Annotated in this window: 55 protein-coding genes, 3 tRNA genes and 1 pseudogene (1 of these 59 running past the window's edge); 42 read left to right on the forward strand and 17 right to left on the reverse strand. The window is 65.7% G+C overall.

Going from position 1 to position 55,960, the window contains the following annotated elements; all coding sequences use genetic code 11:
* Window positions 1–108 precede the first annotated feature (108 nt).
* On the forward strand, window positions 109–426 hold the full coding sequence (locus EYE42_RS04750; protein ID WP_130990157.1) for an HTD2 family dehydratase: 318 nt from the start codon (window positions 109–111) through the stop codon (window positions 424–426).
* A 39-nt stretch (window positions 427–465) separates the two neighbouring features.
* The gene (locus EYE42_RS04755; RefSeq protein WP_130990158.1) at window positions 466–648 is read left to right on the forward strand and encodes a hypothetical protein; all 183 of its coding nucleotides are present in this window, start codon (window positions 466–468) and stop codon (window positions 646–648) included.
* A 12-nt stretch (window positions 649–660) separates the two neighbouring features.
* Here EYE42_RS04755 and EYE42_RS04760 read toward each other — a convergent pair whose 3' ends face one another.
* Window positions 661–1,620, reverse strand: a complete 960-nt coding sequence (locus EYE42_RS04760; RefSeq protein WP_130990159.1) for an AraC-like ligand-binding domain-containing protein — start codon at window positions 1,618–1,620, stop codon at window positions 661–663.
* A 325-nt stretch (window positions 1,621–1,945) separates the two neighbouring features.
* On the opposite strand from EYE42_RS04760, the gene capB reads away from it, so the two are divergent.
* The 21 genes from capB to EYE42_RS04865 all read left to right on the forward strand — a co-directional run bounded on the left by capB (window position 1,946) and on the right by EYE42_RS04865 (window position 23,401).
* Window positions 1,946–3,700: a caprolactamase subunit beta gene (gene capB / locus EYE42_RS04765; RefSeq protein WP_130990160.1), complete on the forward strand. Its 1,755-nt coding sequence runs from the start codon at window positions 1,946–1,948 to the stop codon at window positions 3,698–3,700.
* A 25-nt stretch (window positions 3,701–3,725) separates the two neighbouring features.
* Window positions 3,726–5,804, forward strand: a complete 2,079-nt coding sequence (gene capA / locus EYE42_RS04770) for a caprolactamase subunit alpha (RefSeq protein WP_130990161.1) — start codon at window positions 3,726–3,728, stop codon at window positions 5,802–5,804.
* Between the two features lie 12 nt (window positions 5,805–5,816).
* Window positions 5,817–6,530, forward strand: coding sequence for a 5-oxoprolinase subunit PxpA (pxpA, locus tag EYE42_RS04775; protein WP_130990162.1), 714 nt, complete (start codon window positions 5,817–5,819; stop codon window positions 6,528–6,530).
* 29 nt (window positions 6,531–6,559) lie between these two features.
* On the forward strand, window positions 6,560–6,796 hold the full coding sequence (locus EYE42_RS04780) for an acetyl-CoA carboxylase (RefSeq protein ID WP_130990163.1): 237 nt from the start codon (window positions 6,560–6,562) through the stop codon (window positions 6,794–6,796).
* A 2-nt stretch (window positions 6,797–6,798) separates the two neighbouring features.
* Complete coding sequence (locus EYE42_RS04785) at window positions 6,799–8,181, forward strand: acetyl-CoA carboxylase biotin carboxylase subunit (protein ID WP_130990164.1); 1,383 nt, start codon at window positions 6,799–6,801, stop codon at window positions 8,179–8,181.
* Complete coding sequence (locus EYE42_RS04790; protein ID WP_130990165.1) at window positions 8,178–9,053, forward strand: 5-oxoprolinase subunit B family protein; 876 nt, start codon at window positions 8,178–8,180, stop codon at window positions 9,051–9,053. Before EYE42_RS04785 ends, EYE42_RS04790 begins: the two co-directional genes overlap by 4 nt.
* The gene (locus tag EYE42_RS04795; RefSeq protein ID WP_130990166.1) at window positions 9,043–10,014 is read left to right on the forward strand and encodes a 5-oxoprolinase subunit C family protein; all 972 of its coding nucleotides are present in this window, start codon (window positions 9,043–9,045) and stop codon (window positions 10,012–10,014) included. Before EYE42_RS04790 ends, EYE42_RS04795 begins: the two co-directional genes overlap by 11 nt.
* 126 nt (window positions 10,015–10,140) lie before the next feature.
* Window positions 10,141–11,310 carry an ABC transporter substrate-binding protein gene (locus EYE42_RS04800; protein ID WP_246020581.1) on the forward strand — a complete coding sequence of 390 codons (1,170 nt, stop codon included), beginning with the start codon at window positions 10,141–10,143 and terminating at the stop codon, window positions 11,308–11,310.
* Complete coding sequence (locus tag EYE42_RS04805) at window positions 11,307–12,290, forward strand: GntR family transcriptional regulator (RefSeq protein WP_130990168.1); 984 nt, start codon at window positions 11,307–11,309, stop codon at window positions 12,288–12,290. Before EYE42_RS04800 ends, EYE42_RS04805 begins: the two co-directional genes overlap by 4 nt.
* Window positions 12,291–12,523: 233 nt before the next feature.
* Complete coding sequence (locus EYE42_RS04810; protein ID WP_130990169.1) at window positions 12,524–13,627, forward strand: ABC transporter ATP-binding protein; 1,104 nt, start codon at window positions 12,524–12,526, stop codon at window positions 13,625–13,627.
* Window positions 13,627–14,499 (forward strand): ABC transporter permease, encoded by an 873-nt coding sequence (locus EYE42_RS04815; protein ID WP_130990170.1) that lies wholly within the window; start codon window positions 13,627–13,629, stop codon window positions 14,497–14,499. Before EYE42_RS04810 ends, EYE42_RS04815 begins: the two co-directional genes overlap by 1 nt.
* 3 nt (window positions 14,500–14,502) lie before the next feature.
* Window positions 14,503–15,354 carry an ABC transporter permease gene (locus EYE42_RS04820; RefSeq protein ID WP_130990171.1) on the forward strand — a complete coding sequence of 284 codons (852 nt, stop codon included), beginning with the start codon at window positions 14,503–14,505 and terminating at the stop codon, window positions 15,352–15,354.
* The gene (locus EYE42_RS04825) at window positions 15,351–16,082 is read left to right on the forward strand and encodes an SDR family NAD(P)-dependent oxidoreductase (protein WP_130990172.1); all 732 of its coding nucleotides are present in this window, start codon (window positions 15,351–15,353) and stop codon (window positions 16,080–16,082) included. The genes EYE42_RS04820 and EYE42_RS04825 overlap by 4 nt, the downstream gene beginning before the upstream one ends.
* Window positions 16,079–16,834, forward strand: coding sequence for an SDR family NAD(P)-dependent oxidoreductase (locus tag EYE42_RS04830; protein WP_130990173.1), 756 nt, complete (start codon window positions 16,079–16,081; stop codon window positions 16,832–16,834). Before EYE42_RS04825 ends, EYE42_RS04830 begins: the two co-directional genes overlap by 4 nt.
* A gap of 63 nt (window positions 16,835–16,897) precedes the next feature.
* Window positions 16,898–18,121, forward strand: coding sequence for an ABC transporter substrate-binding protein (locus EYE42_RS04835; RefSeq protein ID WP_130990174.1), 1,224 nt, complete (start codon window positions 16,898–16,900; stop codon window positions 18,119–18,121).
* Window positions 18,122–18,191: 70 nt separating this feature from the next.
* Complete coding sequence (locus EYE42_RS04840) at window positions 18,192–19,295, forward strand: ABC transporter ATP-binding protein (RefSeq protein WP_130990175.1); 1,104 nt, start codon at window positions 18,192–18,194, stop codon at window positions 19,293–19,295.
* A gap of 7 nt (window positions 19,296–19,302) precedes the next feature.
* Window positions 19,303–20,652, forward strand: coding sequence for an amidase (locus tag EYE42_RS04845; RefSeq protein ID WP_130990176.1), 1,350 nt, complete (start codon window positions 19,303–19,305; stop codon window positions 20,650–20,652).
* A 68-nt stretch (window positions 20,653–20,720) separates the two neighbouring features.
* Window positions 20,721–21,623 (forward strand): polysaccharide deacetylase family protein, encoded by a 903-nt coding sequence (locus tag EYE42_RS04850; RefSeq protein WP_130990177.1) that lies wholly within the window; start codon window positions 20,721–20,723, stop codon window positions 21,621–21,623.
* A 59-nt stretch (window positions 21,624–21,682) separates the two neighbouring features.
* The gene (locus EYE42_RS04855; RefSeq protein ID WP_130990178.1) at window positions 21,683–21,973 is read left to right on the forward strand and encodes a hypothetical protein; all 291 of its coding nucleotides are present in this window, start codon (window positions 21,683–21,685) and stop codon (window positions 21,971–21,973) included.
* The gene (locus EYE42_RS04860) at window positions 21,966–22,940 is read left to right on the forward strand and encodes a CobW family GTP-binding protein (RefSeq protein ID WP_130990179.1); all 975 of its coding nucleotides are present in this window, start codon (window positions 21,966–21,968) and stop codon (window positions 22,938–22,940) included. The genes EYE42_RS04855 and EYE42_RS04860 overlap by 8 nt, the downstream gene beginning before the upstream one ends.
* 11 nt (window positions 22,941–22,951) lie before the next feature.
* The gene (locus EYE42_RS04865) at window positions 22,952–23,401 is read left to right on the forward strand and encodes a GNAT family N-acetyltransferase (RefSeq protein ID WP_130990180.1); all 450 of its coding nucleotides are present in this window, start codon (window positions 22,952–22,954) and stop codon (window positions 23,399–23,401) included.
* Here EYE42_RS04865 and EYE42_RS16475 read toward each other — a convergent pair.
* The 5 genes and pseudogenes from EYE42_RS16475 to hisA form a co-directional block, all read right to left on the reverse strand.
* Window positions 23,398–24,063, reverse strand: a complete 666-nt coding sequence (locus EYE42_RS16475) for a nuclear transport factor 2 family protein (RefSeq protein WP_130990181.1) — start codon at window positions 24,061–24,063, stop codon at window positions 23,398–23,400. The genes EYE42_RS04865 and EYE42_RS16475 overlap by 4 nt on opposite strands.
* Window positions 24,064–24,080: 17 nt before the next feature.
* Window positions 24,081–24,629: a GNAT family N-acetyltransferase gene (locus tag EYE42_RS04875; RefSeq protein ID WP_130990182.1), complete on the reverse strand. Its 549-nt coding sequence runs from the start codon at window positions 24,627–24,629 to the stop codon at window positions 24,081–24,083.
* Between the two features lie 91 nt (window positions 24,630–24,720).
* Entirely contained in the window at window positions 24,721–24,909 is a 189-nt protein-coding gene (locus tag EYE42_RS04880; RefSeq protein ID WP_130990183.1) for a hypothetical protein, read from the reverse strand.
* 274 nt (window positions 24,910–25,183) lie between these two features.
* A pseudogene (locus EYE42_RS04885) lies at window positions 25,184–25,744 on the reverse strand (IS5 family transposase); the annotation flags it as partial.
* A 73-nt stretch (window positions 25,745–25,817) separates the two neighbouring features.
* Entirely contained in the window at window positions 25,818–26,543 is a 726-nt protein-coding gene (gene hisA, locus EYE42_RS04890; RefSeq protein WP_130990184.1) for a 1-(5-phosphoribosyl)-5-[(5-phosphoribosylamino)methylideneamino]imidazole-4-carboxamide isomerase, read from the reverse strand.
* A 140-nt stretch (window positions 26,544–26,683) separates the two neighbouring features.
* Between hisA and EYE42_RS04895 the strand changes: the two genes are divergently transcribed.
* Window positions 26,684–27,067, forward strand: a complete 384-nt coding sequence (locus EYE42_RS04895) for a DUF2147 domain-containing protein (protein ID WP_130990185.1) — start codon at window positions 26,684–26,686, stop codon at window positions 27,065–27,067.
* A 59-nt stretch (window positions 27,068–27,126) separates the two neighbouring features.
* On the forward strand, window positions 27,127–27,945 hold the full coding sequence (locus EYE42_RS04900) for an alpha/beta fold hydrolase (protein WP_130990186.1): 819 nt from the start codon (window positions 27,127–27,129) through the stop codon (window positions 27,943–27,945).
* A gap of 10 nt (window positions 27,946–27,955) precedes the next feature.
* Here the strand turns inward: EYE42_RS04900 and EYE42_RS04905 are convergent, their stop codons facing one another.
* The 3 genes from EYE42_RS04905 to EYE42_RS04915 form a co-directional block, all read right to left on the reverse strand.
* Window positions 27,956–29,119 (reverse strand): NAD-dependent epimerase/dehydratase family protein, encoded by a 1,164-nt coding sequence (locus tag EYE42_RS04905; RefSeq protein WP_130990187.1) that lies wholly within the window; start codon window positions 29,117–29,119, stop codon window positions 27,956–27,958.
* Window positions 29,120–29,224: 105 nt separating this feature from the next.
* Complete coding sequence (locus EYE42_RS04910; protein WP_130990188.1) at window positions 29,225–29,890, reverse strand: ABC transporter ATP-binding protein; 666 nt, start codon at window positions 29,888–29,890, stop codon at window positions 29,225–29,227.
* On the reverse strand, window positions 29,887–31,248 hold the full coding sequence (locus EYE42_RS04915; RefSeq protein WP_246020582.1) for a KpsE/RkpR family capsule polysaccharide export protein: 1,362 nt from the start codon (window positions 31,246–31,248) through the stop codon (window positions 29,887–29,889). Before EYE42_RS04915 ends, EYE42_RS04910 begins: the two co-directional genes overlap by 4 nt.
* A 108-nt stretch (window positions 31,249–31,356) precedes the next feature.
* On the opposite strand from EYE42_RS04915, the gene EYE42_RS04920 reads away from it, so the two are divergent.
* On the forward strand, window positions 31,357–32,196 hold the full coding sequence (locus EYE42_RS04920; protein ID WP_130990189.1) for an ABC transporter permease: 840 nt from the start codon (window positions 31,357–31,359) through the stop codon (window positions 32,194–32,196).
* Here EYE42_RS04920 and choV read toward each other — a convergent pair whose 3' ends face one another.
* Genes choV through EYE42_RS04935 form a run of 3 tightly spaced genes read right to left on the reverse strand, consistent with a single transcriptional unit; the run spans window position 32,197 to window position 35,062 of the window.
* Complete coding sequence (gene choV / locus EYE42_RS04925) at window positions 32,197–33,225, reverse strand: choline ABC transporter ATP-binding protein (protein ID WP_130990190.1); 1,029 nt, start codon at window positions 33,223–33,225, stop codon at window positions 32,197–32,199.
* Window positions 33,222–34,070, reverse strand: a complete 849-nt coding sequence (choW, locus tag EYE42_RS04930) for a choline ABC transporter permease subunit (RefSeq protein ID WP_130990191.1) — start codon at window positions 34,068–34,070, stop codon at window positions 33,222–33,224. The genes choV and choW overlap by 4 nt, the downstream gene beginning before the upstream one ends.
* Window positions 34,071–34,120: 50 nt before the next feature.
* Window positions 34,121–35,062, reverse strand: a complete 942-nt coding sequence (locus EYE42_RS04935; RefSeq protein WP_130990192.1) for a choline ABC transporter substrate-binding protein — start codon at window positions 35,060–35,062, stop codon at window positions 34,121–34,123.
* Window positions 35,063–35,147: 85 nt separating this feature from the next.
* Between EYE42_RS04935 and betI the strand changes: the two genes are divergently transcribed.
* Genes betI through betA form a run of 3 tightly spaced genes read left to right on the forward strand, consistent with a single transcriptional unit; the run spans window position 35,148 to window position 38,786 of the window.
* Window positions 35,148–35,714, forward strand: a complete 567-nt coding sequence (betI, locus tag EYE42_RS04940) for a choline-binding transcriptional repressor BetI (protein ID WP_130990193.1) — start codon at window positions 35,148–35,150, stop codon at window positions 35,712–35,714.
* The gene (gene betB, locus EYE42_RS04945; protein WP_130990194.1) at window positions 35,711–37,156 is read left to right on the forward strand and encodes a betaine-aldehyde dehydrogenase; all 1,446 of its coding nucleotides are present in this window, start codon (window positions 35,711–35,713) and stop codon (window positions 37,154–37,156) included. Before betI ends, betB begins: the two co-directional genes overlap by 4 nt.
* Window positions 37,157–37,166: 10 nt before the next feature.
* Window positions 37,167–38,786, forward strand: coding sequence for a choline dehydrogenase (betA, locus tag EYE42_RS04950; RefSeq protein WP_130990195.1), 1,620 nt, complete (start codon window positions 37,167–37,169; stop codon window positions 38,784–38,786).
* Window positions 38,787–38,844: 58 nt separating this feature from the next.
* Here betA and EYE42_RS04955 read toward each other — a convergent pair whose 3' ends face one another.
* A complete protein-coding gene (locus tag EYE42_RS04955; RefSeq protein WP_130990196.1) occupies window positions 38,845–39,585 on the reverse strand; it encodes a DsbA family protein in 741 nt (246 codons plus the stop codon).
* A 171-nt stretch (window positions 39,586–39,756) separates the two neighbouring features.
* Between EYE42_RS04955 and EYE42_RS04960 the strand changes: the two genes are divergently transcribed.
* The 11 genes from EYE42_RS04960 to EYE42_RS05010 all read left to right on the forward strand — a co-directional run bounded on the left by EYE42_RS04960 (window position 39,757) and on the right by EYE42_RS05010 (window position 51,962).
* On the forward strand, window positions 39,757–40,893 hold the full coding sequence (locus EYE42_RS04960; RefSeq protein WP_130990197.1) for a pyridoxal phosphate-dependent aminotransferase: 1,137 nt from the start codon (window positions 39,757–39,759) through the stop codon (window positions 40,891–40,893).
* Window positions 40,890–42,083 carry an N-acetylmuramoyl-L-alanine amidase gene (locus EYE42_RS04965; RefSeq protein ID WP_130990198.1) on the forward strand — a complete coding sequence of 398 codons (1,194 nt, stop codon included), beginning with the start codon at window positions 40,890–40,892 and terminating at the stop codon, window positions 42,081–42,083. The genes EYE42_RS04960 and EYE42_RS04965 overlap by 4 nt, the downstream gene beginning before the upstream one ends.
* A 78-nt stretch (window positions 42,084–42,161) precedes the next feature.
* The gene (locus tag EYE42_RS04970; protein ID WP_130990199.1) at window positions 42,162–44,711 is read left to right on the forward strand and encodes a penicillin-binding protein 1A; all 2,550 of its coding nucleotides are present in this window, start codon (window positions 42,162–42,164) and stop codon (window positions 44,709–44,711) included.
* 217 nt (window positions 44,712–44,928) lie between these two features.
* Complete coding sequence (prfB, locus tag EYE42_RS04975; RefSeq protein ID WP_130990200.1) at window positions 44,929–46,056, forward strand: peptide chain release factor 2; 1,128 nt, start codon at window positions 44,929–44,931, stop codon at window positions 46,054–46,056.
* Window positions 46,057–46,167: 111 nt separating this feature from the next.
* Entirely contained in the window at window positions 46,168–47,241 is a 1,074-nt protein-coding gene (locus EYE42_RS04980) for a patatin-like phospholipase family protein (protein WP_130990201.1), read from the forward strand.
* The gene (locus EYE42_RS04985; protein ID WP_130990202.1) at window positions 47,242–47,865 is read left to right on the forward strand and encodes a histidine phosphatase family protein; all 624 of its coding nucleotides are present in this window, start codon (window positions 47,242–47,244) and stop codon (window positions 47,863–47,865) included. It begins immediately after the preceding gene.
* Window positions 47,856–47,931: transfer RNA gene (locus EYE42_RS04990), tRNA-Val, on the forward strand. The genes EYE42_RS04985 and EYE42_RS04990 overlap by 10 nt, the downstream gene beginning before the upstream one ends.
* 179 nt (window positions 47,932–48,110) lie before the next feature.
* Window positions 48,111–48,186, forward strand: a tRNA-Ala gene (locus EYE42_RS04995).
* Window positions 48,187–48,993: 807 nt separating this feature from the next.
* Window positions 48,994–49,257 (forward strand): hypothetical protein, encoded by a 264-nt coding sequence (locus tag EYE42_RS15940; RefSeq protein ID WP_165455707.1) that lies wholly within the window; start codon window positions 48,994–48,996, stop codon window positions 49,255–49,257.
* Window positions 49,258–49,499: 242 nt separating this feature from the next.
* Window positions 49,500–49,868 (forward strand): hypothetical protein, encoded by a 369-nt coding sequence (locus EYE42_RS05005; RefSeq protein WP_246020583.1) that lies wholly within the window; start codon window positions 49,500–49,502, stop codon window positions 49,866–49,868.
* 129 nt (window positions 49,869–49,997) lie between these two features.
* Window positions 49,998–51,962: a potassium transporter Kup gene (locus EYE42_RS05010; RefSeq protein WP_130990204.1), complete on the forward strand. Its 1,965-nt coding sequence runs from the start codon at window positions 49,998–50,000 to the stop codon at window positions 51,960–51,962.
* Between the two features lie 21 nt (window positions 51,963–51,983).
* On the opposite strand, the gene EYE42_RS05015 is transcribed toward EYE42_RS05010, so the two are convergent.
* Genes EYE42_RS05015 through gatC form a run of 4 tightly spaced genes read right to left on the reverse strand, consistent with a single transcriptional unit; the run spans window position 51,984 to window position 54,775 of the window.
* Window positions 51,984–52,634, reverse strand: a complete 651-nt coding sequence (locus tag EYE42_RS05015) for an N-acetylmuramoyl-L-alanine amidase (protein ID WP_281277800.1) — start codon at window positions 52,632–52,634, stop codon at window positions 51,984–51,986.
* Window positions 52,631–52,978, reverse strand: a complete 348-nt coding sequence (locus EYE42_RS05020; protein ID WP_130990205.1) for a hypothetical protein — start codon at window positions 52,976–52,978, stop codon at window positions 52,631–52,633. The genes EYE42_RS05015 and EYE42_RS05020 overlap by 4 nt, the downstream gene beginning before the upstream one ends.
* Before the next feature lie 31 nt (window positions 52,979–53,009).
* The gene (gene gatA / locus EYE42_RS05025) at window positions 53,010–54,491 is read right to left on the reverse strand and encodes an Asp-tRNA(Asn)/Glu-tRNA(Gln) amidotransferase subunit GatA (protein ID WP_130990206.1); all 1,482 of its coding nucleotides are present in this window, start codon (window positions 54,489–54,491) and stop codon (window positions 53,010–53,012) included.
* Window positions 54,488–54,775, reverse strand: coding sequence for an Asp-tRNA(Asn)/Glu-tRNA(Gln) amidotransferase subunit GatC (gatC, locus tag EYE42_RS05030; protein WP_130990207.1), 288 nt, complete (start codon window positions 54,773–54,775; stop codon window positions 54,488–54,490). The genes gatA and gatC overlap by 4 nt, the downstream gene beginning before the upstream one ends.
* Window positions 54,776–54,970: 195 nt before the next feature.
* Here gatC and EYE42_RS05035 point away from each other — a divergent pair.
* Together EYE42_RS05035 and EYE42_RS05040 are read left to right on the forward strand one after the other, a co-directional pair.
* Window positions 54,971–55,045: transfer RNA gene (locus EYE42_RS05035), tRNA-Glu, on the forward strand.
* Between the two features lie 84 nt (window positions 55,046–55,129).
* On the forward strand, window positions 55,130–55,960 hold the 5' portion of the coding sequence (locus EYE42_RS05040) for a peptide chain release factor 3 (protein ID WP_130990208.1). Its footprint extends 765 nt past the window's final position; 831 of the gene's 1,596 nt are visible here — the first part of the coding sequence; the start codon lies at window positions 55,130–55,132; its stop codon lies beyond the right edge, outside the window.

Raw genomic sequence — 55,960 nt, forward strand, 5'->3', positions numbered from 1 at the left:
CGACGGGCGGCCGCGCCTTGGCATTACCCTGCCCGCCTTGCCGTTGGCGCGCCGGATGTGGGCGGGCGGCGAGGTCCGCTTCCTGTCCCCTTCCAGCCGGAGGACGAGGTGAAGCGCGACAGTCGGATCGAACGGATCGAGGAGAAGTCGGGATCGACCGGCGCGCTGATCTTCATTTCGGTCCGGCATGAGTACAGCATGGACGGGCGTGCCTGCCTCAGCGAACGGCAGGATCTGGTCTATCGGGCCGATCCCGTGCCGGGCGAGGCGCCGCCCGCCTATCCGCCCAAGCCCGATCTTGGTCCACCCGTCGCCGCGTTGCCGCTGGTGTCCGATCCGGTGCGGCTGTTCCGGTTTTCGGCCATGACCTTCAACGGGCACCGCATCCTTTACGATGCCGATTACGCGCGGCAGGTCGAAGGCTAGGATGGGCTGGTCGTCCACGGGCCGTTGCAGGCGGTGGCGATGATGAACCTTGCCGCTCGCGTGCTGGGCCGCGTGCCGCAGGTCTGTTCCGATCGCGGCCTGTCGCCCCTGATCGTCGGCCAGACGGCCGAGGTTCAGGCCCGTCACGACGACGACGCGCTGGCGCTGTGGGTGGCGCGCGCCGGCAGGCCGGTCACCATGTCGGGGCGCGCGACGGGCTGACCGCCCCCTGCATCAGCCCTGCGATTTCGACAGCACCTCTGCGCGGAAGCCCGACGGGGTCTGTCCGAACATTGCCTTGAACAGGCGCGAGAATTGCGCCTGATCGGAAAAGCCAAACCTGTATGCAATATCCGACATTTGCCCCAGGTTCGGCATCATCATCAGGTCGCGCGCCGCGCGCAGGCGCTGCTCGCGCACATATTGAGAAACGGTGCTGTTCACCTCGGCAAACAGTTCGTGCAGGTAGCGTTTGGAAATCCCCACCGCCTCAGCGATGGTTTCAGGCGACAGGTCGGGGTTGGACAGGTCTTTCAGGATCACCGCCTCGGCCCGGCGGCGATGGGCCTCGCGCACCGACGATCCGGCGCCTGTGTCGACGTCGCTGGTGCGGTCCAGCGCCAGCGCCAGAAGCTCCACCAGATGCCGTCCCAGCACCGCCCCGCTGATGGGATCGCTGGCGCCATGCTTCTGGATCTGCTGCGCCATCGTGGTGAACAGCGACCCGATCCCTTCGCGCCCGTTGAAGACCAGCGCGCAATAGCGGTCTGGGTTGCGCAGCTTCGTGGCCAATACCGGCTTGGCCACCTTCAGCACGCACAGGTCGTTCGCGGCGGAATAGAAAAAGCGGTAAGGTTCGTCCCCGCGTTCCAGGATGAACCCGCCCGGATCGCAGCACACCTCGCGCCCCAACTGGCGGAAATCGACCGGCGACTGGCGCGGGATGGTGATCAGGTATTCCTCTTGCGTCGCGCCGGAAATGTGGTGGCGGTGGCGTTCGTATTGCACCGGTTCCGTCCGCAGCCGCGACAGCGACACATCGCCCACGCTGCCCAGTTCCAGCTGCCCTTCGAAACGGGCTGCGTCGCGAAAGGTCAGGTCCAGCGGGAAATAGGCTTCCGCGATGACAGCATTCCAGTGGCCGGCGCGGGCCGACGCGGGCAGTCTGTCCGTGCTGCGCAGCCTGCTGTTCATCGACTGGACCTATCCGTTCGGGAAAGATTCCGAGTGCATCGGGATGCAATGATCGTCTTTGCTGGCCGAGAGTCAATTCCGCAATGCATGACAGATATGCCTGCGCGCGCTGGCTGCGCGAATTTTCGACCGCCGTCGCGCGCGCTGACAAAGCGTTGCGCGCTGGATGACAAGACGGGGCGCCAGCGGCACGTCAACCTTTCTTCACAGAACAGTGACAAGGCCGGGATTCGGCCGACACGGGGAGTAATCGTAACGGACATCCCCTGCTCTTTCGCGGGGCCGTTTTCCCGTGTCGTCCGCCCGTCCCAACACGGAGGTTGGCATGGCCAAGCGAAACGTCGATCCGATCACGCTTTCCGTCGTGCGCGGGGTGCTGGAGACCACCCAGCGGGAAATGACGCTGGCGCTGGAACAGACCGCGCGGTCGTCGGTATTCAATCTGGCGCATGACTATTCGACGGCGCTGTTCAACCATACGCCCGAGATGATCCTGCAAGGGCAGGACATCCCCATCCACCTGGGCAGCCTGATCCCCGCGATGAAGTCTGTCGCGCACTATTTCGAGGGCGACATCCACGACGGCGACCTGATGCTGCACAACGATCCGTCCTATGGCGGGTCGCACATCATCGACACCTGCATGTACATGCCCGTCTTCTATGAGGGCGAGCTGGTCTTCTGGACGGTCTGCAAGGGCCACCTGACCGATATTGGCGGGCCGGTTCCCGCAGGCTACAACCCCAACGCCACCGAGATCTACGCCGAAGGCCTGCGCATCCCGCCGGTAAAGATCTGGGACAAGGGCAAGCCGCGCAACGACGTGATGAACCTGCTGCTGTCGAACATGCGCGCGCGGCGCGATCAGGAAGGTGACTTCAACGCCCTGATCGGCGCCTGCCAGGTCGGCGCGCGCAACCTAAAGCGGCTGATGGACAAATATGGCACGACGGTCGTGCAGGACTGCATCGCCGAGCTGCTGGACATGGCCGAACACCACATGCGCAGCCTGATCGCACAGGTTCCCGACGGCACCTATACCGGCACCGCGATCCTTGAAGATGCCGGCCACGGCTACGGCGATTTCGAGATCACGGCCACCGTCACCATCAACGGCGACGGCTGCCACATCGCCATCAACAGCCCGCCGCAGATCCCCTATTTCATCAACAGCTACGAAGGAAACAGCCATTCCGGCGTCTATCTGGGGCTGATGATGTTCGCCCAGCTGCCGCCCCCCTACAACGAGGGGCTCTATCGCTGCGTGACCACCGACATGGGGCCGAAGGGCACGCTCTGCAACGCGAAGTCGCCCGCGCCGCACATGAACTGCACCACCACCCCGATGGAGACGCTGACCGATGCCGTGCGTCTGGCCTTCGAACAGGCCGCGCCCGCCAAGGTGTCGGCCAGCTGGGGCCATGCCAACGGCTGCAACATCGCGGGCTGGGACAAGCGGCATGACGAGGAGTACGTGACGATGGTGCTGGCCTCCATCATCTCGGGGGCGGGGGCCACGGCGCAGGCCGACGGCTGGCACGCGGTCGGCCCGGAATGCTGCTTCGGCGCGCTGACCTCGGGCGATATCGAGATGCTGGAACACAGCTATCCCATTATCATCCACCGCTATTCGCTGATGGAAGACAGCGGCGGCGCGGGCAAGAACCGCGGCGGGTCCGGCACCTGCTGGGAGGTGGAGCCGCTGGACACGCCCATGACGCTGATCACCTTCGGCGAAGGCCGCCGCATCCCCGCCATGGGCGCGGCGGGCGCGAAGTCGACGATGGTGGAAAAGAAGGTCGGCCGTCTGGAAGTGACCCGCAACGGTACGACCAAGATCATCACCGACAACATGATCGAGACGATCCAGCCGGGCGAACGCGCGGCGAACAAGAACCCGGGCGGGGGCGGCTACGGCAACCCGTTCGAACGTGACGTGCAGAAGGTGGTCGAGGATGTGCGCAACGGCCTCGTCAGCCTCGAGGGGGCGCGGCTGGATTACGGCGTGGTCATCACCGACCGCGACAGCCTTGCCGTCGATGCCGCCGCCACCGCCAAGCTGCGCGCCACCGCCGCCTGACCCCCGGACTAACAGGAAGACCATCATGCCGAACCAATATCGTCTGGGCATCGACGCCGGCGGCACTTTCACGGACTTCATCCTTGCCGACCGTGCGGGCGAAGTGCGCATCTTCAAGGCCCTGTCCACCCCGCAGGACCCGACGCAGGCCATCCGCAACGGCCTTGCCCTGATCGAAGAAGAGACCGGCATCAAGGCGCATGACATCGTGTCGAACGCCGATCTGTGCATCAACGGCACCACCGTCGGCCTGAACGCCCTGATCCAGCACAAGGGCGCGCGCACCGGCCTGATTGCCACGGCAGGCCACGAGGACAGTATCGAGATCCGCCTTGGCCACAAGGAAGACGGCTACCGCTACGATCCCGAATATCCGCCCGCGCGGATGCTGGTGCCGCGCTACCTGCGCCACGGCGTGCGCGAACGCGTGGTGTCGACCGGCGCCGTCCACACCCCCCTGCACGAAGAGGACGTCCGCGACGCCTGCCACCATTTCCTGCGCGAAGGGGTGGAATCCGTTGCCATCAGCTTCGTCTGGTCGGTGCTGCATGCCGAACACGAAGCCCGCGCCGCCGAAATCGTGCGCGAGATGATGCCCGGCGTGCGCCTGACGGTGGGCAGCCAGCTTTACCCGCAGGTGCGCGAATATACCCGCACCTCCACCGCCGTGGTGAACGCCTACCTCGCCCCCATCCTGTCGCGCTATGTCGAGGCGGTGGACGGCTATTTCCGCAGCCTCGGCGCCAAGAACCCGGTGCGCTACTTCCAGTCGAACGGCGGGCTTGCGCTGGGGTCGGTGGTCAGCGACCAGTCGGTCTATGCGATCAACTCCGGCCCCGCCTCGGCCCCGCAGGCCGCGCTCTATATCGGCGAGCCGTGGGACTTGCAGAACATCATCACCGTCGACATGGGCGGCACCTCCTTCGACATCACGCTGACGCGCGACGGGCGGGCCAATGTGTCGAAGAACATCGATTTCCTGCGCTACCGCATCGGTATCCCGATGATCCAGGTGGAAACGCTGGGTGCGGGCGGCGGTTCGATCGGCTGGATCGACAGCATGGGCCTGTTGCAGATGGGTCCGCAATCGGCAGGGTCGGAACCCGGCCCCGCCTGCTATGACCAAGGGGGCGACAAGCCCACCACGACGGATGCGAACCTCGTGCTGGGCTATCTGAACCCCGGCGGTCTGGTCGGCGGGCGCCTGCCGCTGGATGTCTCAAAGGCCCGCGCGGCGATCGACACCCACCTTGCCAAGCCGCTGGGCCTGACGGTCGAACAGGCCGCCTACGGCATGTTCACGATCGTCAACAACAACATGGTCAACGCCATCCGCCGTGTGTCTGTAGAACGGGGCTACGATCCGCGCGACTTCGTGCTGAACTGCGCGGGCGGCGCCACGGGCGCGCACATCACGGCGCTTGCGCGCGAGATGGGCATCCGTCGCGTCCTCGTGTCGAAGCTCGCCTCGGGGCTTTGTGCCTATGGGCAGATCATCTCGGACGTCAAATACAACTACATCGCCCCGGCGCCCGTGCGTCTGGAAGGAGCGGCGGCGGCCGAACGGCTCGACGGTCTCTTCCGCGGGCTCGAGGCGCGAGGCACCGCTGACCTCAAGGGCGACGGCTTCATCGAGGACCGGATCACCATCCGCCGCAGCCTAGACATGCGCTATGTCGGGCAGGTGCATGAATGCACCGTGGACGTCGACCCCTTCCCCCTGGACGAGGCGGCGCTAGAACGTCTGAAAGCCGCCTTCCATGCCCGCCACAAAGAGCTTTACACCTATTCAGAACCCGGCAGTATGGTCGAGGTGGTGAACGTCGAAAGCGCGATCTCGGGCCGGGTCGAGAAGCCGCGCCGCATGTTGATCGCGCCGGGCAAGGGCGCGGATGCCGCGCTTTTTGGCACGCGCGGGATGATCTTCTCGGCCGAAGGCGCGGAACGCCGGACGCCGGTGTATTCGGGCGAGTTGCTGGGGGCAGGCGACCGGATCGTCGGCCCCGCCGTGATCGAGGAAGTGACGACCACCATCGTGATCGAACCCGGCTGGACGGCCGAACTGGCGCCGTCGGGCGTTTATGTTCTCGATCATGCGGGCTGAGGGGGGCAAGGCATGACCATCATCAACTGCGACATGGGCGAAGGCTTCGGTCTTTACCGCATCGGCGATGACGAGGGGCTGATGCCGCTGATCGACGTGGCGAACGTCGCCTGCGGTTTCCACGCCTCGGATTTCAACCACATGCGGCGCACCGTGCAACTGGCCAAGCGTCACGGGGTCAAGGTGGGGGCGCATCCCTCGCTTCCCGACCTGCAGGGCTTCGGGCGACGCGAGATGAAGATCGGCCGCGACGAACTGCTCAACTGCATGATCTACCAGATTGGCGCGCTGAAGGGCTTCCTTCAGGCCGAAGGGATGGAGTTGAACCACATCAAGCCGCACGGGTCGCTTTACGGCATGGCCGCGCGGCTGGAAGAGGTGGCCCATGCCGTCGCAGATGTGGCCGACATCTTCCGCGTGCCGCTGTTCGGCATGGCGGGGACGCTGCATGAACAGGTCTACACCGCGCGCGGGCATGCCTTCGTGTCGGAATTCTACGCCGATCTCGACTACAACGATCAGGGCGGATTGATCATCACCCGCGAACATGCCGCGACCGACCCTGACGCCGCCGCTGCCGCCTGCCTGCGCGCCATGCGCGACGGCAAGGTGCGCAGCGTGGGCGGCGTCGACGTGCCAGTGCGTGCCGATGCCATCTGCGTACATTCCGACACCCCGAACGCGGTCGCCGTCGCGGCAGCCGTGCGCGCCGCGGTCAGAGCCTGACAAAACGGAAAAAAGACTGGGGAGATCCAATGACCAAGCAAATCCTTTCGCCGTTGCCCGGCACCTTCTACCGCAAGCCTACCCCTGATAAACCCGCCTTCAAGGAGGTGGGCGACAGCGTGGCCGTGGGCGATGTCATCGGCCTGATCGAGGTGATGAAATCCTTCAACGAGGTCGTGGCCGATCAGGCAGGCAGAATCACCGGATTTCCGGCCGATGACGAGGAACCGGTGATGGCGGGCCAGCCGCTGGTGGATCTGGCCTGAAGATGGCAATCCGGAAACTTCTGATAGCGAACCGGGGCGAGATCGCGGTCAGGATCATCCGTGCCGCGCGTGAACTGGGCATCCGCACCGTGCAGGTCCACAGCGCGGCGGATGCCGATAGCCTTGCCGTGCGTCTGGCCGACGAGGCGGTCCTGATCGGGCCGCCGGCGGCGTCGAAATCCTACCTGAACGTGGTTGCGATCCTTGATGCCGCGCGGGCGACCGGCGCGGATGCGGTGCATCCCGGTTACGGCTTTCTGGCCGAGAATGCGGATTTCGCAGATGCCGTGGAAGCGGCGGGGATGGTCTGGGTCGGCCCCAAGGGTGACGCGATCCGCGTGATGGGTGACAAGGTCGCCGCGCGCATTGCCGCCGAAGGGGCGGGGGTCCCGGTCGTGCCCGGCTCTGACGGGCGGGTGGATGAACCCGAACACGCTCGCACCATCGCGCTGGCCATCGGGTTTCCCGTGATGATCAAGGCCGTTGCGGGCGGGGGCGGGCGCGGCATCCGCATCGCCCATGACATGGAGGAATTCGAACGCCTGATGCCGCAGGCCAGCGCCGAGGCGAGGGCCGCCTTCGGCGATGGCGGGCTCTATCTGGAAAAGGTGATCGAACGCGCCCGCCATATCGAGGTACAGATCCTTGGCGACGGCACCCGCGCGGTGCATTGCTTCGAACGCGAATGTTCGCTGCAACGCCGCCGCCAGAAGGTCTGGGAGGAGGCGCCCTCTGCCGTGCTGCCGCAGGCGCTGCGCGAAAAACTCTGCGCCTCCGCCGTGGCCCTGGCCAAGACGGTGGGCTACCGCGGGGCGGGAACGCTTGAATACCTCTATGACGATGCCTCTGGTCATTTCTACTTCATCGAGATGAACACCCGCATCCAGGTCGAACATCCTGTGACCGAGATGGTGACCGGCATCGATCTGGTGCGCGAGATGATCCGCATCGCGGGGGGCGAACCCCTTCGCTACCGGCAAGAGGACATCGCGCTGCGCGGCCACGCGATCGAGGTCAGGATCAACGCTGAAGACCCCGCCCGCAACTTCCAGCCCGCGCCCGGCACGATCACCGGCCTTGCCGTTCCCGGCGGGATGGGGGTGCGCTTCGACACCATGCTCTATCAGGGCTACACGGTGCCGCCCTTCTACGACTCGCTTCTGGGCAAGCTGATCGTCTGGGACGAGGACCGCCCCGCCGCCATCGCCCGCATGGCCCGCGCGCTGCGCGAACTGGCTGTCGACGGACTGCCCACGACCAAACCCCTGCACCAGCTTCTGGCACGCGATCCCGACGTCGCCGCGGCCGCCTTCCATACCCGCTGGCTGGAGCCCTGGCTTGACCAGAACGCCCACCGGCTTGGCACAGAGGAGACCACGGAATGAAGACCAGATACTCCTTCGGTGGCGACGAGCACATCTTCGTGGAATGCGACGAGGAGATGTCCCTCGAAGCCTTCTTCAAGGGCATGTCGATCACCACCGCCCTGCGCGAGGCGCAGATAAAGGGCGTAACCGAGATCTGCCCCGCCAACGCCTCCTTCCAGGTGCGCTTCGACCCCGACGTAATCGCACCCGAGGCGATGCTATCGGAATTGAAGAAGCTCGAGGCTGCGGCGCAGGCCGCGCCATCGACGCTCGAGACGCGGATCATCGAGGTGCCGGTGTTCTACAATGACCCCTGGACGCACGAGACGGGCCAGCGCTTCCGCGAACGCCATCAAGACCCGACCTCGACCGACATCGAATACACCGCGCGGATCAATAATCTGGATGGGGTCGACGGCTTCGTCGCCACCCATTCCGGCGCGCCTTGGTTCGTGTCGATGGTGGGCTTTGTCGCGGGTCTGCCCTTCCTCTACCAGATGGTCGAACGCAAGCGGCAGATCCAGTCGCCGAAATACCTGCGCCCCCGCACCGACACGCCACGCCTGACGGTGGGCCATGGCGGCTGCTTCGGCTGCATCTATTCGGTGCGCGGCGCGGGCGGCTACCAGATGTTCGGCATCACGCCGATGCCCATCTACGACCCGACCCAGACCGTTCCCTACCTGCGTGACTTCATGTGCCTGTTCAAGCCGGGCGACATCGTGAAGTGGAAGCCGATCGACCACGCCGAATACGACCACACCGTGGCCGAGGTCGATGCCGGTCGCTGGATGCCGCGCATCGCGCCGGTCACCTTCTCGCTTTCGGAATTCCAGGCCGACATCGACGGCACCAACGCCCGCATCCTGGAGGCGCTCAATGGCCATTAACGTCATCAAGGCGGGCCTGTCGACCACCGTGCAGGACCTCGGCCGTCCCGGCTTTTACCACATCGGCATCCCCACCTCGGGCGGGATGGACATGCTCTCACTCGCCGCCGCGAACTTGCTAGTGGGCAACACGGCGGGGGATGCGGTGCTGGAAGCCGTGTTTATGGGGCCGGAACTGGAATTCACCGTCGACGCAACCGTCGCCGTGACGGGCGCCGACATGCCGCCCAAGGTGGACGGCGTGGAACAGGCCACATGGACATCCTTCCGCGTGAAGAAGGGGCAGGTCCTGTCCTTCGGCTTCCTCAAGTCCGGAGCGCGGGCCTACATCGCCGTCTCAGGCGGGATCGACGTGCCGGTCGTGCTGGGGTCGCGCTCGACCTACACGCTGGGCGCGCTGGGGGGCCATCACGGCCGCAAGCTGGACGCGGGCGATGTCCTGCCGGTCGGGCAGGGCAGGGGCGCCGCCGAAGGCCGCACCCTGCCCGATGGGCTGCGCCGCAAGCACGGGATGCCCGCCGAACTGCGCATGCTTCCCGGCCTCTACTGGCACCGCATCACCGAAGCCGCGGGGGAACGCTTCTTCGAGGACACGTGGAAGGTCGCGCCCGAGGCGGACCGGATCGGCTACCGCTTCAAGGCGGGTCACCCGCTGGAATTCGTGCCACGCGAACAGCCCTTCGGCGCGGGGTCCGACCCTTCGAACATCGTCGACGCCTGCTACCCCTACGGATCGGTGCAGGTGCCCGGCGGGACCGAACCCATCGTCTTGCATCGTGACGCCGTCTCCGGTGGCGGCTATTTCATGGTTGGGACAGTCATCTCGGCCGACATGGACCTGATCGGGCAGTTGCAGCCGCACACGCCCACCCGGTTCGTAAAGGTCACGATGGAAGAGGCGTTGGCCGCGCGGGCCGATCGCCGCAAGGTGCTGGACGGTATCGCTGCGGGATTGGCCTGACGGCAGGTGTGACACAGGCGCGGGCGACCGTCCGCCCGTGCCCGACACATGCGAGGGACGATGTACATTACCGCAGACCAGACGCAGCATGCCGCGCCGCCGACTGTGAAACGGCGGCGGCTTCGAGTGTTGGGGACCTCCATCACGCTGCTGCCCCCGGTGCGCGAACGCGCGCGGGCCGATCTGGGCTTCGACATCGACTTCACGGAACTCAATTTCCTTGACTGCCAGCGTCAGGCAGCGATGGAGCCGCAGGGCTACGACGTCTATGAACAGTGCTTTCACAACCTCGACATCGTCTGGTTCTGGGGGGCGCTGCAACCCATTGAAATCGCGCGCATTCGGGAATGGGACAACATCTCGGACCTGGTGAAGCTGGGCGGCGTGTCGAAATATGCCGGCCGAGGGCGGGGCGACGCGCCGGTCAAGAAACTGTACATCCAGCCCGGCGGGTTTCTGGGATCGAAGCCGTCGCGCCATGTCAGCATGCTGCCCACCGTCCACAACATGGACAGCTTCGGCTATGACGCGCGCGTCTTCGGCGCGGGGCTGGATGCGCGGCCAAGCTGGGGATGGCTTCTGGACCGCCGCGCCAAAGGGCGCATCGCGCTCGTCGATGAACCCGCCATCGGCTTCTTCGATGCGGCCCTTGCGGCGGAAGCCTCGGGCGAACTGGAATTCGCCGATATCGGCAACATGACGATCGACGAGATCAGCGCGCTGATGAAGCTTCTGGAACGCAAGCGCGTCGAGGGGTTCTTCTGCGGCACATGGCGCGGCGGTGACGAGGCGGCGATGCTGGTCGAACAGGGCAGCGTCGCGGTTCAGAGCATGTGGTCGCCCGTCTATGGCAAGCTCCGCGGGGCCGGATCGCATTTCATCGAGGCGGCGCCCGTCGAAGGCTACCGCGCCTGGCATGGCGGGGCGAGCCTGTCGTACCACCTGCAGGGCGCCGAACTCGACATGGCCTACGAATATCTCAACTGGTGGCTTTCGGGATTTGCCGGTGCGGTCATGGCGCGGCAGGGCTACTACATCTCGAACCCCTCGCGAGCGCGCGATTACCTGTCCGCCGAGGAATGGGCTTACTGGTATGACGGCGCCCCCGCCGCGCGCGATCTGGCCGGACCCGACGGTGACATCGTCGTGCCCGCGGGCAGCCGCAGGGCAGGGGGGCCCTATACCGACCGCGCCCGCCGGATCGTGATCTGGAACACGGTCATGGACGAATACAACTACGCCGCCCGCGCATGGGACCGCTTCGTCCGCCGCGTCACGGAAGGGGTGGAGGCATGATCCGCTCGTCCAATCCGCTGGCGCAGGAACCGCGCTACGAACTGATCGCCCGTGTGCTGCGCGACAACATCCACTCCGGCACACTGCCCGACGGTTTCGTCCTGCTGGAGGGGCCGATCGCCGCCGTGATGCAGACCAGCCGCATGCCGGTGCAGACGGCGCTCAGGCAGTTGCTGGACGAAGGGCTTGTCCACCGCTTTGACGGGCGGGGCTATCTCGTGGGGCGTGGCGGCAACGGCATCGTCCCGCTGCGCCGCGACATCCGTGACTTCGACCTGACCATCCCGCCCCTTGTCGACGACGCGCTGCAGACCCGCAACACATGGCGCCATGTCTATGACGAGGTGGAGGAAGAGGTCGCCTCCTGCCAGATCTTCGGCGAATTCCGAATCGTGGAAACCGAGCTAGCCGAACATCTGGGCGTCAGCCGCACGGTCGTGCGCGACGTGCTGGCGCGCCTGCAGGAACGCGGGCTGATTCGGAAAAGCCCGACATCGCACTGGATCGCCGGCCCCCTCACCGCGCGAACGGTGCGCGAGAAGTTCGAACTGCGCGGCATCATCGAACCCGCCGCCCTGCGCCTTGCCGCCCCGCATATCCGTTATGCCGAGGTGGAGGCGTTCCTGGACCGGATCGGTCACGATCCCACGATCACACCCGAGGAACTAGGCGACGCGCTGCTTGAACATTGCATCGCGCAGGCACCAAACACAGCGCTGGTCGAGATGATCCGCAGTAACCGCCTGCTTCTGTCGGCGGTGGACCGGGCGCTGATCCGTCTCGGCCTGCCGAGGGACGAGGACACGATCGAGCAATACCAGACCCTCTTTGACTTAATTTCCCGCCATCCAATTGATTCTGCTTGCGAATATCTTCGGGATCACCTGTCGATTACGGCGCGGCGCTATCTGGCGCGCATGAAGATCGTGGCCGTCATCCCCAAAGCGGGTGCCTTTGCCCCTTATCTTAGCCCGCAGTAAAACGAATATTGCGTACTGATGTATAAACTTTCCGCCGCGCGGCTTTGCGGGGTGCCGCATTTTTTGGCGCGTTAATGCCTTTTATTGCTGAAATTATACCGTAACGCGCAATTTGTTATGTCGTTGACAGGTAGGGAAACTAGCTGTGTTATACGAAGTACAGTTTTTGCAAAGCGAACGACTCGGCGTCCGGCTGTAACTGGAAAGACCTAGGAACAAAGGGGCGGCCTCGAATGCGGCCCCGCACCACGGGTGAGGTAGATTTGGACACGTCGGTCTTCAGACTGGACGGCGTCACCAAGCGCTATGGCGATTTGGTCGCGCTGGACAATGCAACGCTCGACGCGGGCGAGAACGAGTACATCTCGTTCCTTGGGCCGTCCGGTTCGGGCAAGACGACGCTCTTGCGTGTCATCGCGGGCTTCGAGGCGCCCGAGGCGGGGCGCGTCTTCTTTAACGGCAAGGACATCACGAACCTGCCCGCGCATGAACGCGGCATCGGCTTCGTCTTTCAGAACTTCGCCCTCTTTCCCCACCTCTCGGTCATCCAGAACGTGAGCTTTGGCCTGACCCATGGCAAATCCGGCCTCAACGCGGCCGAGATCGAGCGTCGCAGCCTCGAGATGATCGAAATCGTGGGCCTGTCGGGCATGCAAGGCCGCGGTGTCGACCAGATCTCGGGCGGGCAGCGCCAGCGCGTGGCCCTTGCCCGCACGCTGACCATGCAGCCCAAGCTCGTGCTGCTGGATGAACCGCTCGGCGCGCTCGACGCCAACCTGCGCGGGCGGATGCGCAACGAATTGCGCGCGATCCGCGAACGGCTGGGCGTGACCTTCGTGCACGTCACGGGCAGCGAGACCGAGGCGCTTGCTATGGGCGATCGCGTGGTCGTGCTGGACCGCGGCCGCATCATCCAGATCGGGACCCCCGGCGAAGTCTACGGCAGCCCCGCTTCACCGGACGTGGCCCACTTCCTGAACCGTTTCAACCTGTTCGAGGGCAAGTTGGCGAAGGGCACCTTCACCGGCCCCTTCGGCGCCGTGCCGGCCGCCCATGCCGTCCGCTCCGACCGCGACATCTATGCCGTCCGCTACGACCGCATGCAGGCGGTCGATCCGTCGGCGCCCGTCTCGGGCCCCGCGATCCGCGCGCGCTTCGTCGCTTCCGAATATCTCGGCTCCTCGGTGATGAACTTCTTCGAAGCCGGCGACGGCCACGTGATTGAGATGGAGCACCATCTCAGCCTCGGCGCGCCGCAGACCTTTGAACCCCGGCAGGACTACCTGCTGACCTGGAATCCCGAACAGGCCATCGTCTTCGGCCGCGAGGTGGCGTGATGAGCGGAACCGTGACCATCGAAAAGCGCCAGTCGCGCACCACCCGCTGGCTACTGGCGCCCGGTATCATCTGGATGTCGCTCTTCCTCGTGCTGCCGATCCTAATGATCGTCTATGTCTCGTTCTGGACGCAGACGACCTTCAACATCTCGCCCGAGCCGACGCTGGCCAGCTGGAAGCTCTTCTTCTCGTCCGACACCTATACCGGCGCGCTCTGGACGACGATCCGCATCTGGCTGATCGTGCTGGCCTGCACCTTTGTCGTGGGTTATCCGACCGCGCTCTTCGTCGGGCTCTTCATCAAGTCCAAGACGCTTTCCACGATCCTTCTGGTGATCTGCGTCATTCCCTTCTGGACCTCGTTCCTGATCCGCGTGCTGGCCTGGCGCCCGATGCTGGGCAAGGAAGGCGCGATCAACATCGTCCTGCAGAAGCTGGGCATCATCCAGCAGCCGATCGAGGTGCTGCTGTTCACCGAACTCTCGGTCATCATCGGCATGACGCAGATCTACTGCGTGTTTATGGTCGGCCCCATCGCCTTCATGCTGAGCCGGATCGACCGCAACATCATCGAGGCGGCGCGCGATCTAGGCGCGGGCTTCGGCCGCATCTTCTGGAAGATCATCTTCCCACTGTCGCTTCCGGGCGTCGTCGTTGGCGCCATCTTCGTCTCTGTCATGGTGCTGGGCGAATTCGCGACCTCGGGCGCTCTCTCGGGCCGCAAGGTGAATCTTCTGGGCAACATCATCATCACGCAGGTCGGTTCGCTGAAATGGGCCATGGCCTCGGTCGTGGGGGTGATCCTAACCATCGTGATGGGCTTTGTGATCGCGGGCTTCCTGCGCATCGTCGACCTGAAGCGGGAGCTCTGATCCATGGAATCGCGTATCCTGAAACCCGCGCTCGGCCTTTACGTCGCGCTATTCCTTCTGTTCCTCTACGGCCCCTTCGTGGTGCTGACGATCATCTCCTTCCAGCAGGGGCCGGAGGGCGGGCCGCAATTCCCGATCATCGAATGGTCCACCTACTGGTACCGTCACATCTTCGGCCTGACCCCGCCCTCGCGCATCGCGCCGCTGCCCTTCGGCGAGGCGCTGCTGCGCTCGCTCACGCTGGCCTTCATGACCATGGTCGTCTCGACCGTGCTGGGCGTGATGTCGGCGCAGGCCTTCCGGCGCAAGTTCAAGGGATCGGGCGCCGTCTTCTACCTTATCGTGCTGGGCATGATGGTGCCGGGGGTGCTGACGGGGCTGGGCGTGTCGCTGCTGGCCAACAACATCATTGGGATCGAACGGCACTGGTACACGACCGCCTTCGCGACCCATGTCGCCTATACTTTCCCTTTCGCCTTCCTCGTGATGCTCGCGATCCTGAACCGCTTCGACTCGTCGGTCGAGGAGGCGTCCTGGTCGCTGGGCGTCGATCCCTGGACGACCTTCCGCAAGGTGACCTTCCCGCTGATCTTCCCGGGCGTGCTGTCTGCGATGCTCTTCGCCTTCACGCTGTCGCTGGATGAATTCCCCCGCACGCTCTTTGCCTCGGGACGCGACCAGACGCTGCCCTTGGCAATCTACGGCACCTTCGCGGTCGAGATCCACCCCAACATCTTCGCCTTCGGGGTGCTGACCACGCTCTTCTCCTTCGCGCTCTTGTCGGTCTACGGCATCCTGATGGCTATGTCCGTGCGCCGCGCCAAGAAGATGGCGATGCAGGAGGACATCGAATGACCAGCGCCGGAACGGTCATCGTCACCGGCGCGGGGTCGGGCATCGGGCGGGCCATCGCGCTGCGCCTCGCGGCGGACGGCTACCGCGTGATGGTCAACGACTTCCGCGCCGCCGCCGCCGCCGCCGTCGCGGCCGAAATCGGCGCCCATGGAAAAAGCTGCGACGGCGACGTCTCGGACGAGGCGGACGTGGCCGCCATCGTCGCGGCGACAGAAGCCGCCTTTGGACCGGTCACGCATCTGGTCAACAACGCGGGCCATGTCCAGCAGGGCCGGTTCGAAACCCTGACGCCCGCCGATTTCGACCGCATGATCGCGGTCCACCTGCGCGGCACCTTCCTCTGCACGCAGGCGGTGATGGGCGGAATGCTGGCGCGCCGCGCGGGCGTCGTGGTCAACATCGCCTCGCAACTCGGCCAGATCGGCGGGGTGGAGCTTGTCCATTACTCCGCCGCCAAGGCCGGGATCATCGGCCTGACCAAGGCGCTTGCGCGCGAGGTGTCGTCGCAGGGCGTGCGCGTCAATGCGGTCGCCCCCGGCCCGATCAACACCCCCCTCGTGCGCAGCCTGTCCGAGGACTGGCAGCGCGCCAAGGCCGCCGAACTGCCGCTGGGCCGCTTCGGCGAACCCGAAGAGGTGGCGGCGACTGTGTCCTTCCTCTGCTCCCCCGGCGCGTCGCTGTTCGTCGGCCAGACGCTGGGCCCTAATTCCGGAGATGTGATGCTATGACCGAAACCTGCCTCATCACCGGCGCCGGCATCGGCATCGGCCGCGCAAGCGCGAAGGCCTTCGCCGCCGCAGGCTACCATGTCGTCGTCACCGACGTGCTGGATGCCGAAGGCCAATCCTGCGTGGACGAGATCAGGGCCGCGGGCGGCAGTGCCGAATACCACCGCCTCGACGTCCGCTCGACCGAGGCCGCCGACGCGCTGGTCGCCCGGATCGAAGCCGAACGCGGCGGCATCGACGTGATCGTCGCCAATGCAGGCATCGCCCACAAGGTGCCGCTGCCCGCCTTGACGGACGAGAAGTGGGACCACACCTTCGACATCGACCTGAAGGGCATCTTCCGCGTCATCCGCCCCGCGCTGGCTGGGATGAAGTCGCGCCGGAAGGGTTCGGTCATCGCGCTCTCCTCCATAATGGGCGTCGCCTATGGCTGGTACGAACACGTCCACTACTCCGCCGCCAAGGCGGGGGTCGTGGGCCTCGTGCGCGGGCTTGCGGTCGAACTGGCGCGCGACGGCATCCGCGTGAACGGCGTGGCGCCGGGCTACATCCGCACCGCGCAGCTTCTGTCGAAAGAGAATTCGCTCGGTCCCGAAGGGGCGGCCAAAGCCGGCGAGTTCATCCCCATAGGACGGATCGGCGAACCCGAGGACGTCGCCGACGTCGTTCTGTTCCTAGCATCCAACGGCGCCCGATACATGACCGGACAGGTCGTGGTCGTGGACGGAGGATTGCTCGTCGGGCGCTACTGACGCGCGGCGGGGCAAGAAGAAGAAAACGTCAACCAACAGACGATAAAACAGGAGGTACGACCAATGAATACTCAGTCGCTATCGCGGCGGCGGTTCATGCAGGGAACTGCAGGTTCCGTCGTGCTCGCCGGGGTGGGCATGCCCTTCCTCGGCGCGCAACAGGCCTTCGCGGCCGACCTGTCGCAGCAGGAACTGCGCACCGTGGGCCTGTCGGTCACCGTGCAGGAACGCATCCTGAACGACTTCAAGGCCGCCTCGGGCGTCAAGGCGGTGTCGGGCAAGGCCGACATCTTCCCCAACACCCAGACCGAACTGCTGTCGGGCTCCACCGCCTATGATTGCTGGGAAACCATCGCGGAACGCCTGCCGTCGATCGTGCAGACCGACCTCGTGGCGCCGATCCCGACCGCCTCGCTAAAGAACTGGACGGGCGTGGGCGAATCCTTCCTGAAGGCCAGCGAGAAGTGGGAACCGCGTGCCCAGATCGTCGGCCAGATCTGGAACGACGAAAGCCAGACCGCGCTGAACATGGTGCCGACGGTCTACAACTTCGACTCCATCGGCTTCCGGCCCGACCTCGTGGACGCCGAAGAGGCGGCGATGTGGTCCTCGCTCTTCGATCCGAAGTTCAAGGGCAAGACCGGCCTCAACGTCGACCCGCTCATCGCCTTCGGTCAGGCCATCATGGCCATGAACGAGATGGGCATGCTCGAGGTGCCGAACCCCGGCAACCCTGACGCGGCGGCCATCGAGGAAGCGGCGAAGTTCCTGATCGCCAAGAAGAAGGAAGGGCAGTTCCGCGCCCTCTGGGGTGACTTCGGCGAACTCGTCAACCTGATGGCCTCGGGCGAGATGATCCTGGCCGACGCCTGGCAGCCGGCCGTCATGGCGGTCAAGGCGCAGGGCGTGCAGTGCTCCTACGCCACGATGAAGAACGGCTATCGCGGCTGGGCGATCGGCGTGTCGGCACTCAAATCCTCGCCAAACTTCGATGCGGTCGTAGCCTATGCCGACTACTGGCTGTCGGGTCCCCCGGCGGTCGCGGTGTCGGAACAGGGCTACTACTCGCCCAACGACAAGGTGAAGGCCATCATGGCGCCTGAGAAGTACGCCTTCTGGTACGAGGGCGCGCCGTGGGTCGGCGCCGAAGAGCGCGGGATCAAGGAAGGCGACCTGCGCGATGGCGGGTCGCTCGCAACCCGTGCGGCCAACGTCGCCTACTGGCACCAGTGGCCGGATGAATACGACCTGCTGATGCAGAAGTGGGACGAATTCCTGTCGGCCTGACCTGTCCAAGAACGTGGCCGGGGCATCAGCCCCGACCGCACCACAGACCCGAATAACCGAGGACCCTCCAGTGGCGTATGACCTGCAGCTTTCGCATATCGGCAAGGTATACGATAACGGCACCCCCGCCGTGATCGACTTCAACCTTGACGTCGACAAGGGAGAGTTCATCGCCTTCCTCGGCCCGTCGGGCTGCGGCAAGACCACGACCCTGCGGATGATCGCAGGCTTTGAATCCATCACCTCGGGCGACCTGCTGATCCGCGGCAAGCGGGTGAACGACCTGCAGCCGGAAAAGCGCCCCACCTCGATGATCTTCCAGAACTACGCGCTCTTCCCGCACATGACGGTGCGCCAGAACGTGATGTTCGGGCTCGAGATCAAGCAGCTTCCGCAGGCCGAAGCGAAGCGCAAGGTCGACCGCATCCTTGACAAGCTGGGCCTGTCGGACGTGGCCGACATCCGCCCGACCCGCCTTTCCGGCGGCCAGCGGCAGCGCATCGCGCTGGCCCGATCGCTGGTGGTGGAACCTGACATCCTGCTTCTCGACGAACCCCTGGGCGCGCTGGATGCGAACCTTCGCAAGTCGATCCAGAACGAACTGAAACTGCTGCAGCGCGATCTCGGCATCACCTTCGTCTTCGTCACCCATGCCCAGTCCGAAGCGCTGGCCCTGTCCGACCGGATCGTCGTGATGAACGCGGGCCGCGTCGAACAGATCAGCCCCCCGCGCGAGCTTTACACCCGGCCGCAAAGCATCTTCGTCGCGCGCTTCATCGGGGCGAACACGCTGATTTCGGGCAATGTCAAATCCGTCTCGGCCGATCTCGTGACGGTCGACACCGCCTTCGGCCCCCTGACCGCCGAGATGCCCGCCGTGGCGCCCGCGCCGGGCCGCCCCGCCTCGGTCGTCCTTCCAGCCGAAGCGATGCACGTCCTGCCCGCCACCATGCCCGAGGCCGAGATCCGTGCCAATCACGGCAGCAACATGGTCCCCTGCACCGTCACGCGGCTGCAACTCGTGGGCCATATCCTGCAGATCGGTCTCGTGCTGCCGAACGGTGAGGCGGTGTCAATCGAAGGCCATGTTGACAAGTATCGCGACAGTCTGTCGACCGGCAGCGCCGCCGTCGTCGCATGGCATCCCGCCAATGCGACGCTAATCGCCCAGTAGGCCCACCATGGTGATCCAGACCGCCAGCGAACTCGCGCAGGGGCTGCGCGACGGTCGTATCGACCCCCTCGACCTTCTGGCCGAGGTCTTCGACCGCATGGCCGCACATGGAGATGCGGCGCTCTTCATCCGCAAGACCCGTCCCCGCGCCGAGGCCGAGGCCCGCGCCGCCCGCGAAAGGCTGCGCGCAGGTCTGCCCGCCAGCCTGCTCGACGGCGTGCCGCTGGCGTGGAAGGATCTGTTCGATCTGAAAGGCAGCATCACCACCGCCGGGTCCGAGGTGCTGCGGGACGCAGCCCCCGCCACGGCGGATGCCGATCTGGTCGCCGCCGGGGCGCGAGCGGGGCTGGTGTCGGTCGGCACCGTGAACATGACCGAGTTCGCTTATTCGGGCATCGGTCTGAACCCCCATTACGGCACGCCCCGCAACCCCCGTGACGGGGCGGTGCACCGTTCGCCCGGCGGGTCATCGTCGGGCAGCGGGGCGGTGGTTGCGGCGTGCATCGTGCCCCTGTCCATCGGCACCGACACGGGCGGGTCGATCCGCATTCCCGCCGCCTTTAACGGCGTCGTGGGCTACAAGACATCGACGGGCCATTACCCGATGGGCGGCGTCTTCCCGCTGTCCCCGACGCTCGATACGCTCGGCCCGTTGGCGCCGACGGTCGCGGATTGCGTTCTGGCCGATGCCGCCCTGCGCGGCCTGCGCGCCCCCGACGCGACCCCCGCCGATCCGGCATCGCTCGACCTTGTCATCCCCGACGTGGTGATGTTCGACGACCTCGACCCCGCGGTGGCTGCGGCCTTCGACGCGACCGTGACGCGCATTGCCGCGGCGGGCGCCCGCATCCGCCGCATCGCGCTGCCTGAACTGCGCGAGACGTCTGACATCATCGCCCGCCTCGGCCCCATGACCTCGGTCGAGGCAAAGCTGGTCCATCGCGACCGGCTCGATACCCCTGACGAGGCGCGGATCGATCCCCGCGTCGTGCGCCGCATCCGCATGGCCGACCGCATGACCGCCGTCGACCTGTGGGAACTCCAGACACACCGCCGCCGCCTGATCGCACAGGTGAACGACCGTCTGGCCGGTGCGATCCTGATTTGCCCCACCACCCCCAGCGTGGCCATGCCCATCGCCCCGCTCGAAGCGGATGTGGAGGTCTTCTTCCACCACAACTTCCGCACGCTCAGGAACACCGCGCTCGGCAACTTCCTCGACTGGTGCGGGCTTTCCGTGCCGAACGGCGCGGATGGCGACGGCATGCCCACGGGGCTGATGATGTGCGCCCCGCATGGCCGCGACAGGCACATACTTTCCGCCGGACTGGCGCTGGAGACGGCGATCCGCGGCTGAGACGCGACTTAACCCGCGACAGGAGAAGCCCTGCCGCAACCACAAAAGGCAACAGAAGGACTACACGAATGGCAAAGAAGATTATGTGCGCCTTCGGCACCGACATCGACTCGGTGGCGGGCTGGATCGGTTCCTATGGTGGCGGCGACAGCCCGTCGGACATCCAGCGCGGCATCTTCGCGACCGAGGTGGGCGTGCCGCGCCTCCTGCGCCTGTTCAAGAAATACGACCTCAAGACCTCGTTCTTCATCCCCGGCCACTCGCTGGAAACCTTCCCAAAAGAGATGGAGATGATCGTCAAGGACGGTCACGAGGTGGGCGCCCACGGCTACCTGCACGAAAACCCGATCGCCATGACGCCGACGCAAGAGGAAGACGTCCTCGTCAAGTCGATCGAACTGATCAAGAACCTGACTGGTCAGGCCCCGCGCGGCTATGTGGCGCCCTGGTGGGAAATGTCGAATTCGACCGCCGCGCTTCTGCTGAAACACGGCTTCACCTATGACCATTCGCAGGGCTACCGCGACTTCCAGCCCTTCTACGCGCGCGTGGGCGATAGCTGGAATACCATCGACTATTCCAAATCCGCCAAGGACTGGATGCATCCCCTGAAGCACGGCACGGAAATCGACCTCGTCGATATCGCGGCCAACTGGTATGTCGACGACCTGCCGCCCATGATGTTCATTAAGAAGTCGCCCAACAGCCACGGCTTCGTGAACCCTCGCGACATCGAGGAGCTGTGGCGCGACCAGTTCGACTGGGTCTACCGCGAGATGGACTACGCGGTCTTCGCCTTCACCATCCACCCGGATGTGGCGGGCCGCCCGCAGGTGTTGCTGATGCTGGAACGCCTTATCGAATACATCTCGACGCATTCGGGCGTGGAATGGGCGACGTTCGAGGACATCGCAAACGACTTCCGCAAGCGCTATCCCTTCGCCAGCGGCAAGCGTCCCGAAGTGATCTGACACCGCGACACGCCGGGGGGGCCCTGCGCCCCCCGGTCATTCCGACGAGGGCCTGACCGATGTGTAACGCCTGCGGAAACCCCGCCGCCCCCGGCCACTGGACCGAAGCCGGCGCCGCCACGCCGGGTGACAGACTGCGCGCGCGCTTTCATCGCGCGGCCCTGTTGAATTCCGTGCTGAAACCCTATGGCCTGTCCGCCCATGACGGCGGCGTCGTGCCCGGCATACAGGTCGGCACCCTGTCGGGCGCGCAGACCATTGTCCACACCCTCGATGACCTCTGGGCCGAGGCGGAGCGTCTGGCCGGACGGCCCATCGACCCGCTCGATCCACAGTATCTGGATGACTGATACCCGCCTTCGACTGACGATCCTTGGGGGCTATCTGGGATCGGGCAAGACCACTTGGCTGCGCCACCAGCTGCATGTCGGCGCCTTTGGGCCGCGCGTGCATGTCGTGGTGAACGAAGCCGCCGAAGTGCCCGTCGACGATGCCCTGCTGGCCGGGGCCGAGGGGATGACACTGCTGTCGGGCGGCTGCTGTTGCTGCGTCGGGCGCGATGACCTGACCGCCGCGCTTCGCGACCTGTGCGATGCCCGCAGCCGCCTGTCCGCCGATGCGCTGCGGCTGGAACGCATTGTGCTGGAAACCAGCGGTCTGGCCGATCCCGGCGCCATCGTGCAGGCGATCCAGTCCGATCCGGTGCTGATCAACCACATCGTCGTCGATGAAACCACCGTCGCGGTCGATGCCCTGCACGCGCTGGCGCAACTGGCGACCGAACCGCTGGGGCGGCGTCAGGTGGGCGCGGCAGACCGGATGATCCTGACCAAGACCGATGCCTCCGATCCCGCGGCACTGGCCACCCTGCGCGCGACGCTGGCCACGCTGAACGGCCATGCCGCGGTATCCGCCGCCGTTCTGGGCGATGCCGTGGCGCTGCCCCCGCTACCCGCTGATGCCGCGCCAGCAACCCTGCCGCCACTCGGCCCCGAGGATGCGCGCGGCCCGATCCGGCCCACGCAGGTCGCCATCCCCGAAGGGCTGGACTGGTCCGCCTTCACGCTGTGGCTGTCGGCGCTGCTGTATGCGCGCGGCGACGATCTGGTCCGCGTCAAGGGTGTCGTACGCACGCCTGCCGGGCGGCTTTTGTTGCAAACCGTGCGCAAGGTCGTGCAATCCCCCGAAATCCTGCCCGAACAGGGCGACGCGCGCAGCGACAACATGATCGTCTTCATCGGGCGCGGCTACCGGCCCGAGGATCTGGGCCGGTCGATGCACCGCTTCCTGGGCCTGCCCGTCCCCACCCAACCTTGACGGAGTCAGCCATGTCCGCTGTCACCATCCGCCTGCTTGCCGCCACCGACCGCGCCGAATGGGCCCGGCTGTGGACGGGCTATCTGGAATACTACCAGACCTCGGTCCCGCAGGCCGTCTATGATGGTACCTTTGCCCGCCTGACGGGCGACGATCCGCAGAATTTCAACTGCTTTCTAGCCGAAGTCGACGGCCGCCCTGTGGGGCTGGTGCATTACCTGTTCCACCGCCACTGCTGGAAGATCGAGAATGTCTGCTATCTGCAGGACCTTTACGCCGATCCGTCGGTGCGCGGGCAGGGCGTCGGGCGGGCACTGATCGAGGCGGTCTATGCCGCCGCCGATGCCAACGGCACGCCCGCCGTCTATTGGCTGACGCAGGATTTCAACGAAACCGCGCGCAGGCTTTACGACCGGATCGCGCAGGTGACGCCCTTCATCCGCTACAACCGCAAGCTTTAACCCCTGTTCTTGCGATAGCTGTCCTTCAGCGAGATCCGGTCGCCGTCGAAACGGAAGATGTCGCAGCCCTGTACATCGACCGTCTTGCCGTTGCGGTCGGTGCCGACGAAGCGCCATTCCGACAGCCCCGTATCGCCTACGGCATGATGGCTGTCGGCGGTCCAGGCCGCCTGCGGAAAGGTGTCGAGTATCGCAGCGTAAGACGCGCGGACAGCATCGCGCCCGACAAAGCGCCGCCCCTCGGCATCCGGGCCGGCCGAGGCGTGGAAGGCGCAGTCATCCGCCATGCAATCCATCAGACCGTCCACGTTGCGGGCGTTCCACACGGCCATGAAGCGCATCAGCGTCTCGCGGCGGCGCTGCGACAGGTGGTGTGCGACCGTCTCCACCTCCAGAAAGGCCAGGGGGGCGGGGCCTGCATTGGTGACGTTGTGATGCACTCCTTCGCGCCGCGAATAGGGCACGCCGTGCCGCAGCGCCGCCGTGGCCGTCTCGTCCCCCGGCAGGTCGAGGCCAAGCGTCCCGTCCGTCAGCGGCACGATCACATAATCATGCCCATGCACATGCCAGCCCGTTTCCGCCCCTGGCTGAAAGCGCCATTCGGTGACCTTGAAGCGGTCGTCGTCGATATGCACGATCCCTTCGGCAACGGCTTTCGTCATCTTCAACTCCTTTCCTGTCACGCCCCCGCGCCGATCCCCGCCAATGACGCGGGCGACGGGTGGCGCCAGATTTCCATCGGTCCCAGCCGCACGTGCTGGAACATTCCTTCAAAGGTGCAATCCATCCGCCGCGCCAGACGGATGGAGCGTTCGTTGGCCGGGTCGATCATGCTGACGGCGGTTTTCCAACCTAGCGTGCCATAGGCATGGGCGCGGGCGGCAAGGGCCGCCTCCAGCGCGATGCCGCGCCCTTCGGCATAGCCCATCAGGACCCAGCCCACCTCGGGTTCCATCCAGCCTTCGGGGAACCACAGGCCGACATGGCCGCAAAAGCGGCCCGTGGCGCGTTCTTCCACCGCCCAGAAGCCGTAGCCGCGAAGCGCCCAGTGGCCCAGATGCGTGGCAAGGGCCCGCCATGCCAGTTCGCGCGCCATCGGCCCGCCGATGAGGCATGATCTTTCGGTTTCGTAGAAGGCGGCAAAATCGTCGAAATCCGACTGGCGGTATTCCCGCAGAAGCAGGTTCTGCGTTGTCAGTCGGGGAATGGTGACGGTGAATGGGTCCATCGCTATCCTGCCTTTTCGCGGCAGGTTATCCCGAAGCGGGGCGCGCTGGAAATGCCTGCCTGTGCAAGCTGCTATGCACGATGCGCCGGGATCAGGCGGCCAACGCGGCGGCCTTGCGGGCGCGGTGGTCCAGCGCGATGCGGGTGAAGCTGTCCATGTCGGCCCGGAAGATGGTCTCGAGCTCGGTCCGCAGGGCCATGGAGGTTTCGCTTCCGGCAACGCAGGGCAGGGCGGCGACAGGGCGCGCAGAGCGGAGGGCGGTGGCGATGCGGTTGAACATGGCGGCGTTCTAGGTTGGACCTTCGATACGCCAAAGATGCGCCAAACCCCGCCTTTCAACAATCTGACGTAAAGGCAGCGGGTCCGGCGGAACGCTAATCTGAGGCGCACCCCGGAACACGATATCGTACAGACGTTTCATCGGCGACAGCGGGGCAGGAGCGCTGAACGACAGCCCCATTCGACAGCGCCAGATCTGCAGCAGCAGCTTGATCGGCGATTGCGGATATGAAGGTGTGGGGGCAGCGGTCGTAGCGGGTGGCGATGCGCCGCTAGTCTTTGAGCTTGATTTTCCTGTTTTATTTCGGTGGGATGCAAACCTCGAGGTTGCGGTCGGCCAAGGCTTCGCAGAGCCCGTCGGCATCATGGCCCCTGCCGGCCAGCAGCGCCTTCGCCGGGGGCAGCGACATAACAGGGCGGCAGCACCGGTATGATCGCTGATCTGGCCTGCCGTCAGAAACAGGCCGCGGGGCAGGCCCTCGTTGCCGCAGGCGGCGTGCAGTTTCGAGTTCACCCCGCCCTTGGTGCGCCCGATATGCCGGAAAAAGCCCCTTTCTCAGCAGGCTGGCCGCCGTCCGGTGGGCCTTGAGGTGGGTGGCGCCGATCATGATTTCCCCGGTATCGCCGCCCTTGGCAGGCACGACGAAGATGCGCCCGAACGCGCCCGACGCGCTCCAGCGGATGAGGCGGTTGCAGATTGTCTTGTGCGGCCCGCAGCTTGCGGGCATGCCGCGCCACCGCAGGCCGTTGCGGATGACAGGGATGATGCCGCCGATCACCCGCCGGTCATCCACCCGCGTCATCCGGGCTTCGGAAAGCAGGATCGTTCCGGTCATGGGGGCACCCCCTTGGTGCCGCCGGTGAATCAGCGAGGTGGCAGACCGGGAAGTGACTTAATGGGGCCAGAGGTTAGGCCGCGTCCTTCAGCAGCGCCAAAGCTTGGCGAAGATCGATCGCCCCGTCATAAAGCGCCCGGCCTGAAATCGCGCCCGCGATTACCTGGGTCTGTGCAAGGGCCTGCAGATCGTCCAGCGACGACACCCCGCCAGAGGCGATCACGGGAATGGAGACCGCGCGGGCCAGGGCTTCGGTCGCGGCGATATTTGGGCCGGCCATCGCGCCATCGCGGTCGATGTCGGTATAGATGATCGCGGCCACGCCCGCGTCCTGGAAAAGGCGGGCCAGATCGGTTGCCATCACATTCGTCTCGGTCGCCCAGCCGCGTGTGGCGACCCGACCGGCGCGGGCGTCGATGCCGACCGCGATCCGGCCCGGAAAGGCCGCCGCCGCCTGCCGCACCAGATCGGGGTTCTCGACCGCAACCGTTCCCAGGATCACGCGGGACAGTCCTTGGGACAGCCAGCCCTCGATGGTGGCCAGGTCGCGGATGCCGCCGCCAAGCTGGACGGGAATCTCGATCGCCGCCAGGATCGCCTGAACCGCCGCCGCATTGACCGGGTGGCCGGCAAAGGCGCCGTTCAGATCCACCAGATGCAGCCATTCCGCCCCGGCATCCTGAAAGGCACGCGCCTGCGCCGCCGGGTCGGTGCCGAACACGGTCGCCGCCTCCATGTCCCCGCGCAGCAGACGGACGCAGTTGCCATCCTTGAGGTCGATGGCGGGATAAAGGATCATGGCGGCTTTCCCCGGCTGATGGATCGTGCCTCCTTTGCCATGGGGCCGGACGAAACGGAAGGGCGTACCGCGACCTCACGTCACGCTTGCCAGAGTTCGGGCCGCCGCCCAGCATCCGTCCGCATCCTGAGGAGGGAACCATGCGCCACATCATCATCGCCGCCGCCCTTGCATGGGCCGGCACCACCGCCACAGCCGACCCGATCGAGGGCGTCTGGCAGACGCAGCCGGACGAAGGATCGTTCGCCCATGTCGCCATCATCCCGTGCGGCGGGGCCTTCTGCGGCACCATCAGCAGGACCTTTCAGGGCGGGTCGGAATACCAGTCGCCGAACCTGGGTCGCCAGATCGTCATCGACATGGCCCCCCAGGGTGGCGGCAGCTATGCGGGCAAGGTCTGGCGTCCCGCCAATGACAGGATCTACAACGGCAAGGCCAGCGTGCAGGGTGACCGGATGAGCCTGTCGGGCTGCGTCGCGGGCGGGCTGATCTGTAAAAGCCAGACCTGGGCGCGGGTGCAGTAGAACGGGCAACCCGGTCCAAGGGTGCGGCGTTTCCTTGTCGTGTAACAAGGAAACCAGACATGCCGATGATCACGACGCGCGACGGAACCGAACTTTACGTCAAGGATTGGGGGCTGGGCCGTCCCGTGGTGCTGATCCACGGCTGGCCCTTGAATTCAGACAGTTGGGAATACCAGGCCGTCAAACTGGCCGAGGCAGGATACCGCGTTGTCAGCTATGACCGGCGGGGGTTTGGCCGGTCCGGACAACCCTGGGACGGCTATGACTATGACACGCTGGCCGACGATCTGGCCGACGTCATCAAGGGTCTGGACCTTGCCGATGCCACGCTGGTCGGCTTTTCGATGGGCGGGGGCGAGGTGGCGCGGTACATGTCCCGCCACGGCGCGGGCGTGTCGCAGGCCGTATTCGTCAGTTCGGTCGCGCCGGGAATGCTGAAATCACCGGGCAATCCCGACGGTATCACCCAGGATGTCCTGGACGGCATCCGGGATGGCCTGCGCAAGGACCGCCCGGCCTTTCTGACGGATTTCTTCAAGGCCTTCTATGGGCAAGGGATGGTCAGCGGCGTCAGCCAGCCGATCCTGGACTGGAGCCTGGGAATGGCGATGTCGGCCAGCCCCCGGGCCACGCTGGAATGCGTGACCGCCTTCGGCACGACCGATTTCACAGGCGATGTGTCCGGCATCACGGTTCCGACGCTGATCGTGCACGGCACCGGCGACAAGACCGTGCCGATCGCGGCGACGGCACAGCGCCTGGCCGACATGCTGCCGCAGGCGACCCTTCGGGAATACAAAGGCGCGCCGCATGGGCTGACGGCAACCCATGCCGATCAGTTGACCCAGGATCTGCTGGAATTCCTGAGTCAGGCTTGATCGGACCCGCTTACGCCGTCCGCCATTGCGACAGGCAAGGGATCTTGTCCCGGTCGCAGCGGTCGGCGTATTTGCGGGCGATTTCCTGCACCTCGGCCAAAAGGCCGTCGGCCAGCCGGATCGGGTCAAGCCCCAGGCCCAGGAAACGGTCGTTGGCGACGTGGAGGTCGTTCTCGTCCGCCTCGTTGCGGGGGTTCTTCAGGAACGCGACCTCGACCCCGGTCTGGTCGGCGATCATCCGGGCCAGGTCGCGAACCCGGTGCGTTTCGGTCATCTGGTTCAGGATGTTGACGCGGTCGCCCGTGGCGGGCGGGTTCATCAGGGCCAGTTCGATGCAGCGGCAGGTGTCCTGGATATGGATGAAGGCGCGGGTCTGGCCGCCCGTGCCATGCACGGTCAGCGGATAGCCGATCGCCGCCTGCATCAGGAAGCGGTTCAGCACCGTGCCGTAATCCCCGTCATAATCAAAGCGGTTGATCAGCCGGTCGTCCATCCGGGTTTCCTCTGTCTGGGTGCCCCAGACGATGCCCTGGTGGAGGTCGGTGACGCGAACCCCGTCGTTCTTGTTATAATAGAAGAAGAACAACTGATCCTGGGTCTTGGTCATGTGATAGATCGACCCCGGATTGGCGGGATACAGGATTTCCTGCCGGTGCGGGCCGTTTTCGGTTTCCACCATCACGTCCAGATAGCCTTCGGGGATCTTCATGCCCGCCGTGCCGTATCCATAGACGCCCATGGTGCCCAGATGGACCAGATGGATGTCCTGTCCGCTTTCGACGATGGCGGCCAACACGTCGTTGGTGGCGTTCAGGTTGTTGCTGACGGTGTAACGCTTGTGCCAGCTTGATTTCATGGAATAGGGCGCGGCGCGCTGTTCGGCGAAATGGATCACCGCGTCAGGCCGTTCCTGCTGCAGCAGCGTCAGCAGGCGGTGATAATGCTTGCCCACCGTGAAGTTTTCCACCCGGATGGAGTGGTTGGTCAGGTCGTGCCAGGCGCGGACGCGTTCGCCCAGGGGACGGATGGGGGTCAGGCTGCTGACCTCAAGCTCGATGTCGATCTTGCGGCGCGACAGATTGTCCACGATGATGATGTCATGACCGCGCGCTGACAGGTGCAGGGCGGTGGGCCAGCCGCAGAAACCGTCTCCGCCTAGAACGATGATCTTCATGAACCTGCCTTATCCAGTCGCGTTTCCCGCCTTTTAGAGCGGGCCCAGGGCATATGCCATAGCCCCTGGATCAACGACACAGGGCTGTTTCAATCGGTCCGGGGATCAGGCCGACAACCGCCGCATGTTCTCGGTATGAACGCGGATCGCATCCTCGAGATCGTCGAAATAGCTGAGCTTGCCGTTTTCCAGAACGGCGCCCGCATGGCAGATTTCGCGCAATGTCGGCATGGAGTGGGACACCACTACCGCACCGGCGGCGGTCATGCGGGCATTGAAGACATGGTTCGATTTGGCGCGGAACGCCGCATCGCCCACCGCCGACACCTCGTCCACCAGATAGGTGTCGAAGGGCACGGCCATGGATACGCCAAAGGCAAGGCGCGCCCGCATCCCTGAGGAATAGGTGCGGAAGGGCAGATAGAAATGCTGGCCCAGTTCGGCGAAATCCTCGACAAAGTCGCGCATCTCGTCGCTGTCGATGCCATAGACGCGGGCCACGAAGCGGCAGTTTTGTTCGCCCGTCAGTTCGCCGTTGAAGGACCCGGCAAAGCCGACCGGCCAACTGATCGTCCCGGTGGACAGGATTTCCCCCGACGTGGGCAGCATCGCCCCCGAGATCATCCGCAGCAGCGAGGATTTCCCCGCCCCGTTCCGCCCCAGCAGCGCCACCGACACCCCGCTGGGAAAGGTGGCGTTCAGGTTGTCGGCCACCACCTTCTGCCGACCGTTCAGCTTGTAGATCTTGGTCAGGTTCTCCAGCCGGATCATCGCCGGTCGCGCAGGCTGTAGAAGGTCAGCACACCCACCACCCAGATCAGCAGCAGAAACCCGGCCATGATCGGCAAAAGCGTCATCCGCTGCGGAAATTCCGAATCCTGGGCCAGCGTCGGTTTCACATAGGCGGCAAGATAGCGGGTTTGACGCATCGCCTCGGCGCGGGCGGTTTCGTGGGCAGCCAGAGCCGCGACATAGGATTGTTCGGCGAATTCGCGATCGACCATCAGGCTTTCGTACTGGCCCACGACCTCGGACAGGGCCTCGCCGGTTGCGGTTTCTGACCCGAACTTCTGGCGCTCGGCCGCGATCTGTTCGCGGATCACGTCCACGCGCAACTGGGTCTGCGCGATCCGGGGGTCGTTGTCCTGGGCATTGGCCCGCAACAGGCCAAGCGCCACAAGCTGTTCGGCAAGCTGGGCTTGCAGGGTGCTGACCACCGTCACCTGTCCCGCGACATCGGCGGTGGGATCGACTAGCTGATATTCGTTGCGGAACCGGGTCATCGCCTGACGGGCGCTCCGCAGGCGTTCCAGCGATTCGTCCAGTTCCTGCCGGGAATAGCGCAGGGCATCGGCACGGGCGATGTCGTTCAGTTCGTTGACCAGGACCGTGCCCTCGTCATAGATGGCTTGGGCGATGGCCTGGGCATCGCGGGGTTCAAAGGCCAGAACGCGCAGGTCGATCATCCCCTCGTCGTAATAGACGCGGACCTTGCGTTCCCATTCCGACAGCAGATCCTCCAGGGATTCGTTGCCGGTATAGGCAAAGAGCGGATCGTTTTCGGGTTTCGACCAGATGGCCCGGAGATCCAGCCGGTCGTCGATCCGCTGCACCAGATCATGGCTCTGGATGAACTTGTAGAGAATGTCGGTATCGCTGCCGGTGCTGGAGCTGCTGCCCACCAGCGAGGTCAGGCCCCCCAGCAGCTCGCTGGAGGTCGGGCCGGATTCGGACCGGACCGTGAAGCCCATGTAAGAGGCGTACTGATCGGCCGCGCGCGCGAACAGATACCAGGCCGTGATCGCGACGGGAATCACCACGACCAGCAGAAAGCTGAGCGCAAGCACCCGGTGCCGGGACTTGACGCGGGCGTTGCCGGCGGTGGGCCTGACCGGCGGCAGGTCGAGGGCCGGCTGTGGCGCTGCCGGACGGGGGGGCGTCGCGGGCACGGGGCGCGGCGGCTGCGCAGGGGCGGGCCTGACCGGCTGCACGGCGGCGGCCGGACCGGCAGGTTGCCCCGCCGCCTTTGCCCCTGCCGCAGAGATCACGGCTTGGGGGGCCGCGCCGGCCCTGCCCGCGTCAGGCCGGGGCAGGTCGGCATTCACGGGCTTGTCTTGGAAAGCGGTCATGGCGCGGCAACCAGCCTGCTGTTGATCTGTTGTCCCGTGTCATACATAAACCGCCCACACAGTTCCAGCGTCCTTGCGGAACCGTGACAGACAAGAACGGATCGGCGGATGTCCAAGGTCAGCTTTCCCTCGCCTGCGGCCCCCGGGGATGCATCCCGGGGCCTGCGCCTGTCGCACAAGCACCGGTCGTTTTCGTCCCTGAGGGCCATCGGCGCCCTGGTGCTGCGCGAGATGTCGACCACCAACGGCCGGTCGGCGGGCGGATACCTGTGGGCCATTGCCGAACCGGTGGCCGGGATCGTTCTGCTGACCCTGTGCTTTTCGCTGATCTTTGTGTCGCCGCCGATCGGCACGAACTTTCCGATCTTCTACGCGACCGGCATGGTGCCTTTCCTGTTCTATATGAACATCCAGGCCAAGGTCGCGCAGTCGGTCCTGTATTCCAAGGCGCTTTTGGCCTATCCCGCCGTGACCTTCATGGATGCGCTGCTGGCGCGGATGATCATGAATGGCATCACGCAACTGCTGGTGGCCTATCTGATCTTTGCCGCACTGCTGATCTTTCAGGACACCCGTACCGATCCGCAGGCCGGAGGCATCGCCCTGGCGCTGTTGATGGCCTTTGCCTTCGGGGCAGCAGTTGGGGTGATCAACTGTTTCCTGAACGAGGCGTTTCCATGGTGGATGCAGGTCTGGGCGATCCTGAACCGGCCGCTGTTCCTGATTTCTTGCGTGGTTTTCGTATTCGACGACATTCCGCAGCCGTTCCGGGACTATTTGTGGTGGAACCCGCTGGTCCATATCGTCGGCCAGACGCGCAAGTCGTTTTATCCCTCCTATGCGGGGGATTATGTCAGCCCGGCCTATGTGCTGGGAATGTCGCTGCTGGTCTATGCCATCGGGCTGGCGCTGCTGATCCGGTATCACCGCGACCTTCAGAACAGCTAATCACCCCTGTGGGTCGATCAGCCGGGCCAGCACGCCGTCGCGAGTGATATGGCCGCCGCCCTGGACGGGCAAGGCGATGCGGCCGGCCAGAAGGCCCATCACCTGCCGCACCGGCATGTCGCGCGGGACGGGATCGCCCCCCGCACCGCCGGGCGCATCGCCCGGCTGGGCGACATCGGCGGCGGTCAGCACCCCCAGCGGGTTCATATGCGCCACGAAGTCGGCGACATAGGCATTGACCGGATTGGCGATGATGTCGCGTGCCGTGCCGATCTGGACGATGCGGCCGCCCTCCATCAGGGCGATGCGGTTGCCCAGCTTGAAGGCTTCGTCCAGGTCGTGGCTGACAAAGATGATCGTGCGCTGCGTCCTGGCCTGCAATTCCAGCAATTCATCCTGCAGCCGCGCCCGGATCAGTGGATCGAGCGCGCTGAAGGGCTCGTCCATCAGCAGGATCGGCGCCTCGGTTGCGAAGGCGCGGGCCAGGCCCACGCGCTGCTGCATCCCGCCCGACAGATCGCCCACCTTGCGTTCCGCCCAGTCGGCCAGGCCCACGGTTTCCAACTGCCGGTCCACCCGGACCTTGCGTTCGGCCAGGGGCAACCCGGCCAGTTCCAGTCCCAGGCCCACGTTCTCGCGCACGGTGCGCCAGGGCAGCAGGCCGAACTGCTGGAACACCATCGCCACATGGCGCAGGCGGATGTCGCGCAAGGCCCGCTTGCCCGCCCCGCTGACCGAAATCATCCTGCTGCCGTCCCAGACCCGAACCTCTCCCCGGCAGACATGATTGAGGGCATTGACGGCGCGCAGCAGCGTGGACTTGCCCGATCCCGACAGGCCCATCAGGACCAGAATCTCGCCCTGCCGGACCGACAGGGAACAGTCGTGAACGCCCAGGACCTGGCCGGTGGCGGCACGAATCTCGCCCCGCTCCTTGCCCTGGTCCATCAGGGGAAGGGCATTTTCGGGGTGATCGCCAAAGACGATACTGACCCGGTCGAACTCGACCGCGTTCGCAATGGTGTTCATCGCCGCCCCTCCATCCGCAGCATCCGGTCCAGAAGGATCGCCACCACGACGATCACGAAGCCCGATTCGAACCCAAGCGAGGTGTTGACGCTGTTCAACGCACGCACCACCGGCACCCCAAGGCCCGATGCGCCGACAAGCGCCGCGATCACGACCATGGACAGCGACAGCATGATGGTCTGGTTCAGCCCGGCCATGATCTGCGGCAGCGCGCTGGGCAGCTCGACCTTCCACAAAAGCTGGCGGGGGGTGGCACCAAAGGCCGTCGCGGCCTCGACCAGGGCGGGGGGCGTGGAACTGATCCCAAGCTGCGTCAGCCGGATCGGCGCAGGCAGAACAAAGATCACCGTGGCCAGCAGGCCCGGCACCATGCCGATGCCAAAGAACACGATCGCCGGGATCAGATAGACGAACGTGGGCAGCGTCTGCATCAGATCCAGCACCGGCCGCATCCAAGCATACAGGCGTGGACGATGCGCGGCGGCGATGCCGATGGGCACGCCGATGGCCATGCAGACCAGACAGGCGGCCAGCACCAGGGTCAGGGATTGCATCATCTCGTCCCAGTAACCCTGGTTCAGGACGAACAGCAGGCCCAAAGCCACCAGCAGGCAGGTTTTCCAACTGCGCTGCAGGAACCAGGTCAGCGCCACGGCCAGCAGGATGAACAGCAGGGGATGCGGCGCCTCCAGGGCGGCCAGGATGCGGCCGATCAGCCATTCCAGAACGCCCGAGATCGTGTTGAACAGCCCGGCCGCATTGGCGTTGAGCCAGTCGAAGATGCCTTTGGCCGTCGGGCCAACGGGGATCTTGTGGTCGGTCACAAGCGCCGTCAGTTGCTCCATGCGGTATCCCCCCGGTCCTGGAATGGCGGTGATGGCGGGCCGTCCGGCGGTCAGCCCGACAGGGCCTCGGTCAGGGCGGCTTGGGCGTCGTTGCCGTCAAAGGTCGTGACGCCTTCCAGCCACGGGGCTGCCGCGTCGGGGTTGGCGGCCAGCCAGTCGCGGGCGGCGTCCATGGGCTCTTGCCCGTCGTTCAGGATCTTGCCCATGACCTCGTTTTCCATGGCCAGGGTGAATTCCAGGTTTTGCAGGAACTTGCCCACGTTCGGACATTCCGCAACATAGCCATGGCGGGTGTTCGTGCGCACCTCGGCGCCGCCAAAATCGGGGCCGAACACGTCGTCCCCGCCGGTCAGATAGGTCATGTCGAACTGGGCGTTCATGGGGTGGGGTTCCCATCCCAGGAACACCACCGGCTGGCCTGCCGCATCGGCGCGGGCGACCTGGGCCAGCATTCCCTGTTCGCTGGATTCCACCACCTCGAAGGTGCCAAGGCCGAACTGGTCCTCGGCCACCATCTCCAGCAGCAGGCGGTTGCCGTCGTTGCCCGGCTCGATCCCATAGATCTGGTTCGACAGGGCGTCTTTGTGTTCCGCGATATCTGCGAAATCGGCAATGCCCAGGTCGGCGCCCGCCTTGTTGGTGGCCAGGGTGTATTTCGCGCCGGTCAGGTTGGTGCGCACGGTGTCCACCGTGCCCGCGTCGCGATAGGGGGCGATGTCGGCCTCCATCGTGGGCATCCAGTTGCCCAGAAAGATGTCCACGTCGTCGGTGGACAGCGCGGTATAGGTGACGGGCACCGACAAGAGCTTGGTTTCCGTCTCGTATCCCAGGGCCTGCAGGACCGTCGAGGCGATGGCCGTGGTCGCGGTGATGTCGGTCCAGCCCACATCCGAAAAGACCACGCTGCGGCAATCGTCGGGTTCGGCGGCAAGGGCGGGCCCGGCAAGGGCGGCGCCCAGGACTGCCGAGAGGGTGAGGCTTTTGCGGATCATGCGAGGCTCCCTGTTCTTGATTGGTCGATCAATTAAAGATACACAGTCCCAGAATAGCAACCATCTTCTGCAAACAGGTGCCCATTTGCCCAGGATCGGGGCCGAGCCTATCCGAAAAGCCGCGCTGATCAACGCCACGATCTTCGAGATCGGGCGCGCGGGGTCATTGAATGTCACCGTGGCGCAGATCGCCCGGCGGGCCGGGATGTCGCCTGCCTTGGCGCATCATTATTTCGGGTCCAAGGAACAGATGTTCCTGTCGGCAATGCGTTACATCCTGCGGAATTATGGTCGGTCGGTGTCGGAGACCCTGCCCGGTCGCGGCCAGCGAGGGCGGCTGAACGCGATCGTGCGGGCCAGTTTCGCGCCGCAGAACTTTCAGCGCGAAACCGTCAGCGCCTGGGTCAATTTTTATGCACTTGCCCTGATCAATCCCGAGGCGCGGCGCCTGTTGCGGGTCTATCACCGGCGTCTGCGGTCGAATCTGGTGATTGCCCTGCGCCCGCTGAGCGACGATCCGGGCCGTGTCGCCGAAACCGTGGGCGCCCTGATCGACGGGGTCTATCTGCGTGCGGTGCTGATTCCCGGCGGGGTCGATGCGCAGGCGGCGGAAAAACTGATTCTCGATTATCTGGACGAGGCTTTGACGTGACCCACAGCGCCCAACCGGTAGCCAGCCTGTTCATCGACGGCGCCCCTGTCGAGGGCGAGGGCCCTGCGCTGCCGGTTCTTTATCCCTATACGGGACGGCAAATCGCCCTTCTGCACGAGGCGTCGGCGAATCAGGTGGCGCTGGCCTGCGAGGCGGCGGCCCGCGCGCAGCCGGCCTGGGCCGCGATGGCGCCGGCCGACCGGGGCCGCGTGCTGTCGCGCGCTGCCGCCATCATCCGCGACCGGAACGAAGAACTGTCGCATCTGGAGACGCTGGATACAGGCAAGCCGATCCAGGAAACGCGTGTGGCCGACTGGGCCTCGGGTGCCGCCGCACTGGAATATTTCGGCGGCCTGGCCGCCACCGTCACCGGCCAGATGATTCCCTTGGGCCGCGACTGGGCCTATACCCGGCGCGAGGCCCTGGGCGTCTGCGCGGGCATCGGCGCCTGGAACTATCCCAGCCAGATCGCCTGCTGGAAGGCCGCGCCCGCCCTGGCGATGGGCAATGCGATGGTCTTCAAGCCGTCCGAGGAAACCCCCTTGGGGGCGCTGAAGCTGGCCGAAATCCTGATCGAGGCCGGGGCGCCACCGGGCATCTTCAACGTGGTGCAGGGGGGCGGTCAGGTCGGCGCGGCTTTGGTCACAGACCCCAAGGTGGCCAAGGTGTCGCTGACCGGATCGGTGCCCACGGGCCGCCGCGTCTATGCCGCCGCAGCCGACGGGATGCGCCATGTCACGATGGAACTGGGCGGCAAGTCGCCGCTGATCGTCTTTGACGACGCCAGCCTGGACGATGCCGTGGGCGCGGCGATCCTGGCGAACTTCTATTCCTCGGGCCAGATCTGTTCCAACGGAACACGGGTGTTTCTGCAGCGGGGCATCGCCGAACGGTTCCTGGCCCGGCTGGCGCAGCGGCTGGCAACGATCCGCATCGGCGATCCGCTGGACCCCGACACGCAGTTCGGCCCGATCATCAACCCCACGCAGGCCGCCAGGATCCGCGCGGCCATTGCCGCCGGGCAGGATGCGGGCGCCCGCCTGGTTTGCGGCGGCGGGGGCGAGGGGGCCTTCATCCCGCCCACCGTCTTTGCCGACGCCACCGACGACATGGCGATCGCCCGCGACGAAATCTTCGGGCCGGTGATGACCACGCTGACCTTTGCCGACGAGACCGAGGCCGTGGCCCGCGCCAATGCCACGGGCTTCGGCCTGGCGGCGGGCGTCTTTACCCAGGATCTGACGCGCGCCCATCGCGTCGTCGCCGCCCTGGAGGCAGGCACCTGCTGGATCAACGCCTACAACCTGACGCCGGTGGAAATGCCCTTTGGCGGCGTCAAGATGTCCGGCCTGGGGCGTGAAAATTCCGCCGCCGCCATCGAACATTATTCGCAACTCAAGACCGTCTATGTCGGCATGGGCGCCGTCGAGGCGCCATATTGAGGGAATCGCCATGACCGCTGATTATGTCATCGTCGGCGCCGGTTCCGCCGGCTGCGCCCTGGCCTATCGCCTGACCGAGGCGGGCCATTCCGTCGCCCTGATCGAATATGGCGGCAGCGACATCGGCATCTTCATCCAGATGCCCGGCGCGTTGTCCTATCCCATGAACATGCCCCGATACGATTGGGGATTCTTCAGCCAGCCCGAACCGCATCTGGGCGGACGCAGGCTGGCCACGCCGCGCGGCAAGGTGCTGGGGGGATCGTCGTCGATCAACGGGATGGTCTTTGTGCGCGGGCACCGCAAGGATTACGACCACTGGCGCGACAGCGGCGCAGCGGGATGGGGCTATGCTGACGTGCTGCCCTATTTCAAGCGGATGGAAACCTGGCATGGCGGCGCCTCCGAATGGCGCGGCACCGCCGGGCCGCTGCATGTGACACGCGGCAAGCGCCGCAACCCGCTGTTCAACGCCTTTATCGAGGCGGGGCAGCAGGCGGGCTGGCCCTATACGCCCGACTACAACGGCGAGAACCAGGAAGGCTTCGGCCCGATGGAGGCCACCATCTGGAAGGGCCGCCGCTGGTCCGCCGCCAATGCCTATCTGCGTCCGGCACAAAAGACCGGCCGGCTGCGGGTGATCCAGGCCTTTGCCCGACGCATCCTGTTTCAGGGCAGGCGGGCCTATGGCGTGGAAATCGAACGCAAGGGCCGGGTCGAGGAAATCCGGGCGGGGCGCGAGATCATCGTCTCGGCCAGTTCGATCAACACGCCGAAGCTTCTGATGCTGTCTGGCATCGGCCCTGCCGACCACCTGCGCCAGCACGGCATCGCGCCCTTGACGGACCGCCCCGGCGTCGGCGCGAACTTGCAGGATCACCTTGAAATCTACATGCAGTACAAGGCGTTGAAGCCGATCACGCTTTACACCTATTACAACCTTCTGGGAAAGGGCCGGGTGGGCGTCGAATGGCTGCTGCAAAAGACCGGTCTGGGCGCATCGAACCAGTTCGAAAGCTGCGGGTTCATCCGGTCGTCGGACGCGGCGGATTATCCCGACATCCAGTATCACTTCCTGCCGCTGGCCGTGCGCTATGACGGCAAGGCGGCGGCGCAGGGCCACGGGTTCCAGGCCCATGTCGGGCCGATGCGGTCGAAATCGCGCGGCACCGTGCGGCTGGCGTCGGGCGACCCGGCGGCGCCGCCCGAGATCCGCTTCAACTACATGTCACATCCAGACGACTGGGCCGAATTCCGTGCCTGCGTTCGCCTGACGCGGCAAATCTTCGATCAATCCGCCTTTACCGAATACCGGGGCGCGGAAATCCAGCCGGGCGCGTCGGTGCAGACCGATGACCAGATCGACGCCTTTATCCGCGACCATGCCGAATCGGCCTATCACCCCTGCGGCACGGCCCGCATGGGCGCTGCGACCGATCCGATGGCGGTGGTCGATCCGGACCTGAAGGTGATCGGCGTCGAGGGCCTGCGCGTGGCCGACAGTTCGGTCTTTCCGCGAATTACCAACGGCAACCTGAACGGTCCGTCGATCATGGTCGGGGAAAAGGCAGCCGATCACATCCTGGGCCGCATCGCGCGCCCCGATCAGGACCGCATGGCTGCCGAATAGCCGGTTTGTTCTTCACGTCAAATATCCCTGTCTGGGGCTCCGGCCCGCGGCGCCGGGATCAGCCGTTCCCCTCGCGCGCGGCGGCCACGGCGGGTTCCAGCCCGTCGCCCGGCATGCCGCGCAACAGCGTGTCGCCGACCACAAAGGTCGGGGTGCCCATGATACCCATGCGCTCGGCCAGTTGCCGGTTGTCGCGCAGCACCGCTGATACGGATTCGGTGTTCATGGTATTGGTGATCTGACCGATATCCACGCCGATCTCGTCTGCGATCTGCGACAGCGCCTCGGGCGAGGGGGCGCCGCGCAGATTCATGAGCGCATGATGCGCCTTGAGATAGGCCTCGTCCCCCGCGACTTCTTTCACGGCGATGGCAAAGCGGGATGCGATTTCGCTGTCGGGTCCAAGGATCGGGAATTCCTTTATGATGAAGCGGATATTGCCATCGCTTTCGACCGTTCCCTGAATCTGGTCGTTGAAACGTTTGCAATAGCTGCACCGATAATCGAGGAACTCGACCACCGTCACGTCGCCTTCGGGATTGCCGCCCACCCAACTGTGCCCGTCCTCGAAGATCGCCTCCCGGTTCGCGGCCACCAGGGTCAGGTCGTTCTCGACCTCGGATGCGGCGCGGCGTTCTTCCAGGACGTTGATGGATTCGACCAGAACCTCGGGGTTGGCCATCAGGTAGTCGCGCACCGCCTCGCCGAAGGCGGCCTTTTCGGCATCCGACATGGCGTTGATGTCGAAAGACAGGGCAGGGGTCGCGGTCAGCAGCAGCGCGGCGATCAGGCGTTTCATCGGCATCCTCGTGACGGGGTTTGCAAGACCTTGGCGCCTGCGGGCGGTCTTGGCAAGAAATACGCTGACAAAGCTGCGTGACCGGCGCCCGTCCCAAGGGGCTTTTCGCGCAAGGCGGGGCCGCGTAAGACAAGGGAAAAAGACAAAAGGCCCACGGCCCCGAGGAGAGCAATGAGAAAATCCGCCCGCGGTCAGGTTGACCCGTTCATCGTCATGGACGTGATGGAGGCCGCCGCCCGCGCCGAGGCGCAGGGCCGTCATATCATCCACATGGAGGTCGGCCAGCCTTCGACCCCCGCGCCCCACGGTGCACGCCGCGCCCTGGCCGCCGCGCTGGAACAGCCGTTGGGCTATACCGTCGCGCTTGGCCTGCCCGCGCTGCGCCAGGGCATCGCCGATCTGTATCGCCGCTGGTACGGGGTCGATCTGGACCCGGCCCGCGTGGTGGTGACGCCGGGCAGCAGCGGAGCGTTCATCATCGCGTTTTCGGCCCTGTTCGATGCGGGAGACCGGGTGGCGATGGGCTATCCCGGCTATCCCAGCTATCGCCAGATCCTGCGGGCCATGTCGCTGGAGCCGGTGGGCATCCCGACCCGGCCCGAGGATCGCTATCAGCCGCGTCCGGGCGACCTGCCCGATGGCTGCGCGGGGCTGATCCTCGCCTCGCCCGGCAACCCCTCGGGGACGGTGCTGCGGACCGACGAGCTGCGCGAACTGTCGGATGCGGCCAAGGCGCGCGGCATGGCGCTGATCTCGGACGAGATCTATCACGGCCTGTCCTATGGCGACCGCTGCCATTCCGCGCTGGAGGTGACGGACGAGGTGTTCGTCATCAATTCCTTCAGCAAGTATTTTTCCATGACCGGCTGGCGGGTGGGCTGGATGGTGGTGCCTGAAAGCCACATCCGCACGGTGGAACGGCTGGCGCAGAACCTGTTCATCTGCCCGCCCCATGCCAGCCAGGTCGCGGCCCTTGCCGCCCTGGACTGCACCGCCGAGATGGAGGCCAACCTGGCGGTCTATGCCGAAAACCGCCGCCTGATGCTGGAAGGGCTGCCCCGCGCGGGCTTTGACCGCATCGCGCCGCCCGAAGGGGCGTTCTATATCTATGCCGACGTATCGCACCTGACCGGCAATTCGCTGAGCTTTGCGGCGGACATTCTGGAAAAGACGGGCGTCGCGGTGACGCCGGGACTGGATTTCGACCCTGAACGCGGGGCCCGGACGCTGCGCTTTTCCTATGCCCGCGCGACCGTCGACATCGCCGAAGGGCTGCGCCGCCTGCAAGGATTCATGGCCGCGCGATGAGGATGCTGGCCCTTGTCCTGACCCTGCTGCTGGGGCTGCCCGTACTGGGCAACGAACCGGCTCGGCTGGATCTGGGCGGCTCGGCCCTTGTCGCGACGGGGCGGGGCTGGGGCGGCCCGCCACCGCTGGAATTGCGGCTGTCGCTGACGGCGCCCGTTCCGTTCGGCGCTTTTCTGGTGGGCGATCCGGCAAGGCTGGTTGTCGATCTGGAGGGCGCCGATCTGGGTGCCGCCCGGCCCGAGGATCTGTTCGGGGCAAACCTCGTGCCCGCGATCCGCTGGGGCCGGCACGAGGGCCGTTGGTCCCGCATCGTTGTCGAACTGCCCGGCCCCTACCGGATCGACAGCGCGGGACAATGGCCGGGCGCGCAGTCGTCCGACCTGCGGGTACGGTTGCGCCCGGTCGCGGCGGCGGATTTCGCCCCCCGGTCCTCGGCCGCCTTGCGCGGCCTGCCCGATCCCGTTCCCCTGGACCCGCCGGCCCCTGACGGGCCGTTAACCGTCATGCTGGATCCCGGACACGGCGGCTTTGACCCCGGCGCCCTGGCCGAGGGCGAAAGTGAGGCGAACCTGGTTCTGGTCTTTGCCCTGGAACTGCAGGCAGCGCTGCGGGACCGGGGGGTCGATGCCCGGATGACGCGGCAGGACGACAGCTTCGTCGCCCTGGACCAGCGCATGACGGCAGCCCGGCAGGCGCGGGCGGATCTGTTCATCTCGCTCCATGCCGATGCCTTGCCCGAAGGGCAGGCGGCGGGGGCTACGATCTATGTCTGGAATCCCGCCGCCGACCGCCGCGCGGCGGAACAACTGGCCCTGCACCACGGGCGCCGCGACCTTGTGGCGGGTGCGGATCTGACCGGCCAGGACGATGCGCTGGCCGGGGTTCTGATGGACATGGCCCGCACCGACACCCAGCCCCGGTCGGAACTGTTCGCGCGCTGGTTGACCTCGCGCATGGCGCTTTCGGGGCTGGACATGCATCCCCGGCCGGTGCAGCCGGGAACCTATGTGGTCCTGAAATCCCCCGATATCCCATCCGTTCTGCTGGAACTGGGATTCATCTCGGACCATGACGACCGGGCCAATCTGCTCAATCCCGCATGGCGCGAGCGGATGGTCCGGGCGGTTGCCGACGCGGCGGCCGGCTGGGCCCGCGACGAGGCCGCGCGCACGGGCCGGTTGCGGCAATAAGCCGGAACGGCCAGTGTTGTTTTGACCGGGACAGCCCGCGCCGTTATGAGAAAGACGATTCCAAGAAAGGCCCTGCCCGTGCTGCGCCCCATCCTGTCCTTCTTTGGCGCCATCTTTTCGTGGTTCGTCACCGCAAGCTTTTTCATCGCGCTGACGCTGGGCGCGATCTTCTGGATCTATTCCCGCGACCTGCCCAGCCACGAGACGCTGGCCCAATACACGCCAAAGACGATCAGCCGCATCTATTCGGGCGAAGGGATGCTGATCGACGAATTCGCCGAGGAACGCCGCCTGTTCGTCCCGGTCGAGGAAATCCCCGATCTGGTCAGGCACGCCTTCATCAGCGCCGAGGACAAGAATTTCTACAGCCATCCCGGCTATGACGTGCGGGGCATCATCAGTGCCGCCTACGAAGCCGTGGCCTCGGGCGGATCGTCGGTGCGGGGGGCATCCACCATCACCCAGCAGGTGATGAAGAACTTTCTGCTGTCGTCGGACCGCAGCGTCGAACGCAAGGTCAAGGAACTGATCCTGGCGTCCCGGCTGGAACGCACGCTGTCCAAGGACCAGATCCTGGAACTGTATCTGAACGAGATCTTCCTGGGCCAGAACAGCTTCGGCGTGGCCGCCGCCGCCCAGACCTATTTCAACAAGTCGCTGACAGAACTGGCCCCGCACGAGGCCGCGATGCTGGCCGCCATGCCCCAGGCGCCCGGACGCTATCACCCGGTGCGCGCCAAGGACCGCGTGACCGAACGGCGCAACTATGTCCTGCGCGAGATGTGGCAGAACGGCTATATCGACGAGGCCGCCTATCAGGCCGAGGCGCGGCTGCCGCTGAAATCGGTGCAGAACGGCGACTATCCCGCGTTCCAGCAGCAACTGCCGCCGCGCGGGTATTTCACCGACGAAATTCGCCGCCAGCTTTCGGCGCAGTTCGGAAACGAGGAATTCTTCGGCGGCGGGCTGACGATCCGCGCAACCGTGGACCCCGACCTGCAATCCGCCGCCGCCGATGCCCTGCGCGAGGCGCTGGAGCAGTATGACCGCGGCACGGGCATCTGGCGCGGCACGGGCGAAACGATCCCGGCCGACCAGTTGGCGGACGAGGCCGCCTGGCGCGGCGCGTTGTGGCAGGTCCGGGTGCCGCGCGACATCCCAGGCTGGCGTCCCGCCGTGGTGCTGGAGGTGGGTGAACGCGATGCCCGCATCGGCATCGAGGGCATCGAAGAGGACGGCGACGGCCACTGGATCCCCGCCGAGGACGTGCAATGGGCTCGCAAGCGCGGCGAGGATGGCCGGCCGGGCCCCGCCGCGCAGGTTGCAGGCGATCTGGTCGCCGAGGGCGAGGTCGTGCTGGTGCGCGCCATGACCCAGGACGGCGACGGCAGCTTTGTCCGCTGGACCCTGCGCCAGGTACCCGAGGTACAGGGCGGGTTCATGGCCATGGACGTGAACACCGGGCGCGTGATGGCGATGCAGGGCGGGTTCAGCTATCAGTCCTCGGTCTTCAACCGGGCCACGCAGGCGCAGCGCCAGCCGGGATCGTCCTTCAAGCCCTTCGTCTATGCCGCCGCGCTGGACAACAACTATACCCCCGCAACCATCGTCGTGGACGAACCGATCACGCTGAACACGCCCTTCGGTCTGTGGGAACCCAAGAATTCGACCGGCAAGACCTATGGTCCGACGCCCCTGCGCACCGGCATCGAGATGTCCAGAAACCTGATGACCATCCGCATCGCCCAGGACATCGGGATGGAGAGGGTGGCGGATTATGCCGAACGCTTCGGCGTCTATGACGACCTCAAGCCGTTCCTGGCCAACGCCCTGGGCGCGCAGGAAACCACGCTGTTCAAGATGGTTGCCGCCTATGCGATGTTCGCCAATGGCGGCGAACGGGTTGAACCGACGCTGGTGGACCGTGTGCAGGACCGGCGCGGCCGCACCATCTATCGCCACGACCAGCGGGTCTGCGAGACCTGCGGCCAGCAGGCGCTGCCGGCGGGGCAGGGGCCGGTGATCGACACGAATCGCGAACGGGTCATGGACGCGGTGACGGCCTATCAGTTGACCTCGATGCTGGAAGGGGCGGTGGAACGCGGGTCCGGCAGCGGCGTGGACCTGCCGGTGCCGATCGCGGGCAAGACGGGAACCACGAACGACGCCAAGGACGTGTGGTTCATCGGCTATTCGTCCAACATCGTCGCAGGCTGTTATCTGGGATATGACCAGCCGCGCACGCTGGGCCGCAACGCCTTCGGCGGCACCCTGTGCGTGCCGGTCTTCAACGCCTTCATGCGCAAGGCGGTGGCTGAATTCGGCGGCACCGATTTCGCCGTTCCGCCGGGCGGCTATTGGGTCAAGATCGACCGCACCACGGGTCAGCGCCTGTCAGACGACGCGACCGGGCCCAATGTCGTGGCCGAATATTTCCGCGACGGCACCGACCCCGACTGGGGATCGCCGCTGATCGTGTCCGGCTTTGGCGACGATGCCGTGGTTCTGCCCTGGCAAGCCGGGGCAGAGGCCGGGACGGGCCAGGCCGTCACCACATCGACCGGCGAGCGTCGGGTCATTCCCCGCCAGACCGATTTCGGCACCATGTCATCGGGCGGGCTTTACTGATCCCCCCTGCCTTGCGGGCGGCCGATTTGCCAGGGCACCGGGGCATTCCTGTCGCGAACTGCGGGCCGGGATGCCGAGGATGATCGAACCTGCCGCCCAGGCCATGTCCGCCGTGAACATCGCCGCCGCCAAGGCGGGGGCCGACCCTTGCCCGGCAGCCCCGCCCGCGCTATCACCCCGGACCTGACGCCGACCGCCCGAACCCGAGGAACCTGCCATGCGCGCCGAGACGCAGTCCACCATCGAGTCCATCAAACGCTCGCTGACCCTGCTGGGCCAGCGGATGGACTGGCAGACCGCGCCGCACCGGCTGGAAGAAATGAACGCCCTGATCGAGGCGGGCGATCTGTGGTCCGATCCCGCCCGCGCGCAAAAGCTGATGCGCGAACGCCAGGCGCTGTCGGATGCCATTGAAACCTATCGCCGCATCGACGGGGATCTGTCCGCCAATGCCGAGATGGTCGAACTGGCCGAGGAGGAGGGCGACGCCGATCTGGTGGCCGAGGCCGAGGCCAATTTGAAATCCCTGGCGGAACTGGCCGCGCAAAAGGAACTGGAGGCCCTGCTGAACGGCGAGGCCGACGGCAACGACACCTTTCTGGAAATCAACGCGGGGGCGGGCGGCACCGAAAGCTGCGACTGGGCGGCCATGCTGGCGCGGATGTATGTCCGCTGGGCGGAAAAAAAGGGCTACGAGGTCGAACTGCTGTCGGAAACCGCGGGTGACGAGGCGGGCATCCGCAGCGCCGCCTACAAGGTCAGCGGTCACAATGCCTATGGCTGGCTGAAATCGGAATCGGGCGTGCACCGTCTGGTCCGCATCAGTCCCTATGACAGTGCGGCGCGGAGGCATACCTCGTTCAGCAGCGTCTGGGTCTATCCGGTGGTGGACGACAATATCGAGATCGACATCCCCGACCGCGACATCCGCATCGACACATACCGGTCGTCGGGCGCGGGCGGGCAGCATGTCAACACCACCGATTCGGCCGTGCGCATCACCCACCTGCCGACCGGGATGGTCGTGACCAGCAGCGAAAAGTCGCAGCACCAGAACCGCGCCAACGCCATGGCCGCGCTGAAATCGCGTCTGTACCAGATGGAGTTGGACCGCCGCAACGCCGAGGTGAACGCCCAGCACGCCGCCAAGGGCGATGCGGGCTGGGGCAACCAGATCCGGTCATACGTCCTCCACCCCTACCAGATGGTCAAGGATCTGCGCACGGGCGAGGAAACCAGTGACACCCAGGGCGTTCTGGACGGCGACCTGGACGCCTTCATGGCCGCGACCCTGGCCCTGGACGTTGCGGGCAAGAGCCGGGCCGAGGCCAACGCCGAGGACTAAAAACGGGGCCTTGTCCCCGGCGCGCAACACCGCACGCCGTTTGTGCAACGCTTGCGCCGCGCGATGCCGTCCCTACTATGCCGCAGATGCGACATCATGGCGGGGCGGGCGATGCAGCGCAAATCCATCAATCTGGCCTTGCAGGGGGGCGGGGCGCACGGCGCCTTTACCTGGGGGGTGCTGGATCGCCTGCTGGACGAGGACTGGCTGGACATCGCCGCCATCACCGGCACCTCGGCCGGGGCCCTGAACGGGGCCGCGCTCAAGGCCGGGCTGGCGCGCCATGCGGCCGGATCGCTGGCCGGGCGGCGGGCGGCGGCCGAAAACCTTGACCATCTCTGGGCAGAGGTCGGCCGGATCAGCGACAACCGGGTGGTGCGATGGATGCATTCGCTGATTCCCGCGCCGCACGGTCTTGACCGCTGGGCCGAGCTGTTCTCGCCGGCGGCGTGGCTGGACAACCTGACCCGGATCCTCAGCCCCTATGATTACGGCCCGTTCTATGTCAATCCGCTGGCCCGCGTCCTGCGCGACCTGCCCTGTCCCGATTTCAGCAACAGCCGCGGCCCGCAATTGTTCGTCGCTGCGACAAATGTCAGGACCGGCCGGATTCGCGTATTCACCAACGCAGCGGTGACGCCGGATGCGGTCATGGCCTCGGCCTGCCTGCCCAACCTGTTCCGCGCGGTCGAGATCTGCGACCCCGATACCGGCCGGATCGAGGCCTTCTGGGACGGCGGTTTTACCGGAAACCCGGCGCTGTTTCCGCTCTATGCGCCGCACTTGCCGCGCGACATCGTCATCGTGAACATCAACCCGCTGATGCGCGAGGGCCTTCCGCGCACCCCGGTCGAGATTTCCGACCGCGTCAACGAGGTCAGCTTCAACGCCGCGCTGATGTCCGACCTGCGGGCGGTGAACTTTGTCAAGCGCCTGTATGCCGAAGGGCGGTTGCAGAACCGCCCGATGAAGAATCCGCTGATCCACATGATCTTGGACGACACGCTGATGAACGACCTTGGGGCGCGGTCCAAGCTGACCCCTGCACCGGGGGTTCTGGGGCGTATGAAACGGGCGGGTCAGGCTGCCGCGGATGCCTTTCTGAACGATCATGCCGATGCCCTGAACAACCGCGACACAGTGGACCTGGCGGCGCTGTTCACGGGCTCTGGTATCATCGGCTGAATGACTGTCCGGCTGCCTGACCTTTACCTGATCCGGCACGGCCAGACCGCCTGGAATGACCAGGGGCGTTTGCAGGGGCGCCTCGATTCGCCCCTGACCGATCTTGGGCATGCTCAGGCGGCGGCTTTGCGTTCGCTGGTATGCGGGCTGCCCGCGCAGCGCCTGTCCAGCCCCATGGGCCGCGCGGTGCAGACGGCGCGCATCCTGTTTGGCGACAATTCCTTCGCCACCGATGTCCGGCTGGCCGAGATCGACGTGGGCGACTTTTCCGGTCGTCTTCTGGCCGATCTTCGGGCCGAGATGCCACAGGCCTTTGTGGGGCCGCCTCATGCGTGGTACGACCGCACCCCCAATGGCGAACGGCTGGCCGGTCTGGCGGGCCGATTGTCGGAGTTTCTGGCCGAGCTGCCTGGTCCCGCGATCATCGTCACCCATGGCATGGCCTTGGCAATGCTGTGCAGCCTGGCGACCGGCCAGCCGCTGCACCGGGTTCACGCTGTCTGTCAAAGACAGGATGTCCTGCATGTCGTCCGCTGGGGTAGCCACCGCCTTGTCGCCCCCCGCGACGCGGGGGCTGGCCAAGACGCGCCGTCGGCGCTAGAAGGCAGGCCGGCGGGCGGTTAGCTCAGTTGGTAGAGCGCCTCGTTTACACCGAGGATGTCGGGGGTTCGAGTCCCTCACCGCCCACCATTCTCCCTTTTGATCCGCGTCCCATCCCGGCGGTTCCGGCGGGGATGCAGGGGACTTCCGCGCCACCCGAACCGGGTATTGCAAGGTGGTGCCAGCCTGCGCATTTTCCCCTTGCGCCCCGCCGCGCACCCCCCTATAGACCCCGCACACGACGTCGGAAGACGCCGCAGACCTCCGGTGGGGCCATAGCTCAGTTGGTAGAGCGCTTGAATGGCATTCAAGAGGTCAGGGGTTCGACTCCCCTTGGCTCCACCAGATCTCTCCAGTTATTGCTTTGATAAGGTTGGCAAGTCTTTGGAAAGATTTGTGCTGTCCCGCCAATCATCCCACCAGACGGTTGGACGTTGATCCAGCCCAGAACCGATGAAGCGTCGCGACTTTGGCCTGTCGCTGCGGACTAGCGGCTATCGAGAGGCGATCAGTCCAACGTCCATGGTCTGCAATGGTTATGAACAGGGATCCAACGGGCCCGCCAAGGTCGCTGCCTAACAAGGGGGGGCCTGCAAGGAGGGCTCTTTTCCGAAGGGGGGGGGTAAAATCCGGCGCCGCGATCCTCTCTTCGTGCCTCCCTCGTGTAGATGGAAAATTTTTCCATTTTTTTGAACATCAGTCGCAATCCTCCGCCGACCGGCAGGGATGAACTAAACTTGACATGACACAAAGGCCCGGTCGGTTATGGATGCGGCATCTGGTGGTTCACATTTTGCGGCCGATCCGTCTTACCGGGTGCCGCGACAAAAGCGGAAGGTCCGCGCCATGACGCAAAGCCGCAGCCATCTGACAGCCCGTCTGGGATCGCTGTCCATGATTGCTTGCCTGGTTGCGACGCAGGCGGGTGCTCAGGCAGGCGGGAACGGTCTTCCGGATGCAGAGGATATCTGGAGGCATCTGCCTGGCAGGACGTCCGAGCCGGTCGCCCCGTCCGCGCCCGCGCCGGCCCCCCAGCCCACACCTGCGGTTTCGGCTGCACCCCGATCGGGCGCTCCTGCCGCCGCACCCCGGCGCAGCGTCCCCGAGACTAGCGCAGCGGTGCCGACCCGCACGCTGGCTCAGGCGCGGGTCGTGATCCATTATCCCGAGCGCGGCGGACGTGCGCGATCCGAGGCGTTGGTCCGTCTCCTGCGCGCCCTGGACACCGGTGAGGTCGAGACCCGCCCCGTACGCCATGCGGTCGAACGGCAGAGCATCCGCTACTTCCACGCAGCCGACCGCGAGATGGCAGGCATCGTTGGCGAGGCCGTGGGCGGCGGCCGGGCAACTGTGTCAGACTTTACTTTTTATCGACCTTTGCCGAGGAAAGGCACGATCGAGGTGTGGTTGCCCTAGCTGTCCAGAAGGGTGACGGAGCCTGAGCAATCCATGGCGCCCCCGATCGAAGCGCAAGCCCGCTGGATGGCCGAGGCGAAGCATGGCCGGAAAATTGGCAAAGCGCCCGGCAGTCGCCCTTTGATCTTTGGCTAGGGGACCCGCCCAGGTCATCGCCGATCTTTGGCTAGGGGACCCGCCCAGGTCATCGCCGCAGAGTCGCTGCGCAAGAATGGATGCAAACCCCGCGCCGGTGTCCGGCGTTGAGCGCGAAACTCTTGCTGGATGCCGCCATGCCGCCCCTGACCCCCGACAAACGCTATATCGTTGTGCGCGGTCGGCTGTGGCGGGCCGCCAATCCCCATCTGGAGCCGTCCGAGCGCGACCGCCTGGTCACTGCGCTGATGACAGCGCGGCGTGCGGTCAGGACGGCGCGCGCGGCCGGCGATCCGGCAGCCGAGGAGGCGGCCCATCGTGCGGTCGATGCAGCCAAGGTCGCGCTGGGGGAACGGGGTCCGGTCTGGTGGACCGACGGTGCCCCGGATCTCAATCGCCGCATGGCGCGCAATACCGCCTATGCCGACTGGTTCGCACAGCTTTCCGGCAAGGCGACAGAGGCAGGCGATGCCTGAAAATCCCACGGCCTGTCCTTTTTCGGTCGGCCCCGCCAGCAAAGCCGGACGCTTTGCCCTGTCCAGCGTTCGCAGTCGGGTGTATCAGGACACTGTTCCGTGTTTTGGAACGGCAACCATCGGACGATCATGGCCGACTCTACGGATCAGGCACATCGCGGCTTTCCCCAGACAATCGATGACGACGAACTCGACATCGCGACCTATCTGCGCGAGGAAGGCGAAGAGCCGCCTATCCCGGCACCGCAAAGCCTGGGCGCCCTTGTCGTGGGCGCGGTGGGCGTCGTGTATGGCGACATCGGCACCAGCCCGCTCTATGCCTTTCGCGAGGCGTTGCGCCCCGTCGCCGCCGACGGGCTGGAAAGGGCCGAGGTGCTGGGCCTTCTGTCGCTGCTGATCTGGACGCTGATCCTGATCGTCACGCTGAAATATGTCCTGTTCCTGCTGCGCAACGACAACCGGGGCGAAGGCGGGGTGCTGGCGCTTTATACCCTTGCGCGCCTGGCCATCGGGCGCCGGTCGATCCCCGTGCTTGTTCTGGCGCTTGCCGGGGCGGCGCTGTTCTTTGGCGATGCCATCATCACGCCAGCCATTTCCGTCCTGTCGGCGGTCGAGGGGGCCTCTCTGATTGTGCCGGCCTTTCACGACTGGATCGTGCCCGTCACCATGGCAATCCTGATCGCGCTGTTTCTGGTGCAGAAATCGGGCACGGCACGGGTTTCGCGGCTGTTCGGGCCGATCACGACGATCTGGTTCCTGACCCTGGCCGGAATGGGCCTGCGCCACATCGCAGCCGAACCGGCGATCCTGCTGGCCTTTGACCCGTCCTGGCTGGTTGCGTTTCTTCTGGATCATAAGGCCGTTGCCTTTGTCGTGATGGGCGCGGTCTTTCTGGCCGTCACGGGGGCCGAGGCGCTGTATGCGGATCTGGGCCATTTCGGACGCCGGCCCATCGTCATCGCCTGGTTCATCCTGGTCTTTCCGGCGCTTGTCCTGAACTATCTTGGGCAGGGAGCGCTGGTGCTGCGCGACCCGACGACGATCGAGGCGCCGTTCTATGCCATGGTACCCCCATGGCTGCTGCCCGCGCTTGTGGCGCTGGCGACGGCCGCCACCGTCATCGCCGCACAGGCGGTCATTTCGGGCGCCTTTTCGATGTCGCGTTCGGCGATCCAGCTTGGGCTGTTGCCGAGGATGCGCATCCGCCACACCTCGGCCCAGCTCAGCGGGCAGATCTACATCCCCGCCATCAATGGCGCGCTGCTGTTCGGGGTGCTGTGGCTGGTGGTGTCGTTCCGCAGTTCCGAGGCGCTGGCCTCGGCCTATGGCATCGCGGTGACGGGAACCATGCTGGTCACGACCGCCTTGGCGCTGATCTATCTGCGCGCCTCGCGCCGGATACCGCTGGGGGTCGCCCTGTTGATGCTGATCCCCGTGGGTGCCATCGAGATCTGCTTTCTGATGGCCAACATGGTCAAGGTGCTTGACGGGGGCTATGTGCCACTGGTCCTGGCCACGGTTCTGGGCATCGTCATGTGGGCCTGGTGGAGCGGGACGCAGGCGGTCGCCCAGAAGACCCACCGCGCGGCGGTCGATTTCGACAGCTTCTGCCGCAGCATGGCCGACAGTTCGGTGCATATCGTTCCCGGCACCGCGCTGTTCCTGACATCGGACCCGACCGTGGCGCCGTCGGCCCTGCTGCACAACATCAAACACAACCGCGTCCTGCATCAGCAGAACGTTCTTTTGACGGTGGAAACCCTGCGCGTGCCCGTGGCCACCCCCGAGGAGCGCGCCACCTACCAGCCGATCAACGACCGCTTCGGGCGGCTGACCCTGCGATTCGGCTATATGGAGACACCCAATGTGTCGCGCGCCATGCTGGCCGCGCGCCGGGCTGGGCTGAAGTTCGACGTGATGAACACCAGTTTCTTCCTGGGCCGGCGCAGGCCGGTCTTTGCCTCGGCCTTCGGCGTCAGGCGGTTCCTGTCACAGCTTTACGCGCTGCTCTACCGGTTCGCGACCGATCCTTCGGATTATTTCCGCCTGCCGCGAAACCGGGTGGTGGAACTGGGCGAACGCTTCGCCGCCTGACCGCAGGGGGCCTGCGGCGCGTCAGGCCGTCCGGTTGTGCGACGCTGCCACGAAAGCCGCAACCCGGCGGTCGGCCTGGGTTTCGGGGCCGACTGCCCAAGGGCGAAACCGCAGGCGAAAGGCCGCAAGGCGCAGATCGGCAGGCACCCGAGGATAGCCGATCCGCGTCAGGCTGTCCTCCAGCGTCGCATCAGCGCCTTGGCCGGGGGCAAGGGCCAGCCCCTCGCGCGCCAGCCTGTGCCAGTCGAATCGGGGGCCGGGGTCGATCTTGCGGCCCGGCGCCATGTCCGAATGCCCGATCACTCCGTCCGGGCCGATCCTCCAGCGGGCCATGACCTGCCGCAGCAACTGGACCAAGGCGTCCATCTGAGGCATTGGAAAGGGACGGTCGCCGGGATTGGCGATCTCGATCCCGATGCTGCGGGAATTCACGTCGTCGCGGCCCCGCCACGATCCGGCGCCTGCGTGCCAGGCGCGGCGATCCTCGGGGACCAGGGCTTCGGTCCGGCCATCCTCGTGGATCAGCCAATGGGCGCTGACCTCGGCCGCGGGATCGCACAGCCGCGCGCGCGCTTCGGCCGTGTCGGCCATGCCGGTATAGTGCAGGACCACCAGTTCGGGGCGCTGGCCGCGGCGATCGCCGTGATTGGGGCTTGGATGATGCCCCGTCACAGCGGCGGCTGGTCGCCCGTGCTCATGGTCCGGGGCGCGATCTGCAGGGGGGCGCCGGACGCGGGGGCGGTGGCCGCGGGCGCGACGACACGAGCCGGGGTGACGCTCATCGTGGGCGGCACCGGCACCGGATTTTGCCCGGCGATCTGGGCGGCGGTCGGGGCATAGAAGGGCCGGGCGACCGGGATTGTCCTGGGCGATTCCGCGCCCGTCACCAGGGCCGCCTCGCGCGTGGCGCGGTATTCGCCATAGCGGGTCGGCGCGAAGTTGTAGTTCGGGTTCCAGCCCAAGTGTTCGCCACAGCCGGCAAGCGCCAGCACCGAAAGGATCAGACAGCCGCGCATCGTGCCTCCATGACCTGCCACCGGGCCGACCCTACCACCAGCGGTCCGGCTTGGCCACAAATCCGGCGGCCCGTTCCAGGACAAGGGCATGGTTCAGAAGATCGCCTTCCTCGAACGGCTTGCCGAACAGTTGCAGGCCCAGGGGCAATCCCTGCCTGTCCTGCCCCACGGGGACCGAGATCCCAGGCAGCCCCGCCAGGTTCAGCGTCACCGTGAAGACATCGTTCAGATACATCTGCACCGGATCGCTGCTGTCCACCGACCCCAGCCCGAACGCGGCAGAGGGCGTGGTCGGTGCCAGGATCGCGTCGATCCCGTCGGCAAAGGCATGGTCGAAGTCGCGCTTGATCAGCGCGCGGACCTTGCGGGCGCGGTTGTAATAGGCGTCATAAAAGCCCGCCGACAGCACATAGGTGCCGATCATCACCCGGCGCTGCACCTCGGGGCCGAACCCTTCGGCGCGGGTCTTCTCGTACATCTCGGTGATGCCGTCCCCCTGGCCCAGCCTGGCGCGATGCCCGTACCGCACCCCGTCATAGCGGGCAAGGTTCGAGGAAGCCTCGGCCGGGGCAATGACGTAGTAGGCGGGCAGGGCGTATTTCGTATGCGGCAGACTGATTTCGACGATCTCGGCCCCCGCGTCGCGCAGCATCCCGGCGCCCTGATGCCACAGGGCGTCGATTTCCGCAGGCATCCCGTCCACGCGATACTCGCGCGGGATGCCGATCCGCTTGCCGCGGATGTCGCCGGTCAGCGCGGCTTCGTAATCGGGCACCGGATGGTCGGCGCTGGTCGAATCCTGCGGATCGACCGATGCCATGGCGCCCAGCATGATCGCCGCATCGCGCACCGTCTTGGTCATCGGCCCAGCCTGATCCAGGCTCGAGGCATAGGCGATCACCCCCCAGCGGCTGACCCGGCCATAGGTGGGCTTCAGCCCCACAATGCCGGTGAAGGCCGCAGGCTGGCGGATCGACCCGCCGGTATCTGTGCCCGTCGCGGCCAGGCACAGGTCCGCCGCCACCGCGGCGGCCGAACCGCCCGAACTGCCGCCCGGCGTCAATTGCCGGTCATCCACCTTCCACGGGTTCACCGCCGGGCCGTAGCAACTGGATTCGTTGGCCGAACCCATGGCGAATTCGTCCTGGTTCAGCTTGCCCAGCATCACCGCGCCAGCGTTCCACAGATTCTGCGTCACGGTCGATTCGTATTCGGGCCGGAATCCCTGCAGGATGCGGCTGGCGGCCTGGCTGGGCACGCCACGCACGCAGAACACATCCTTGATGCCCACCGGGATGCCCGTCATTGCCGCCGCATCGCCTGCCCGGATGCGGGCATCGGCGGCCTGCGCCATCTGGCGCGCCATGTCGGGGGTGTGGTGGACAAAGGCATTCAGCGCCCCTGCCGAATCGATCGCCAAAAGGCAGGCCTCGGTCAGGTCGGCAGCGGTCGTCTCGCCCTTGCGCAGCGCGTCGCGCGCCTGGGCGATGGTCAGGCTGTTCAGATCGCTCATTCGACCACCTTCGGGACGGCAAAGAACCCTTCGCGCGCGTCCGGGGCGTTGGACAGGATCTTGTCGGCCATCTCGCCCGTCGTGACGACATCCTCGCGCCGTCTCAGACGCATGGGGATCACGCCGGTCATCGGTTCGACACCGCTGACATCGACCTCGTTCAATTGCTCCATGAAATGCAGGATGCCGTTCAGTTCGCGCGACAGCGCGGGCAGCGCGGCGTCGTCGACGGCGATGCGCGCCAGATGGGCGACCTTGCGGGCCTGATCCTCGGTGATCGACATGGCATGTCCTTTCGCTGCGCGCGGTCTACAGCCCCGGGCGCTCTGCTGCAAGCAGGGCAGGCATCGGCCCCAACGGGCTGGCCCGGCCGGAGGCTCGCCGATTTTCGCGCGAACCGATTTTTCCCTTGCACCCCATCGCGGCTTTGCCTAAACACCGCCCCACGCCGCCGGCCCTGACCGGCAAGGCGGAAATGTGGCCCGTTCGTCTATCGGTTAGGACGTCAGGTTTTCAACCTGAAAAGAGGGGTTCGACTCCCCTACGGGCTGCCACGCCTTTTCAGTGTTCCTTCTGTAATCGCAGCAATGTCAGCCCGGCGATTGCGTCCGCGCCTCTATCGGGCTAGATGCCGCCCCATGACAAACCGCCCCGACCTGCCGCCCGAAATCGCCCGCCGCCGGACCTTTGCGATCATCTCGCATCCCGATGCGGGCAAGACCACGCTGACCGAAAAATTCCTGCTGTATGGCGGCGCCATCCAGATGGCCGGACAGGTGCGCGCCAAGGGCGAGGCGCGGCGGACCCGGTCGGATTTCATGAAGATGGAGCAGGAGCGGGGCATTTCCGTCAGCGCGTCGGCGATGTCATTCGATTTCGACGGATACCGCTTCAACCTGGTCGACACGCCGGGGCACAGCGACTTTTCCGAGGATACCTATCGCACGCTGACCGCCGTGGACGCGGCGATCATGGTGATCGACGGGGCCAAGGGGGTCGAGAGCCAGACCCGCAAGCTGTTCGAGGTCTGCCGGCTGCGCGACCTGCCGATCCTGACCTTCTGCAACAAGATGGACCGCGAATCCCGCGATACCTTCGAGATCATCGACGAGATTCAGGAAAACCTGGCCATCGACGTGGCCCCGGCAAGCTGGCCCATCGGCGTCGGGCGCGATTTCATCGGCTGCTATGACATGCTGCACGACCGGCTGGAGCTGATGGACCGGGCGGACCGCAACAAGGTGGCCGAGTCGGTCAAGATGCAGGGTCTGGACGATCCCCGGCTGGCCGAGCACGTCCCCGCCGGCCTGCTGGACAAGCTGCGCGACGAGGTCGGGATGGCGCGCGAACTGCTGCCCGCTTTCGACCGGCAGTCGTTCCTGGAGGGCCACATGACGCCCATCTGGTTCGGCAGTGCGATCAACAGCTTTGGCGTGCAGGAGCTGATGAAGGGGATCAGCGCCTATGGC

The sequence above is a fragment of the Paracoccus subflavus genome, assembly GCF_004310345.1.
In the GTDB taxonomy this organism is placed as follows: Bacteria; Pseudomonadota; Alphaproteobacteria; order Rhodobacterales; family Rhodobacteraceae; genus Paracoccus; species Paracoccus subflavus.

Excerpts from the sequence above, each read along its gene's own strand:
- EYE42_RS04755 (WP_130990158.1), top strand. The coding sequence starts at position 466 with ATGATGAACCTTGCCGCTCGCGTGCTGGGCCGCGTGCCGCAGGTCTGT.
- EYE42_RS04760 (WP_130990159.1), bottom strand. The coding sequence starts at position 1,620 with ATGAACAGCAGGCTGCGCAGCACGGACAGACTGCCCGCGTCGGCCCGC.
- capB (WP_130990160.1), top strand. The coding sequence starts at position 1,946 with ATGGCCAAGCGAAACGTCGATCCGATCACGCTTTCCGTCGTGCGCGGG.
- capA (WP_130990161.1), top strand. The coding sequence starts at position 3,726 with ATGCCGAACCAATATCGTCTGGGCATCGACGCCGGCGGCACTTTCACG.
- pxpA (WP_130990162.1), top strand. The coding sequence starts at position 5,817 with ATGACCATCATCAACTGCGACATGGGCGAAGGCTTCGGTCTTTACCGC.
- EYE42_RS04780 (WP_130990163.1), top strand. The coding sequence starts at position 6,560 with ATGACCAAGCAAATCCTTTCGCCGTTGCCCGGCACCTTCTACCGCAAG.
- EYE42_RS04785 (WP_130990164.1), top strand. The coding sequence starts at position 6,799 with ATGGCAATCCGGAAACTTCTGATAGCGAACCGGGGCGAGATCGCGGTC.
- EYE42_RS04790 (WP_130990165.1), top strand. The coding sequence starts at position 8,178 with ATGAAGACCAGATACTCCTTCGGTGGCGACGAGCACATCTTCGTGGAA.
- EYE42_RS04795 (WP_130990166.1), top strand. The coding sequence starts at position 9,043 with ATGGCCATTAACGTCATCAAGGCGGGCCTGTCGACCACCGTGCAGGAC.
- EYE42_RS04805 (WP_130990168.1), top strand. The coding sequence starts at position 11,307 with ATGATCCGCTCGTCCAATCCGCTGGCGCAGGAACCGCGCTACGAACTG.
- EYE42_RS04810 (WP_130990169.1), top strand. The coding sequence starts at position 12,524 with ATGCGGCCCCGCACCACGGGTGAGGTAGATTTGGACACGTCGGTCTTC.
- EYE42_RS04815 (WP_130990170.1), top strand. The coding sequence starts at position 13,627 with ATGAGCGGAACCGTGACCATCGAAAAGCGCCAGTCGCGCACCACCCGC.
- EYE42_RS04820 (WP_130990171.1), top strand. The coding sequence starts at position 14,503 with ATGGAATCGCGTATCCTGAAACCCGCGCTCGGCCTTTACGTCGCGCTA.
- EYE42_RS04825 (WP_130990172.1), top strand. The coding sequence starts at position 15,351 with ATGACCAGCGCCGGAACGGTCATCGTCACCGGCGCGGGGTCGGGCATC.
- EYE42_RS04830 (WP_130990173.1), top strand. The coding sequence starts at position 16,079 with ATGACCGAAACCTGCCTCATCACCGGCGCCGGCATCGGCATCGGCCGC.
- EYE42_RS04835 (WP_130990174.1), top strand. The coding sequence starts at position 16,898 with ATGAATACTCAGTCGCTATCGCGGCGGCGGTTCATGCAGGGAACTGCA.
- EYE42_RS04845 (WP_130990176.1), top strand. The coding sequence starts at position 19,303 with ATGGTGATCCAGACCGCCAGCGAACTCGCGCAGGGGCTGCGCGACGGT.
- EYE42_RS04850 (WP_130990177.1), top strand. The coding sequence starts at position 20,721 with ATGGCAAAGAAGATTATGTGCGCCTTCGGCACCGACATCGACTCGGTG.
- EYE42_RS04855 (WP_130990178.1), top strand. The coding sequence starts at position 21,683 with ATGTGTAACGCCTGCGGAAACCCCGCCGCCCCCGGCCACTGGACCGAA.
- EYE42_RS04860 (WP_130990179.1), top strand. The coding sequence starts at position 21,966 with ATGACTGATACCCGCCTTCGACTGACGATCCTTGGGGGCTATCTGGGA.
- EYE42_RS04865 (WP_130990180.1), top strand. The coding sequence starts at position 22,952 with ATGTCCGCTGTCACCATCCGCCTGCTTGCCGCCACCGACCGCGCCGAA.
- EYE42_RS16475 (WP_130990181.1), bottom strand. The coding sequence starts at position 24,063 with ATGACGAAAGCCGTTGCCGAAGGGATCGTGCATATCGACGACGACCGC.
- EYE42_RS04875 (WP_130990182.1), bottom strand. The coding sequence starts at position 24,629 with ATGGACCCATTCACCGTCACCATTCCCCGACTGACAACGCAGAACCTG.
- EYE42_RS04880 (WP_130990183.1), bottom strand. The coding sequence starts at position 24,909 with ATGTTCAACCGCATCGCCACCGCCCTCCGCTCTGCGCGCCCTGTCGCC.
- hisA (WP_130990184.1), bottom strand. The coding sequence starts at position 26,543 with ATGATCCTTTATCCCGCCATCGACCTCAAGGATGGCAACTGCGTCCGT.
- EYE42_RS04895 (WP_130990185.1), top strand. The coding sequence starts at position 26,684 with ATGCGCCACATCATCATCGCCGCCGCCCTTGCATGGGCCGGCACCACC.
- EYE42_RS04900 (WP_130990186.1), top strand. The coding sequence starts at position 27,127 with ATGCCGATGATCACGACGCGCGACGGAACCGAACTTTACGTCAAGGAT.
- EYE42_RS04905 (WP_130990187.1), bottom strand. The coding sequence starts at position 29,119 with ATGAAGATCATCGTTCTAGGCGGAGACGGTTTCTGCGGCTGGCCCACC.
- EYE42_RS04910 (WP_130990188.1), bottom strand. The coding sequence starts at position 29,890 with ATGATCCGGCTGGAGAACCTGACCAAGATCTACAAGCTGAACGGTCGG.
- EYE42_RS04915 (WP_246020582.1), bottom strand. The coding sequence starts at position 31,248 with ATGACCGCTTTCCAAGACAAGCCCGTGAATGCCGACCTGCCCCGGCCT.
- EYE42_RS04920 (WP_130990189.1), top strand. The coding sequence starts at position 31,357 with ATGTCCAAGGTCAGCTTTCCCTCGCCTGCGGCCCCCGGGGATGCATCC.
- choV (WP_130990190.1), bottom strand. The coding sequence starts at position 33,225 with ATGAACACCATTGCGAACGCGGTCGAGTTCGACCGGGTCAGTATCGTC.
- choW (WP_130990191.1), bottom strand. The coding sequence starts at position 34,070 with ATGGAGCAACTGACGGCGCTTGTGACCGACCACAAGATCCCCGTTGGC.
- EYE42_RS04935 (WP_130990192.1), bottom strand. The coding sequence starts at position 35,062 with ATGATCCGCAAAAGCCTCACCCTCTCGGCAGTCCTGGGCGCCGCCCTT.
- betA (WP_130990195.1), top strand. The coding sequence starts at position 37,167 with ATGACCGCTGATTATGTCATCGTCGGCGCCGGTTCCGCCGGCTGCGCC.
- EYE42_RS04955 (WP_130990196.1), bottom strand. The coding sequence starts at position 39,585 with ATGAAACGCCTGATCGCCGCGCTGCTGCTGACCGCGACCCCTGCCCTG.
- EYE42_RS04960 (WP_130990197.1), top strand. The coding sequence starts at position 39,757 with ATGAGAAAATCCGCCCGCGGTCAGGTTGACCCGTTCATCGTCATGGAC.
- EYE42_RS04965 (WP_130990198.1), top strand. The coding sequence starts at position 40,890 with ATGAGGATGCTGGCCCTTGTCCTGACCCTGCTGCTGGGGCTGCCCGTA.
- prfB (WP_130990200.1), top strand. The coding sequence starts at position 44,929 with ATGCGCGCCGAGACGCAGTCCACCATCGAGTCCATCAAACGCTCGCTG.
- EYE42_RS04980 (WP_130990201.1), top strand. The coding sequence starts at position 46,168 with ATGCAGCGCAAATCCATCAATCTGGCCTTGCAGGGGGGCGGGGCGCAC.
- EYE42_RS04985 (WP_130990202.1), top strand. The coding sequence starts at position 47,242 with ATGACTGTCCGGCTGCCTGACCTTTACCTGATCCGGCACGGCCAGACC.
- EYE42_RS05010 (WP_130990204.1), top strand. The coding sequence starts at position 49,998 with ATGGCCGACTCTACGGATCAGGCACATCGCGGCTTTCCCCAGACAATC.
- EYE42_RS05020 (WP_130990205.1), bottom strand. The coding sequence starts at position 52,978 with ATGCGCGGCTGTCTGATCCTTTCGGTGCTGGCGCTTGCCGGCTGTGGC.
- gatA (WP_130990206.1), bottom strand. The coding sequence starts at position 54,491 with ATGAGCGATCTGAACAGCCTGACCATCGCCCAGGCGCGCGACGCGCTG.
- gatC (WP_130990207.1), bottom strand. The coding sequence starts at position 54,775 with ATGTCGATCACCGAGGATCAGGCCCGCAAGGTCGCCCATCTGGCGCGC.